Below are 57671 nucleotides of genomic sequence, written 5' to 3' on the forward strand. Positions count from 1 at the left end.
CCAGCACTGTCACGCCCGTGGCGACCAGCCGGATCCGGAACCATCCCCAGCCGCGTTCCGGCTCGCGCAACACCGACTCGACGGTGAGACACAGCACCGCACCCGCGACCAGGTCGACGCCATAGTGGTAGCCGAAGCCCAGGGTGGCCGCGAGGGTGGCCAGCAGCCAGAAGGCACCGCCCCAGCGCAGCCAATGGGGCGCGGGGCCGCCGTCGATGTCGCGGCGCGTGTGCAGGAAGACCGACAGCGCCCAGGCCGTATGCATCGACGGCATGCAGTTGCGTGGGACCGCCGCGTCGAACGGCAGCGGCATCGGATTCCGGTCGATCGGCGGCACGACGCCCGGCCAGTAGTTACCCAGCTGCAATCCGGCGCCCTCCGGCCCATACGCGAACATCGGCCCTACAACCGGGAACAGCACGTACACCACCGGGCCGATCAGCCCGAGCACCAGGAAGGTGCGCACCAAGTAGTGCGACGGCCAGCGACCCGACGACACCACTGCGCGCAGCTGCCACGCGGCCACGACGATCGCCGCCACCGGCAGCTCGATGTAGACCCAGTGCAGGACCGCGGCGGCCACCGGCCCGAGCGCGTCCACCGCGCGGCCCAGTACCCAGGACGGATCGCCCAGCGCGTGGTCGGCCAGGATCGTGTACTCGTCGAGCACGGTAGGCCTACCGATTACGGTGATGTGCAGCCACACGTCGCCGACTTTGGTGGCCAGGACGAGCAGCGCTCCGAGCGCGGCCGCGTGCAATGCGTCGCGCCGTTCGACGCCCGTCCAGCGCAGCCAGGCCAGCAGCGCCAACCCGGTGAGCACGATGATCGGCCCGTTGCCGATCGCGAACGGCTCCCCGCCCAGCAACCGGACCCCCGCCCACGCCGCATCGATGGCCACCGCGACGCCGACCGCGACCAGCCTCCGTCGGGCCGAAATGCCCACCAGCGCAAGGATCAGCCCCGCCCACGGAACCGACATGGACTTGGGCGTGCCGACATAATCCCGCCACAGACTGTCCAGCGGTCCTTCGAACCCCTGCCCAATGGCGATGCCCTGCAACGCGATCAGCAAGACCGGCACCGCGGCCACCGCGGCCGCGACCCGGACCGGGGTCCGCGACTCGCGCGTGCGCGCTACCGCGCTTCTTGCTCTGAAACCCGGGTCTTCGACAAGCACGACGACCATAGTAAACGGGGGATGAACGGTATCCCCGCGGCCAGCTGAACAGCAACTGGCTCAAACATGGCACGGCGCTACTGGTTCAGCTCCCTGACCAGTGCGTCCACCACCGCGACCAGATCACCCTGCGACGCCGCGGCAACCCGGCGCTGCCGCTGATACGAGGCACCCCGCTTGGGGATCTCGGCGACCAACGCGAGCTCCTCCGCACAGCCGAGCCGCGCCGCGGTCGGCTCCAGCCGGTTGAGCAGGTCGTCGATGTCGTCGGTGACCAGCCGCTCGTTGCTGTCGGCGTCGGTGATGATGATCGCGTCCAGCCCGTATCGGGCGGCGCGCCACTTGTTCTCCTGCACATGCCACGGCGGCAGGGTCGGCATGGTCTCACCGGACACGACGCGCTGATCCAGATCGACGATCAGACAGTGGATGAGCGCGGCCATCGCGGCCAGTTCGGCGCGCGTGGAGATCCCGTCGCACACCCGCACTTCGATCGTGCCCCACCTCGGCGCCGGACGAATGTCCCAGTGCATGCCGCCGAGCTGGGTGAACACACCGGTCTTGAGCTGGTCGTGCACGAAATGCTCGAACTGTGTCCAGTTTTCGAACTGGAACGGCAGGCCCGCGGTCGGCAATTGCTGGAACATCAGTGTCCGGTTGCTGGCGTAGCCGGTGTCCGATCCGGACCACATCGGCGAGGACGCGGAGAGCGCGAGCAAATGCGGATAGGACAGCAGCAGCGAGTTCAGGATCGGAAAGACCTTGTCGCGGTGGGACACTCCGACATGCACGTGCACGCCCCAGATCATCATCTGGCGGCCCCACCACTGGGTGCGCTCGATCAGTTCGTCGTAGTGTTCCGAGCGGGTCAGCTGCTGGGCCGACCACTGCGCGAAGGGATGGGTTCCCGCGCAGAACAAATCGACGCCGAGCGGGTCGGCCACGCGCCGGACGGCGTTCATCGTGCCGGTCAGATCCTCCACCGCCGCACCCACGGTGTCGTGCACCCCCGTGACGAGCTCAACGGTGTTGCGCAGCAACTCCTTGGTCACCTGCGGTGTCCCGTCGTGGGCGCGCAGGTCACCGACCGAATCGAAGACCGCCGCAGCGGTATTCGACAGATCGCGGGTCGCCTTGTCGACCAGCGCGATCTCCCATTCGACCCCGATGGTCGGCCGGGGCGAGCCCCCGAAGGGAACGCGTTCGATTCCTGCCCCGGCCATCTGGCACCAGTTCTACTGGATGACACCGCAGGCGACGCGGCCGCCCGCGTCCCCGGTCGCCAGTGTCATCTCGTCCGGGCCCGCGACACCGTCGGCGCGGACATAGCGGTTGGGGATGTTGCCGAAATTGTCGGCGTCGGCGTGGATGATCAGGGCCTTGCCCTTGATCTCGTCCAGTGTGACCGAGTCGGTGGTGGTGACCAGCTTCGCCATGCCGTCGGCACGCACCTCGAGCGAGGTCAGATCACCGCTGGCCGGGTGCGCGTTGGCACTGCCGACCTGCAGATGGCCGCCGGCGGAGAGGAAGTCGCCGGCCGGTCCGCCGGTCGGCGCGACCGAGTTCGGCTCGCACTTGCCCACCTGATGCACGTGCAAACCATGGAAGCCGGGACGCAGCCCGTGCGCCTCCACGGTGAGTTGCAGATGATTGCCGTCCTTGGCGAAGTTCGCGGTGCCGACCGAGGCTCCCGAGGGGTCCTTCAGCTCCACGTTCACCCCGGAATCGGCGTGCGGCGACCCGTGCTCGGTGGACTGCTGGCCCGCGGGAGCCGGGGACGAGGTCCACACCGGCGGAGTCGTGCCCTTGACGTCACTCGACTCCTGGCTGTTCGTGCAGGCGGCGAGGCCGAAGACCGCGACAGCGAGCAGCGGAGTCGCAGTCCGCCAGGACGGGCGTCGAGTAGTGGACGGGGCCATCGGGGAACTCCTTTACGAGTACCGAGATTATGAGTAAAGCTTGTGGACACGTTCGTTACCGGACAGAATGATGCCACGTCCGCCCTGCCGCACCCCGACAGGGCCGAGCGCCATCACCTGCCTCGCTGCCGTCCGAAGCACGCGCACGACAGCCACATCGCCTCAGTTACCCGTGACGATCACCGTTACACCCGGCGCCGAATCCCCGATCGCGCTCGACTTCGGCGCGACGGCCGCGTCCAGCTCGTTCGCGATGGCTTGCGCCGCCTCCTTCTCGCCAGGCGAATTCCCGTAGTACACCGTGGTTTTCGGGATATTGGCCCCGGCGAAGTTCCCGGTTTCCGCGATCGTCCACCCGTTCGACGAGAGCTGGTTGGCCGTCTTGGCCGCGAGCCCGGCGACCAGGCTGTTGTTGAGCACGCGGACCGGCACCGACCGGGACGCCGCGCTGCTGGTCGCCGCCACCGTCGTGCCGTTCGGTGCGGCCGTCGAGGACGCGGCCGCGGTCGGCGCCTTGGGCGCTGAGGTTCCCGCCGGGACCTGGGGCGCGGCGGTCGCGGTGGACGGCTCCGGCCGGCTCGGTCCCGAGGCGTCGGCGCCGGTGTCGGAATTCGACAGCGACATCGCACCGAGACCTGCGAACACGATGGCCAACGCGATCAGCACCATCGCCAGAGCGCGCAACGGTGGCCCACCGGAGGTGGGATTCGGGTAGCTCACCCTCGCGAGCCTAGTCGCACCGAGTGGGTCGAGGATCGCATCATCGGGTCAGACCTGGAAACCGAGTCGCCGCGCCGACCGCGCCTTCTGCCGGCTCGCGCGCAGCCTGCGCAGTCGCTTCACCAGCATCGGATCCACGGCCAGCGCCTCGTGCCGGTCGACCAGGGTATTGAGCACCTGGTAGTAGCGGGTCGGCGACATTGCGAACAACTCACGGATCGCTTCTTCCTTCGCCCCCGCGTACTTCCACCACTGCCGCTCGAAGGCGAGGATGTCCAGTTCGCGCCGGCTCAGACCGTTGCCGTCGCTCGTCTCGGCATGCGCCGATTCCGCAGTGACATCGCCGCTCGCGGAAGGGCTGTCCTGGATCTCGAAAAGATCCCGTGCCGCTGCGCCGTCCATCTCGCTCCCTCGCCGAGTTACCACCAGACGAAATGATGCTTGTACGTCGCGGATCATTCAACCACGCGCGCGGTCGAACGCCCGGTCCACGGCGCGGCGTGTTCACTACCTACCGGTAGCCGCCACGTCGTGATTGCGGCACCCGCGCAGCTGTGACCGGGAACCCACGGCAATAATCGGCCTATGGCAATCCTTCCGATCGTGATCGTCGGTGACCCGGTTCTGCACAATCCGACCGAGCGGGTCACCCGATCGCCGGAGGAACTGGCGGCGCTCATCGCGGACATGTACGACACGATGGACGCGGCGAACGGCGTCGGTCTCGCAGCCAACCAGGTCGGCGTCGGGCTGCGCCTGTTCGTCTACGACTGCCCGGACCTCGGGGCGGACGGCACCGCGACCCGCCGCCGCGGTGCGGTGATCAACCCGGTGCTGGAGACCTCCGAGATTCCGCAGACCATGCCCGACCCGGACGACGACGAAGAAGGCTGCCTGTCGGTGCCGGGCGAGCAGTTTCCCACCGGTCGCGCCGAATGGGCCAAAGTCACCGGCACCGATGAGCACGGCAATCCGGTCGAGGTGCAGGGCAAGGGTTTCTTCGCACGGATGCTCCAGCACGAGGTCGGCCATCTCGACGGTTTCCTGTACGTCGACATGCTGGTCGGCCGCAACGCCCGGGCGGCGAAGAAGGCGATCAAGCGAAATGGTTGGGGCACACCGGGTTTACGCTGGCTGCCCGGCACGGACCCGGACCCGTTCGGGCATGACGACTGAACCCCGCGCCGGCCTGCCCGACATTCCGCTCGGCCGCCGCGTCGTACTGCGTTATCAACTGCCCGCGGGCTATCCGCAGCCGCTGACCGATGTGCTCGGTGAACTCGTCTCGCTGGACCCGCCGACCGTTCGTGGTGCCGATGGCCAACTCGTGTCGGTGTCGCCGGAGCGGGTGGTCGCGCTGAAGGCCATCGGCCCGCGACCGATTCGCACGAAGGAGATCCGCGCGTTGGAGGCCGCGGCCGCCTACGCCTGGCCGGGCGTCGAGCACGCTTGGATCGACGGCTGGCTGGCGCGCGCGGGCTTCGGCTACACCAGTCGCGCGAATTCCGCTGTCCCACTGGGCAACTCGGAGAGCGCCGCCGTCCTGTCGACGGAGACGCTGCACCGGATCAGCGAGTGGTACACCGCGCGCGGGCTGCCACTGCAACTCGCGCTTCCCGATCGGCTCGCCCCAACGCCACCCGGCTGGCACAGCTGGCGGGAGACCCTCATGCTGGCTATCGACATCGGCAATGTCGTGCTGCCGCAGGGTCCTTCGATGGTGCGCACCGCGCCGGAACTGAGCGACGACTGGCTGACCATGCACCGCTACACCGGCGAAGCCCCAGCCGCGCTGGAAGTTTCGGCTCCCGTACCGGTTCCGGAGGTGCTGACCGCGGTCCACGACGGCGAACTCGGCTTCGCCTCACTCGGCCTGCCGCGTCCCATCGCGATCGGACGCGGCGCGGTGACCACGGCGCCGGACGGACGGCGCTGGGTGGGTCTCAGCTGCGTGGCCGTCGCCGCCGCGCACCGCAGGCACGGCCTGGGCACACTGATCTGCGCCGAGCTGCTGCGCTGGGGTGGCGAGCGCGGCGCGACCCACGCGTACCTGCAGGTGGAAGCCGCCAACGTGGCCGCCCGCGCGATGTACCGCGAACTGGGCTTCGTCGAGCATCATGCCTACCGGTACGCCGCACCCGCGCCGCTCGCCGAACCCGGCGGCCTGCGGTAGAACGGACCTGTCACCCCTCGCTGACCCGTCACCCTCGCTGACCTGCCCCCCTCGTAAGGAAGGCCTCCGTGCGTCTCGCCACCTGGAATGTCAACTCGATCCGCTCCCGGCTCGACCGCGTCGCGGGCTGGCTGGAGCGCCAGGACGTCGACGTGCTCGCCATCCAGGAGACCAAGTGCCGCGACGACCAGTTCCCGTTCGAGCGCTTCGACGAGCTCGGCTACGAGGTGGCCCACCTGGGTATCAACCAGTGGAACGGCGTGGCGATCGTCTCCCGGGTCGGCCTCACCGACGTCGAGCTCGCTTTCCCGGACCAGCCCGGTTTCGACAAGGACGCGGGCGAATCACTGATCAGCGCGCCGGTGGTCGAGTCCCGCGCGATCGCAGCCACCTGCGGCGGCGTGCGGGTATGGAGTCTGTACGTGCCCAACGGCCGCGCACCACACGATCCGCACTACGCCTACAAGCTGGAATGGCTTGCCGCGCTGCGTGCCAACGGCGCGCGCTGGCTGGCCGAGGACCCGCAGGCGAAGATCGCTCTCATGGGCGACTGGAATATCGCACCGACCGACGATGACGTGTGGTCGGTGGAGTTCTTCGCCGACAAGACGCACACCTCGCAACCGGAGCGCGACGCCTTCCAGGCCGTCGTCGACGCCGGGTACGCGGACGTCATGCGTCCGTTCGCGCCCGGACCCGGCGTCTACACCTACTGGGATTACACCCAGTTGCGCTTCCCCCGCAAGGAGGGCATGCGGATCGACTTCATCCTGGCCTCGCCCGCGCTGGCCGCCCGCGTCACCGATGCCGGCGTCGATCGCGAGGAGCGCAAGGGCAAGGGTGCCTCCGACCATGCCCCGGTCATCGTCGACCTCGTCGGCACATAGTCCGCACCGCCGGCCCGACCACGTAGGCTGACCTCGACCGAAAGTGGACTGATAAGCCAGACGGTGTGCTCGAGCAGTCGCGTTGGGTGAGGAGTGGACGTGTCGGAAGCGCTTGACTGGGACTGGCTGCGGCAGTCGATGGACACGCCGGAGATCACCCTCGAGGTGTACGCAGGCATCCCCGAGGAGCTGAGTCGTCAGATCGAGGTTGTCGACGGGCGAATCATTCGATGTGAATCCCCCGGCCCCGCTCATCAGACCATCCAGCACAACCTGGTATCGGCGCTGCGTGACGCGGCAAAAGATATGGATGCGCGAGAACAGACCTGCCACAAGGTCATCGGTGATGTCGACATGCTCATCACCGAGGTCCCCCGTCTGCACTATCGCCGCCCAGATGCCGTCGTCTACCGTTGCATCGAAACAGATCGTGGGCGATGGCGTCGCAAGCCTTACGCATCGGATTCTCTGCTGGTAATCGAGATCGTGTCACCGGGCACGGTTATCACCGATACCCGGGACAAGCTGGCCGAGTACGCTCGAGCAGGGGTCCCGCACTACTGGATCGCGCAGATGGCAGGTAACGACGGACCGGCGGTCTCGATCGAACGGTTCCGTCTGACCGTCTCCGGCGAGTACATCTCAGATGGTGTTTCTTTGCGCGGTACCGCACTGCTCGCCGTCGACATCATCGACCCGTTCGCGACACGCATCACATGGGAGCAGCTCGACGACGGGATCTAGCAGTATTTTCCTGCTGCACCGACCTGGACCGACCTACCCCGCAGGTACTCGTCGATGGGCCGTATTTCCGCTCCGGCTACCTGTCCCGATCACTACGATGGTGATCAACTATTCCGACCACAGGTGGGCGGAGGAATCGTCATGGCGTTCTATCGGCACGTTGGCGCGGTACCGCCGAAGCGGCACACCCAGCATCGCGACGAGCAGGGCCGGCTCTACTACGAGGAGCTGATGGGCGAGGAGGGCTTCTCCGGTGATTCCTCGCTGCTGTACCACCGCGGTTTGCCGCCCGCACTCGTCGATTCGACGGTGTGGCAGCTGCCCGACCAGACCACAAGACCGAATCATCCACTGCGCCACCGACATTTACGACTGCCCGCGCTGTTTCCCGGCGACCGGCCTGCGGAGGCCGATCCGGTGACCGGGCGGCGATTGCTGCTCGCCAACGCGGATGTACGCATCTCCTACGTGGCCGCCAAAGGCGGATCGCCGCTGTACCGCAACGCCATCGGCGATGAACTGGCGTATGTGGAATCCGGCGCCGCGGTGATCGAAACCGTGTTCGGTCCGCTGTCCGCCCGCCAGGGCGACCAAGTGCTCATCCCACGGGCCACGACCCATCGCTGGCTGCCCAGTGGCGCGGAGCCGTTGCGCTTGTACGTCATCGAGGCGACCGGCCACATCACGCCGCCCAAGCGCTACCTGTCCCGGTTCGGCCAGTTGCTCGAGCACGCCCCGTACTGCGAGCGCGACCTGCACGGACCCGTCGAGACGATCACCTCGACCGGCACCGACGTCGAGGTGCTGGTCAAACACCGCCCCGGCGGGCAGGTCGTCGGCACGCGCATGGTCTACGCGACCCACCCGTTCGACGTGGTGGGCTGGGACGGCTGCCTCTACCCGTTCACTTTCAATATCGCCGACTTCGAACCGATCACCGGCCGAATCCACCAGCCACCACCGGTTCATCAAGCTTTCGAGGGCGGCAACTTCGTCATCTGCAATTTCGTACCGCGCAAGGTGGACTACCACCCGCTATCGATTCCGGTGCCGTACTACCACTCCAACGTCGACTCCGACGAGATCATGTTCTACTGCGGTGGAAACTACGCGGCGCGTAAGGGGTCCGGGATCACGCAGGGCTCGGTATCGGTGCACCCCGGCGGCTACGCACACGGACCGCAACCCGGCGCCTACGAGAACAGCATCGGCGTCGAGTTCTTCGACGAGCTGGCGGTCATGGTCGACACCTTCCGGCCGCTGGAACTCGGCGAGGGCGCGCTGGCCTGCGAGGACCCCAGCTATACGTGGACCTGGTCCGGGCGGGGTCCCACGTAAGGACCGCATCGTGGTATCGCCGACTTCCGGTTCGGTCTGGACAATCTGCCGCACGGCGTTTTCGCGCAGATCGGACAAGACATCCGGCTGAGGGTGGGACGCGCCCCGCCGCCCGCTCAGAGTTGAGCGGGCGGCGGGCGGTCGCTAGGAAACGACGGGCAGGTAGACCGCGTTGCCGCTGCCGGCGAACTCGGCGGATTTCTCCGCCATACCCGCGGTGAGCGCCTCGGTTTCGGTGAGACCCTGCGCGGCGGCGTATTCCCGCACGTCGGCGGAGATCCGCATGGAACAGAACTTCGGGCCGCACATGGAGCAGAAGTGTGCGGTCTTGGCCGGCTCGGCGGGCAGGGTCTCGTCGTGGTACTCGCGCGCGGTGTCCGGGTCCAACGACAGCGCGAACTGGTCGCGCCAGCGGAACTCGAAGCGCGCCTTGGACAACTCGTCGTCCCGCTCCTGCGCGTGCGGATGCCCCTTGGCCAGGTCGGCGGCGTGCGCGGCGATCTTGTAGCTGATCACGCCCACCTTCACGTCATCCCGGTTGGGCAGGCCGAGGTGTTCCTTCGGCGTAACGTAGCAGAGCATGGCGGTGCCCGCCTGCGCGATGATCGCGGCGCCGATCGCCGAGGTGATGTGGTCGTAGGCGGGCGCGATATCGGTGGCGAGCGGGCCGAGGGTGTAGAACGGCGCCTCCTCGCACCACTCCTCCTCGAGCCGCACGTTTTCCACGATCTTGTGCATCGGCACGTGGCCGGGACCTTCGATCATCACCTGCACGCCGTGCGACTTCGCGATCTTGGTCAGTTCGCCCAGGGTGCGCAACTCGGCGAACTGGGCTTCGTCGTTGGCGTCGGCGATGGAGCCGGGACGCAGGCCGTCGCCGAGGGAGAAGGTGACGTCGTAGCGCGCGAGGATCTCGCACAGTTCCTCGAAGTGCGTGTACAGGAACGATTCCTGATGATGCGCCAGACACCACGCGGCCATGATCGACCCGCCGCGCGAGACGATGCCGGTGACACGCTTGGCGGTCAGCGGCACATAGCGCAGCAGCACGCCCGCGTGCACGGTCATGTAGTCCACGCCCTGCTCGCACTGCTCGAGCACGGTGTCGCGGTAGATCTCCCAGGTCAGCTTGGTCGGATCGCCGTTCACCTTCTCCAGGGCCTGGTAGATCGGCACGGTGCCGACCGGAACCGGGGAATTGCGCAGAATCCACTCGCGCGTTTCGTGAATGTTCTTGCCGGTGGACAGGTCCATGATCGTGTCGGCGCCCCACCGGGTCGCCCACACCATCTTCTCCACTTCCTCGGCGATCGAGGAGGAGACGGCCGAGTTGCCGATATTCGCGTTGATCTTGACCAGGAACTTCTTGCCGATGATGGTCGGCTCGAGCTCCGGGTGCTTGTGGTTGGCCGGGATCACCGCGCGACCGGTGGCTACTTCCTCGCGCACCAGTTCCGGCGAAACTCCTTCCCGCGCGGCGATGAAGCGCATCTCCGGCGTAACGATGCCCTGACGCGCCCAGGCCAGCTGGGTGCGCGGACCGGCGACGGTGGGCTTGGTCCAGGTGTCCCGCAGTTTCGGTAGACCGGCTTCCAGATCGATGGTCGCCGTGTCGTCGGTGTACGGACCCGACGTGTCGTAGACGTCGAAGTGCTCATCATTCGTCAGGTTGATCCGGCGCACCGGAATGCGCAGGTCGTCAACCTCGAGGTAGTGCTTGACGCTGCCCTCGATCGGGCCGGTGGTGACGCTGTCGACGGGCGTGGAGCTGCCGTCGGACGCAGCGGTGGGTGCCATTTTTCCTCCCTACGCCGGCATTACCCGGTCAGGTTCATGCGGTCGACGGCCCTGACGCCTCTCGGCTAGCCGTCCTCTCAGCCCGCTGGTGCGAGCCCCCGTTGGTACTGAAATTTCCCGCCCGACCATACCCGGCCCCGCCGCGCACTTGTCGGGGGATTCGACAGGATCGGGTGAACTGGCGAGGACGTCGCGGTCGACTACGCGCCCCGAGGCGCCTCCAGGCGGCCGCCTGCGCCTGCGTGATCGCCTCGCGGGGTTCGAGGGCGCGAACCCGATCATCCCGGAGCTGATGCCGATCACCTCGCTGCGCACTGTGCGGCGCGCCGAGCAACTGTGACCCTCCGACGGGCCTCGTCTGACCGCGCGCACGGCACGATCGGCATCCGAGCGACAACCCGGCTGCGCCCCTTGACGCGGCGATCCCGCGGTCTCGGTTCAGTTGCTTTCGGTCGACTCCGGTGTAGCCGAGTGGCCCGGTGAGCCGTGGGTGCGGCGGGCTTCCTTCATCTCGGCCTCGTAGACGTGGCGGCGACCGTCGAGGAGTTCGTCCCGGGCCGCGCGTTCGATGCTGCGGAACAGGTCGAAGTATCCGTCGTCGTATTCCTCGACGACCTGGAACGTCCACCGTCCGGCGAGCACGTTGCGGCCGATCAATTCGGTGGCGATCCGGTCGGCGATCCGGGTGTGGCCCGCGGTGCGGAACAGGTCCACCGCGAGGTCGAGCTGGAGGTCGGCGCGGCCGGTCAGCTGGTGGAAGGCGTACAGATGGCCGCGGGCACGCTCGGTGGTCTCCAGCGCTTCCGAGAGCCTGCCGGTGGCCGCCACGGTGGCGTCGTCGACGCCCTCTGGCCTGCGGTGCCGAGCGGCCGGGCGGTCGGTCATGGCCTCGCTCCTTCGCGTTCTCCGGCTGCGGTCGTGATCTCCGCGGGGCGGACCGGCCTGGGCGGAGATCGCGACGCTTGTGTTGCGGCGGTTACCCGGGTACACCGCGCTCAAGCACCAGCGGAGGCGGACGCGCCGCCCACAGCGGCCGACCTGCGCCCGGCCATCGATCTCTGGTCGCGGGCGCACGGTGGACCAGCGCATCGACTTCGGGCAACTGGTTCGGGTTCCGCGGTCACAGCGTCGCCCTTCGCGTTCGGCCGGGTCCGACCGCATTCCGGCCGCGCGGGCTACAGTCGATACACAACCGACCGATCGTCCCAAAGAACGGACATGACGTGCGTCAGCGAGTGCAGCAAGGACACAGCACACAGTCGTGCACGACGGACCTGCGGACACTGCGCGCCGTCATCAGCCGCGGATACACCGCGCCGGGGCACACGAAGGAGCCGAGTCCCGACGAGGCGCGGTCATGAGCGACGCTTTCTACCTGCCCGATCCCGAGCACCCCGATCGGTTCCTCTCCACCGAGCTCACCCGCGGCCCGTGGTCGCCGGACGCGCAGCACGCAGGGCCGCCCTCCGCGCTGCTCGGTCACGTGATCGAGCGGTGCGAGCCGCGGCCCGGGTTCCAAGTCGGGCGCGTCGCCGTCGAAATCCTCGGCCCGGTGCCGCTGGCGCCGCTGACGGCGACGGCCCACCTCGCCCGGCCCGGCCGCAGCGTCGAACTGATCGAGGCCACGCTGTCCACCGATCGCGGGCCGGTGATGCGGGCGAATGCCTGGCGATTCAAGCTGGCCGAGCCGGAATTGCCGGTGCCGGAACGCTTCGTGCCCACGGGCCTGCGCCCCGGCCCCGAGCAGGCATCGGTGTCGGCACAGTTCCCGTCAGCCCAGCCGGTCGGCTTTCACGCCGCCATCGAATACCGCTTCATCAGCGGATCTTTCACCGAACCGGGCCCGGCGATCTGCTGGATCAGGCTCGAGCACCCGATCGTCGCGGGCACCGACCCGAGCCCGCTGGAACGCACCCTCGCGGCCGCCGATTCCGGCAATGGCGTCAGCGCGGTACTGGACTGGTCGAAATACCTGTTCATCAACACCGATTTGACGGTGACCCTGCACCGTCAGCCAGCGGGCGAATGGGTCTGCCTCGACGCTGTCACCTATCCCCAACCCCACGGCGTCGGCATGGCCGAATCGGCGCTCTACGACGAGAAAGGCCCTTTGGGCCGCAGCACGCAAACCCTTTTCCTGGGGACGCGATAGCAGAGTAGACCTACTTGGCTGCCGAGGGCCCGAGGCGTCGGATCCCCAAGCCGGTTGCTCGGAAAACCTATTTACTAGGTCTTTTCAAGATCTCCACCGATTTTTTCAAAACTTATGCGGTCCAGCGCACGGGAGGTTACGCCGGCATGAAACTCAGTCGAGACGAACTACTCACGATTGCCCGTTCGGCTGTCGGACACGGTGCCGAGCTCCTCGAAACGGCTGATCGAGGAATGGTCGACAAAAAAAGCGACCGCGACTATGTCACCGACCTGGACTATCGAATTCAAGACCGCATCAGGGGGTATCTATCCGACGAGACACCTGAATTCGATTTCCTAGGAGAAGAATTCGACGACACGGCGACAGAAAACACTGGTCGATACATGTGGGTTCTCGACCCGATCGACGGAACATCCAACTTCATCCATGGACTGCCGCTCTGCGCTGTATCGTTAGCTCTGGTTCACGACGGCGAACCGGTAATCGGAGTCATCCGCGCACCGTTCCTCGGCCTCGAGTATTTCGCTGCCGCAGGTCAGGGCGCGTATGGCAACGACGAGCCGATCAACGCAAGCAGCACCGAAACTCTCGGCTGCGCAATCGTTTCCATTGGCGATTACGCGGTCGGACCGGAGGCGGAGCCCAAGAATGAGCGCCGCATTGCCCTCACCGCCGCGCTGGCGGCGACAGTCGAGCGCATACGAATGTTCGGATCGGCCGCCCTCGATCTCGCGTGGGTCGCCGAGGGACGGACTGATGCGTGCGTCATGCTGTCCAATAAACCCTGGGATACGGCCGCTGGAGTGCTCATCGCCCGCGAAGCAGGCGCTGTCGTCCTCGACTCCACGTCCCGTCGGCACACCCTCGACTCCCCCGATACGATCGCCGCCTCCCCCGCCGTCGCCGACCAACTCGTGGCCCTGATCAACAAATCGAGCTGCTGACCATCTCCGGCCTGGACATATACGGCAACGGACCCGCTCGCAGGCGAAGCGGAATCAACACTCCCCAGCTGCACCAATCGGTTTCGGACTCCCACTACTCCGCTACGATCGGGCTCCATGGCTGACACAGTGGTGTACGCGGGGCGGCCGTCCGACACACGTGCCGAGCCCGAGCACCGCACCAGTCGTCCGAGCCAGATGCGTCTGATCGCGGTTGTCAGTGGGCTGCTGGGCGCGTTGCTCGCGATTGCCGTGCCGTTCCTACCGGTTCGGATGGCTGCCTCGTCCATCGTTTGGCCCCAGGCCGGGGTACTGAACAGTGTCGAAGCACCGCTGGTCTCCTACGCACCCGTTCAGCTTGCCGCCCAGATTCCCTGCGCGGCATTGGAAACCCTGGCCGACACCGGTGGCGTGGTCGTATCGACAGTTCCACGGCAATCGGCGAGCATGGAACGATACGGGTTCGTCGTCAAAGTAGTTCCCGACACCAGCGATCGGCCTGGGCGGGTTGATGTGGTTTCCCGCAACAGATTGCTCTGGTCAGGGTCGGTGGAGTCGATCCGTGGGCACACCTGCACGCTGGCGATCGACGTGGCCGCGGCGGGGACAACCGTGTCGCTCGTCGGCGGCGGCAGCGATCCCGGCACCCGGGTCGACTCGGATGTGCGGCCGCAGGTCGTTGGTGTCTTCACCGACCTGACGGGCAACGCGCCGGAGGGGATGCGGGTGGACATTGCTGTCGATTCCCGGTTCTCGACCTCGCCTACACCGCTCAAGCTGGCCGCGATCGCGCTGTGTCTGCTTATGACGATGGCGTCGTTGGTCGCGCTGCACCGCCTCGACCAGACCGACGGACGGACCACGCGGCGGTTTCTGCCACCACGATGGTGGCGTTTGCGTCCTACCGATTGGGTGGTGTTCGCAACTTTGTTGGTGTGGCACTTCATCGGCGCCAACACCTCCGATGACGGCTACATCCTCGGAATGGCCCGTGGTTCGCAGAGTTCGGGGTATATGTCGAACTACTACCGCTGGTTCAGCGTCGACGAGGGGCCGTTCTACACGCCCTACGCCGACCTGATCGCCGTGCTGACGCACGTGTCGACGGCGAGCGCGTGGGTTCGTTTGCCGACGCTGGCCGCAGCGGTGATCACGTGGTGGGTCATCAGCCGCGAGATCATTCCCCGGCTCGGGGTCGCCGTGTGCGGCGACAAAGTGGTCGCGTGGACCGCCGCGATGACGTTCCTGGCGTTCTGGCTGCCCTACAACAACGGGCTGCGGGCCGAGCCGTTCGTCGCAATGGGTGCTGTGCTCACCTGGGTTTCGATCGAACGAGCTATCGCGACCCGCCGCTTACTTCCCGCCGCCGCGGCGATCGTCATCGCCGCCCTCACCTTGACCGTCGCTCCCTCGGGCCTGATCTGTGTCGGGGCCCTGCTGGCCGGGGCCCGCAGCCTCACCACAGTCGTGGTGCGACGCGCCCGGTCTGTCGGGTACCTGCCCCAGCTACTGCCGTTGCTCGCGTCCGGACTGGTAGTCCTGACGGTGGTCTTCGCAGATCGGACTCTGGCGGCGGTCCTGGAAATGTCCCACGTCCATGGTCTGATCGGGCCCGGCGAATCCTGGTTCTTCGAGTTCCTGCGCTACCAGTTCCTGTTGCAGCTCAACGCCGACGGCTGGTTGTCTCGCCGCTTCGGCATGTTCATGATGGTGCTGGGGTTGGTCGTCTGTGTGGTCACCATGCTGCGCCGCGGGGGACACATCCCAGGAACAGCGGTCGGGCCTTCGCACCGCGTCGTGGGCATCACGGTCGCGGCGATGGTGCTGATGATGTTTTCGCCGACGAAATGGACGCACCAGTTCGGTGTATTCGCGGGCCTCGCCGCCTGCGTCGCGGCGCTGACCGCTGTAGCGGTCAGCCCCCGCGTCATGCAGCCGCTACGCAACCGCGCTTTGTTCGCCACCGCTCTGTTCTTCGCGTTGGCTTTGACCTTCGTCGGCGCCAACGGCTACTGGTATGTGTCCGCCTGGGGTATTCCCTGGTGGGACAAGCCACCGACCCTGGCCGGCAAGGGGCTGTCGAGCTTCGCGGCCGGATTCTCGTTTCTCGCCCTGGCCGCGGCGGCGTGGTTCCACATCCGTCCACGGACCCGGTTGCGCGCCGATTCGATCGCGGGCCGGGTCGCGCGGATTCCGGTGCCGGCAGTCGCGGCGGCTGTAATGGTGCTGTTCCTGGTGGCGTCGTTCGTCAAAGCGTCAGTCGCGCAGTACCCCTCCTACTCGGTTGCGAAATCCAACCTGTCCACGGCCTTCGCCGGTGGCTGTGGTCTGGCCGACGACGTTCTTGTCGAAACGGATCCCAATGTCTCCATGCTGCGCCCCCTGGCTGGTGAGATCGGCACGGCACTGGCGGGCAGCGAGTCGACCGGATTCAGTCCGAACGGCGTAGCACCGGTACTCACCTCCGATGAGGTCGAATCCACCACCGGCCGGGCGAATTCGGTTTCCGACGACCAGGACAAGCTTCGCGACGCCGCCAAATCCGCGGGATCGGAGTCCGACACCTCACACGGCAGCGGGATCAACGGCAGCAACGTCGCACTGCCCTTCGGCCTCGACCCGGCAACCACTCCCGTGCTCGGCAGCTTCCGGGAGGGCCAACAAGTACCCGGTTCGCTTACCACCGACTGGTACCAGCTACCCGATCTCGTCAGCGGAAGCCGCGGTGACATCATTGCGATCGCCGTCGCCGGCCGAATCCGCTCCATCGACTCCGACGGCGTCATCCACCCTGGCCAGAACCTCGAACTCGAATACGGCACAACGCAACCCGACAACAACATCAGCCGCACCGGTCGCATCCTTCCGATCGACATCGGCCCCTCACCCATGTGGCGCAACCTGCGCGTGCCGCTCGACCAGCTACCTGCCGACGCCGACGTGGTAAGGCTGGTCGCCCACGACAAAGACCTCGACAAAGACCAGTGGCTCGCCGTGACACCACCCCGTGTCCCACAAACGAAAACGCTGAACAGCGTCGTCGGCTCGACTACTCCCGTGCTGCTCGACTGGGCCGTCGGACTGCACTTCCCGTGCCAGAATCCCGTGCCCACCCGCGCGGGTATCTCCGTCCTGCCCGAGTACCGAATCCTGCCCGACCGCAACGGCGCGACCATCACCAACCTCTGGCAAGGTCACGACGGCGGCGGCCCCCTCGGTTGGACCCAGCTACTGTTCACCGCGCGCGCCCTACCCTCCTATCTGGACAGCGACTGGGACCGGGACTGGGGCTCGATCGAACAGTTCATCCAAGTCGACCCGAGCGCGCGACCGGCCCAGGTCACGATCGACGACATCCAGCGCCCGGGTACCTGGACGCCAGGGCACATCATCACGTCCTACTAGCCGGAAAGATCCCAGCGGCGGCACTCGCCGGAGACAACCCGGACGGACCCATCGCGGGCCTGCGCGCCACCGGCTGCCCCAACAGATCGCCCGACCCGACCACTCGCCCGATCAGAATCCAGCCGCAAGCGTCTGGCCGGGCCGCCGTAGGGTTTGAGTCGTGAAACTGCTGCCATTGCCCGCCGCGGGGCAGACCCCTGTCCGGGCGCTCACTATCGCCGGTACCGATTCCGGCGGTGGCGCCGGAATCCAGGCCGATACCCGCACGATGGCGCTGTGCGGGGTGCACGCGCTGGTGGCGGTGGCGGCGGTGACTGTGCAGAACACGGTGGGCGTCAGCGGTTTCCATGAGATTCCGCCGGATATCGTGGCCGATCAGGTGCGTGCCGTCGTCGGAGATATCGGCATCGGCGCCGCGAAGACCGGCATGCTGGCGTCCACCTCGATCATCGAGGCGGTCGCGGCGGTGTGCCAGGAGGTCGGTATCGGCGGCGGCGGCCGGATTCCGCTGGTGGTGGATCCGGTCGCGGCCTCGATGCACGGCGACCCACTGCTGCACATCGAGGCGCTGGACGCGCTGCGCGACACGCTGATTCCGCTCGCGACCGTGATCACGCCGAACCTGGACGAGGTCCGGCTGCTCACGGGCATCGACGTCGACGGCGAGGACGCGGCGCGGCGCGCGGCGCAGGCGCTGCACAAGCTCGGGCCGCGCTGGGCGATCGTCAAGGGCGGGCACCTGCGCTCCTCCGAGTACAGCACCGACCTGCTGTTCGACGGCGAGCAGTTCCTCGAGTTCACCGCGCCGCGCATCGCCACGGGCAACGACCACGGCGGCGGCGACACCCTCGCCGCCGCGATCGCCTGCGCGCTGGCGCACGGCTATTCGGTTCCCGATGCGGTGGAATTCGCCAAGGAATGGACTTACCGCTGCCTCGCCGCGTCCTACGACCTCGGCGCGGGCCACGGGCCGGTATCCCCGCTGTGGCGATTGCAGGAGAATTGACCGGGCGACAAGGGCTGGACACCATTTCTTGTCGGTGGGCGCTGCGATACTGAGGGCGTCGCAAACACCGATGGCTGCAACGGCGCAGGCAATCAGAACAACGGCGTTCGGCGTGAATGCGACGACCAACCACGGCGTCCGCCCGGGCGGCGCCACGGTCACATACGCGGGGAACGGCACGACGCCACGGACGGTCGGCATGGATGGTGACGCCGTTGAGACAGGCGCTCGCCAACGCGGAGATGATCTCGTCGGGTGCCGCCGAACAGCTCGGCGGCACCATCGCCGACTGCTCGGCCGATAGCCGCATTCGGCAGGAGATGCCGGATTCCGGTATTCCTGGACATCGAGCGACGGCGTGCTCCACCCCCAGCAATCTCACAGCTCGGCCCCAGCTCGGCACCAGCGTGGTCATCGAGTGTGGTGCGTATGACCGAGGCTGTGACCGTCGCGGCGACGGAACGAACCGAGACCACGGGGCCGCCCGTGCTGGACGTAGTGATACCCGTCTACAACGAAGAGACCGATCTCGGCGTGTGTGTGCACAGGTTGCACGCCTACCTGCGCGAAGGGTTCCCGTTCCCGGCGCGCATCACGATCGCCGACAACGCGAGCACCGACGACACGCTCCAGGTCGCACAACTGCTGGCTGCGGAGCTGCCCGATGTGCGCGTAGTACACCTGGCCGCCAAGGGACGCGGCAGGGCGCTGCGGTCTGTCTGGGAACGCTCCGACGCGCAGGTGGTCGCGTATATGGACGTCGACCTGTCGACGGACCTGAACGCGCTGCTGCCGTTGGTCGCACCGCTGATCACCGGGCATTCCGACCTGGCCATCGGCACGCGGCTCGACACCGCCTCCCGCGTGGTACGCGGACCCAAGCGCGAGATCATCTCGCGCTGCTACAACCTGCTACTGAAAGCCTCATTGCAAGCACACTTCTCGGACGCGCAATGCGGCTTCAAGGCGATGCGCGCCGATGTGGCACGCCGCCTGCTGCCACTGGTCCGCGACGGGGAGTGGTTCTTCGACACCGAACTGCTCGTGCTCGCCGAACGAGCCGGGCTGCGCATCCACGAGGTGCCGGTGGACTGGATCGACGACCCGGACAGCCGCGTCGACATCATCGATACCGCGCGTAAGGATCTGCGCGGTATCTGGCGGCTCGGACGGGCACTGGCCACCGGCGCGCTGCCGCTGGAGGAACTACGCCAAGCGGTGGGCAGGGAACCGCTGGTGCCGGGCGTGCCGCTCGGCATGGTGGGACAGCTGGTGCGGTTCGCGATCGTCGGCGTGCTGAGCACGCTGGCCTATCTGTTGCTGTATGTCGTGCTGCAGATGTTCACCGGCGCACAGGTGGCGAACTTCGCGGCGCTGCTGATCACAGCGGTGGCGAATACCGCGGCCAACCGGGCGTTCACCTTCGGGGTGCGCGGCCCGACCGGAGCCGTCTCGCACCAATTCCAAGGCCTGATCATCTTCGGAATCGGACTGGCGCTGACCAGCGGGTCGCTGTTCGCGCTGCATCAGTGGGCGCCGGGCGCCGCAGTGCATCTGGAGCTGTCGGTGCTGGTACTGGCCAATCTGCTGGCGACTCTGCTGCGTTTCATCGGGCTACGGTGGGTGTTCCGCGCCGGCGCGGGCATACCGGAAAGCAACCCTTCCTTGACACCGACCGAACGCCGTACGTTCGTTCCGGCCCGCTCGAAGTCCATTTCGACCGCAATCGAAGGAGACCATCGGTGACGGCGACACTCACCGCACCACCGCTCGCGGCCGAACCGCGGAAGAAATCCGCACTCCGCTGGGAGTATCCGGCGCTGGCGGTACTGCTGATCGGCACAACGGTCGCCTACCTGTGCAATCTGAGCGCGAACGGCTGGGCGAACGCCTTCTATTCGGCGGCGGTACAGGCGGGTTCGGTGTCGTGGAAGGCTTTCTTCTTCGGATCGTCGGATGCCGCGAACTCGATCACCGTGGACAAGCCGCCCGCCTCGCTGTGGTTGATGGCACTGTCGGCGCGGCTATTCGGACTGAACAGCTGGAGCATTCTGGTACCCGAGGTACTGCTGGGCGTGGCCACGGTCGCGCTGCTCTGGGCCACGGTGCGCAGGCCGTTCGGACCGGCCGCCGGATTGATCGCGGGCTCGGTGCTGGCGGTGACTCCCGTCGCGGCGGTGATGTTCCGCTTCAACAACCCCGACGCACTGCTGGTGTTCTTGATGGTCGCCGCCGCATGGGCGACGACTCGCGCGGTCGAGGACGGCCGCTGGCGCTGGCTGGTGCTGACCGGCACGCTGATCGGATTCGGGTTTCTCACCAAGCAATTGGCGGTGCTGCTGGTGGTGCCCGGGCTGGCGCTGACTTACCTGATCGCGGGTCCGCCGAAGCTCGGCAAACGCATCGCGCAGCTGTTCGCGGCGGGCGCGGCGATGGTGGTGGCCGCGGGGTGGTGGCTGCTGGCGGTGGAGTTGTGGCCCGCCTCGGCACGTCCGTGGATCGGCGGCTCGCACACGAACTCGATTCTGGAGCTGACCCTCGGCTACAACGGGCTCGGACGGCTCAACGGCAACGAGCGCGGTAGCGTCGGGCCGCGCGGCGATCTTCCGGCCGGTGGCGGCGGGATGTGGGGCGAGAAGGGCATCCTCCGGCTGTTCGAACCCGCCCAGGGCGGTCAGATCGCCTGGCTGATCCCGGCCGCGCTCGTCGCTCTTGTCGCGGGAATTATCCTGCGCGGCAAGGTCTTTCGAACCGACAGACAACGCGCCTCGCTCATCCTTTGGGGTGGATGGCTGCTGGTCACCGGGCTGGTGTTCAGCTTCATGGCGGGCATCTTCCATCCGTACTACACCGTGGCGCTGGCTCCGGCGATCGCCGCGCTGGTCGGGGCGGGAGCGGTGCTGCTGTGGCGGCAGCGGCATCGGCTGGCGGCGCGACTGACGTCGGCTCTCGCGGTGATCCTCACGACGGCGACCGCGTGGATGCTGTTGTCCCGCAGCGCCGAATGGCACTCGTGGCTGCGCTGGACGGTGCTGGTCGTCGGCGTACTCGCCACGCTCGCCGTCGCCTTTCCCCTGCCGCGCAAGCTGGCCGTGGTCTCGGCACTAACGGTAGCGTTCACCGGCTTGGCCGGGCCGGTCGCGTACGCGGTCGACGCGATCGCCACGCCACACGCCAATGCGATGCCTTCAGCCGGGCCGAACGTCGCCTGGCGCGGCGATCGGCCGCCGTGGGCGGAAGGCATGAACGGTCGGCCGCAGGGCAACGGACCGGGTATGAATGGCCGCGCCGGCGCTGGGCAACCGCCCGATGCCTCGTCGCCGGGGTCCGGGCCGATGCCCGACGGCTCAGGTCGGACAAGGCCGCTGCCCACCGCGGGAACGCCGGGCGTGCTGCCCGAGGGGCAAGCTTCGCAGGGCGTGCCGGGCGGTATGAACGGGGACGGTGGACCGGGTCCCAACGGCCGAGGTGGAATCGGCGGCCTCCTCGGGGCAAGCGAGCCGAGCGCGCAGCTCGTGTCCCTGCTCGAGCAGAACGGCGGCTCTTACACGTGGGTGGCCGCGACCATCGGCTCGAACAGCGCCGCCGGCTTACAACTGGCCACCGAACTGCCGGTGATGCCGATCGGCGGCTTCAACGGCAGCGACCCATCGCCGACGCTGGAACAGTTCGAACAGTATGTCGCCGAAAAAAAGATCCACTATTTCGTCGGCGGCGGCCGTGGCGGCCCCGGTTCCTCCAGCTCCTCACCCAGCGCGCAGATCGCGCAGTGGGTCGAAGAGAACTTCACCGCCACGCAGGTGGACGGCGTCACCCTGTACGACTTGACCGCCATGCATTGAGACGGCTGCGGCCCGGGCTGTACCCGGGCCGCGCCCTTTCCAGCCGCTGCGCCGGCGCTGGACCGCAGATGGACACCGGCGCGCGCGGCTACGTCCTCCGCCGGACCATTGGCGCAAGGCCGCCTGTGGACTAACCTCTTAGCTAAGGAGGTGTGCAGTGGCGAACGCAGCTGAGCAATTCAATATCCATGAAGCGAAGACGCACCTGTCGCGGATCATCGAGCGAGTCGAGCGCGGTGAGGAGATCGTGATCAGCCGCGCGGGTCATCCGGTCGCCAAGGTTGTGCCGCTGGTTCGCCGCGTGAATCGCGGGGGCCGCGGGTCGCTGCGGGGGAAACTCGTTCTCGATCCGGATTGGGACGCGGAGGCGACCAATGCGGCCATCGCCCGCGACTTCGGTCTGTTGCCATGAGCGCGCACGACGAGCGGGGCCCGGACATAGCCGAGCATTCGCCTGTACCGGAACCGAGCGCCGGTGGGGCGCAGACATGAGTCTGTTGTTGGACACCCACGTCATACTGTGGTGGCTGAATGACGACCCCGCACTATCCGACGAGATCAACCACCGGCTCGATCACGAACCGGATGTGTATCTGAGTGCGGCCACTGTCTGGGAGGTCGCCATCAAGCAGGCCCTCGGTAAGCTCGAGGGGCCGAAGGACCTGCCCGAACGCATTTGCGACAGCGGATTCATTCCGCTTCCGATCGATCATGAGCATGCGGTCATGGCTGGACGGCTTCCGTTGATCCACCGGGATCCCTTCGACCGCATACTGATCGCCCAAGCACGCTGCACGAGCCTTACCCTTGTCACCCGAGACCCGTATTGCCAGAAATACGAGGTAGACATCTTGGCGGTGTGATCAGCATCAGCTGATCGGTGCGGCCGTCGGCGCCTCGTCCTACGCCATCGATTCCGGGCGGCTCGAGCAGCAAGGCTTGTGCTGACGGGGGCAGGACCGCGATTCAGCTCAGCGGGTGCAGGGCGGCGTGCAGTGTCGCCGCCCACTGTCGCACGATCTGTTCACGGCGAACCGAGTCGTCGGTGAGGACGTCCGCCAAACCGAGGCCGCGGGCCAGGTCCAGGGTGGCCTGAACCAGGTGATGAGCGACCGGATCGGAGTCGTCCACGCCGAGTGCTTCGACGGCGCGGCGGTGCGTAGCGCGACCGAAGCGGGCTTCCATCGGGACGATGCGTTCGCGCAGCGCCGCATCGGCGGCGGCGTGGGTCCAGACTTGCAGGGCCGCTTTGAACAACGGACTCGTGTACGACTCGACCAGCCCGGCCACCACGGCCTGGGTGCGGGCGGGGCCGTCGCCCAGCTCGGCGAACGTCGCCGCGTCGTGGCGGGCATGCCCGCTGCGCGTGTCGAACATGTACTCCAGCGCGGCGGTGATCAGGTCTTCCCTGGTCGGAAAGTGATGCTGCGCCGCACCACGGGACACCCCGGCACGCTCGGCGACGACCGCGACCGTCGCTGCTGCCCAGCCCATTTCGGCCAGACAGTCGATGGTCGCCTCGAGCAGGCGCTGCCGGGTGGCTCGGCTGCGGTCCTGCTTCGGTTCGTGGGGTCGCGCCATGGTGGTCATTGTGCCCAGCTCGGCGGGCGACGCTGCAGAAAGGCCAGCATGCCCTCCTGCGCTTCGGGGGTGCCGAAGAAGCTCGCCGAACGCCGCGCGAGTTCCTCGGCGGACGCGTCGAACCCGGCGAGGATGTCCGCGTTCACCAGCCGCTTGGCCTCGGCGAGCCCCTGCGGGGACCCCTTGCGCACCTCCCCACACAGCCGCGCCACCTCAGCCGCCGGATCGTCGGCGGTGACTGTGACGAGGCCGATCTCCTGCGCCACGGCCGCGCCGAACTTCTCGCCGGTCAGGTAGTAGCGGCCGGCCGCGCGCGGACCGATCCGCGGCAACAGGGTCAGCGAGATCATGAACGGCGCCAACCCGATCCGCACCTCGGTGAGCGCGAAACAGCTGCCCGGCCCGGCCACGACGATGTCGCAGGCGGCGACGATGCCCATGCCTCCGGCACGCACGTTGCCGTCGATCTGCGCGAGCACCGGTTTCGGCGCCACCACCAGCCTGCGCAGCACGCCGATCATCACCCGGGTGCGTTCGTCGGCGGCCACCGCCGGGCCGGCGTCGCTCGCCTCGCTGAGATCCGCGCCCGCACAGAACGTGTTGCCGGTGTGCGTGAGCACGATGACGCGCACCTTGTCGTCGGCGGCCGCGTCGTCGAGCCCGCGCAGCAGCTCGGCGACCAGCCTGGACGACAACGCGTTGCGGTTGTGCGGCGAGTCGAGGGTGAGCGTCGCGACGCCGTCGCTCACCTCATAACGGACGAACGGCCCCGTCTCGGTCATGCGCGGGTCCTCTCAGTACGACTTCGGCAGGCCCAGTGAGTGCTGAGCGACGAAATTCAGCACCATCTCCCGGCTGACCGGCGCGATGCGGCCGATCCGCGCGGCGGCCAGCATCGCCGCCAGCCCCACATCCCTGGTCAGGCCGGCGCCACCGTGGGTCTGGATGGCCTGGTCGAGCGCTTTCACGCTGACCTCCGCCGCCGCGTATTTCGCCATGTTGGCGGCTTCGGCAGCGCCCATCTCGTCGCCGGCGTCGTAGAGGGTGGCGGCCTTCTGCATCATCAGCTTCGCCAGCTCGAGTTCGACCTTCACCTGCGCGAGCGGATGCGAAATGCCTTGGTGCGCACCGATCGGCGTCTGCCACACCGTGCGTTGTCTGGCGTATTCCACGGCGCGGTCGATCGCGTAGCGACCCAGGCCGATGGCCATGGCGGCGCCCATGATCCGTTCCGGATTCAGCCCGGCGAACAGCTGCATCAGCGCCGCGTCCGCCTTGCCGACCAGTGCGGTCGAGGGCAACCGGACGTCATCGAGGAACAGGGTGTACTGGTGGTCGGGCTCGATGATGTCCATCTCCTGCGCCGTCTTGGTGAAGCCTTCGGCGTCGGTGGGCACGATGAACAGCGCGGGCGCGAGCTTGCCGGTCTTGCGGTCCTCGGTGCGGGACACGATCAGCACGGCTTCGGCTTGGTCCACGCCGGAAATGAAGATCTTGCGGCCGTTGAGGATCCAGTCTGCACCGTCGCGGCGAGCGATGGTCGTGATCTGGTGGGAGTTGGAGCCCGCGTCCGGTTCCGTGATGCCGAAGACCATCTTGCCCGAGCCGTCGGCCAGCTTGGGCAGCCACTGCCGCTTCTGCTCGTCGGTGCCGTACTTGGTGATGATGGTGCCGCAGATAGCTGGGGAGACCACCATGAGCAGCAGGCCCGCACCCTGCGCGGACAACTCCTCCAGCACCAGCGACAGCTCGTATATCCCCGCGCCGCCGCCGCCGTATTCCTCGGGCAGATTCACCCCCAAGAACCCGAGTTTGCCCGCCTCTTCCCACAATTCGTCGAGCGGCTCGTTCTTGCGGGCCTTCGGCAGCACGTAGTCGCGATAGTTGTACTTCGCGGCCAGGGCGGCCACCGCGGCCCGCAGCGCCTGCTGCTCATCGGTTTCGATGAAGCTCATCATTTCTCCTGGTTGGTCTCGTCGTTCGGAGCGGGTTCGACAACCGCGAGCACGGCGCCGACCTCGACCTGCTGGCCGACGGTGACATTGACGGCGCGGAGCACGCCCGCCGCGGGCGCGGCGATGGCGTGCTCCATCTTCATCGCCTCCAGCCACAGGATCGGCCGGCCCGGTTCGACGTGGCTACCGACCTCGGCGCCGAGCCGGATCACGCTGCCCGGCATGGGCGCGAGCAGCGAACCGGTGGCCACCTGATCGGCCGGATCCCGGTACCGGGGCAGCCTGCGCACAGCCACCGGGCCGAGCGGCGAATCCACGCACACTTGTTCGCCGTAACGCGCGACCTCGAACTGCCTGCGCACCGGACCACGTTCACCCGGAACCGATAGCACCACGCGATCCGGTGCGGAGTCGATGAGGGCGAGCCCGGCGTGGCCGTCCACCGTGAGGCCGGTACGGCCGAACCGGTAGCCCACTTCGTGCGTCCCGGTGACCCGGCTCTCGTAGGACTTGCGTTGCGGCTGCGACGGCAGGTTCCGCCATCCGCTGGGCAGCCCGCCACCCACCCGCGCGGCGGCGCGGTTCGCCGCGGCATCGGCGAGTGCGGCGGCCACGATCGACAGCGCTTCGCCGGCTTCCGACACCAGCGGCGCCGCCAGCGCGGCCAAGCCGTGCGTCTCGAAGAACGCGGTGTCGGTGTCCCCGGCCAGGAACGCCGGATGACGCAGCACCCGCACCAGCAAGTCCCGGTTGGTGACCAGACCGTGGAGCTTCGCGCGGTGCAGCGCCGTGGACAGCAATCGCGCCGCCGCACTGCGTGTTTCAGCGTAGGAGATGACCTTCGCCAGCATCGGGTCGTAATGCACGCCGACCACCGAACCGTCCACCACACCGCTGTCCAGACGCACGCCGGACCGGTCGAGGAGATCGAATTCGGCTAGCACCGAAGGAATCTCGATCCGGTGCACCGTTCCGCTCTGCGGCTGCCAGTCGTGGGCCGGGTCCTCGGCGTAGAGGCGAACCTCGATCGAATGCCCGTGCGGTGCGGGCGGTTCGGCGAGCAAAGCAACTCCACCTGCGATATCCAGTTGCAGCCGTACCAAATCCAGTCCGGTAGTGCATTCGGTGACCGGGTGCTCGACTTGCAGACGGGTGTTCATCTCCAGGAAGAAGAACTCACCCTGCTCGTCGGCGAGGAATTCGACGGTCCCCGCGCCGGTGTAGCCGATCGCGCCGGCCGCCAGCCGTGCCGCGTCGAACAGTCGCGCCCGCATCCCGTCGGTGCGCTCCACCAGCGGCGAGGGCGCCTCCTCGAGCACCTTCTGGTGACGGCGCTGGATGGAACACTCGCGCTCGCCCACCGCCCAGATCGCGCCGTGTGTGTCGGCCATGACCTGGACCTCGATATGCCTGCCCGGCTCGAGGTAACGCTCGCAGAACACCGTCGGATCACCGAACGCCGATTCCGCCTCCCGGCGGGCGGCCTCGAGCTGCGGCGTCAGGTCGGCCAGGTCGCGCACCACTCGCATGCCGCGACCACCGCCGCCCGCGGACGCCTTGATCAGCACTGGCAGATGCGCTTCGGTGACCTCGGTCGGGTCCAGCTCGGCCAGCACCGGCACACCGGCGGCGTCCATCAGCTTCTTCGCGGCGACTTTCGAACCCATCTGCTCGATCACCTCGACGGGCGGCCCGATCCAGACCAGTCCGGCGTCGAGCACCGCTTTGGCGAATTCGGCGTTTTCGGAGAGGAAGCCGTATCCGGGATGGATGGCATCGGCGCCGGTGGCGAGCGCCGCCGCGATGATCAACTCGTCGCGCAGATAGGTTTCCGCGGGCGTGTTGCCGGGCAGCCGTACCGCGGCGTCCGCCTCGGTGACGTGCGGCGCGGCGGCATCCGCGTCGGAGTACACCGCGACCGTGCCCAGGCCCATGCGCCGGCAGGTGGCGAAAACGCGTCGGGCGATTTCGCCGCGGTTGGCGACGAGGACGGTCGTGACCGGCGCAGCGACGGAAGAAATGAACACGGCGGCCTCACATTCGGAAGACGCCGAAGCCTTCGGCGCCTTTGATCGGGGCGTTGTGAATGGCCGACAAGGACATCCCCAACACCGTCCGGGTATCACGCGGGTCGATGACGCCGTCGTCGTAGAGCCGTCCGGACATGAAGATCGCCAGCGACTCGGCCTCGATCTGCGCCTCTACCATGGCACGCATCCCGGCGTCGGCCTCCTCGTCGAACGGCACGCCCTTCGCCTGCGCGGCGGCCCGGCCGACGATCGAGATGACGCCCGCCAGCTGCGCTCCACCCATGACCGCGGATTTCGCACTGGGCCAGGCGAACACGAAACGCGGATCGTAGGCCCGGCCGCACATGCCGTAGTGCCCCGCCCCGTAGGACGCGCCCATCAGCACCGAGATGTGCGGCACCTTCGAGTTGGCGACCGCGTTGATCATCATCGCGCCGTGTTTGATGATGCCCTTCTGCTCGTACTCCTTGCCGACCATGTAGCCGGTGGTGTTGTGCAGAAATAGCAGCGGGGTGTCGGTCTTGTTGGCCAGCTGGATGAACTGAGTGGCCTTCTGCGACTCCTCGGAGAACAGCACACCGCGCGCGTTCGCCAGAATGCCGATCGGATACCCGTGCAGCTCGGCCCATCCCGTGACCAGGCTGCTGCCGTAGAGCGGTTTGAACTCGTCGAAGTCCGACCCGTCCACGATGCGGGCGATCACCTCGCGCGGGTCGAACGGGATCCTCAGGTCCGATGGCACTATGCCGAGCAGGTCCTCGGGGTCGTACCGCGGCTCGATCACCTCGGCACGCGGCGCGGGACCCTGCTTGCGCCAGTTCAACCGTTTGACGATGGCTCGGCCGATGCGAATCGCGTCCTGCTCGTCCAGCGCGTAGTAGTCGGCGAGACCCGAGATCCGCGCGTGCATGTCGGCGCCGCCGAGCGATTCGTCATCGGACTCCTCACCGGTAGCCATCTTGACCAGCGGCGGCCCGCCGAGGAACACCTTGGAGCGCTCCTTGATCATCACCACGTGATCGGACATGCCGGGGATGTAGGCGCCGCCCGCGGTGGAGTTGCCGAATACCAGCGCGATCGTCGGAATGCCCGCCGCCGACGCCTGGGTGAGGTCGCGGAACATCCGGCCGCCGGGCACGAAGACCTCTTTCTGCGTGGGCAGATCCGCGCCGCCCGATTCCACCAGCGAGATCACCGGCAGCCGATTCTCCCGCACGATGTCGTTGATGCGCAGGGTCTTGCGCAGCGTCCACGGGTTCGAGGTGCCGCCGCGCACGGTCGGGTCCGGCGCGACGATCATGCACTCGACACCCGCCACGACCCCGATGCCCGCAATCGTGCTCGCGCCGACGTGGAATTCGCTGCCCCAGGCCGCCAGCGGACACAGCTCCAGGAACGGCGAGTCCTCGTCGACGAGCAGTTCGATGCGCTCGCGGGCGGTCAGCTTGCCGCGCTTGCGGTGCCGGGCCAGCTTGTCCGGTCCACCGCCTGCGATGGCCTTGGCGAACTCGGCCTCGACCTCGACCAGCTTGGCGGTCATGGCTTCGGCAGCCGAAACATACTCGGGCGACCCGGTATCCAGCGCGGTTCGCAGAATGGTCATGACTGGTACCCCAATCGTTTCGCCGCCGGTCCGGTGCGGATCTCGCTTGCACCGCCGATACCCAGGATGCGCATATCCCGATATCGCCGCTCGATCTCGGATTCGCGCCGGGCCTGACCGATCATGGGAGGAACTCCACGGGGATGTCGAGGTGACGGGACCGCAGCCATTCTCCGAGTCCCTTGGCCTGCGGGTCGAAACGAGCCTGGTAAGCCACGCCTCGACCGAGCAGCCCTTCGATGATGAAGTTCAGCGCCCGCAAGTTGGGCAGCACGTGCCGGGTAATAGTGAGCGAAGCCGCCTCGGGAAGCAGCTCTTTGACGCAGGCGACGGTGAGTGTATGCACCAGCCAGCGCCATTGCTCATCGGTCCGCACCCACACTCCGACGTTCGCGTCGCCACCTTTGTCGCCACTGCGGGCCAGCACGACCGTCCCCAACGGCACCCTGCGGGTCTCGCCGAAAGGCAGCGGTTGTGGGGCGGGCGGATCGGCCACCTCGATAAGTTCGGTCGTGCCACAGGGCGGCTTGATCTCCACGCGGGCGCCGTCCGGCAGCACCGCCGTATGCGCCACCTCCGCGGCGTCGACGAATCCTGGCGTGAACACACCGTAGGGGGATCCGTTGCCCGGCAGGGTCGTAAAGCTGCATCCCGGGTAGCTGGCCAATGCCAACTCCACCGCCACGTTGGAGAACGCGCGGCCCACCTTGTTCGGGTCGGGGTCGCGGACAACGCAGCGCAGTAGCGAACTCGCCTGCTCTTCGGTCTCGGCGTCCGGCCGGTCCAGCCGAGCCAGCGTCCAGGTCAGCTCGGCCGGACGGGCGGGCAGCCAGGACTCCAGCTGACGTTGCGCCAGAGCGGCTTTCGCCTCGATATCCAAGCCGGTGAGCACGAATTCCATCTCGTTGCGGAAACCGCCGAGGGTGGTCAGCGCGACCTTGAGCCGGGGCGGCGGCGGCTCACCGGCGACGCCGCTGATCCGCACCCGGTCCGGTCCGGCCTGGTCGAGCCGGATGGTGTCCAGGCGGGATGTCACATCGGGTCCGGCGTATCGGGCGCCCTGGATCTCGTACATCAACTGGGCTTCGACCGTGTCCACGGTGACCGCGCCGCCGGTGCCGGGATGCTTGGTGAGGACACTGCTGCCGTCGGCGTGGATTTCGGCGATCGGGAAGCCCGGCTTGCCCAGGTCGGCGAGTTCGGTGAAGAACGCGTAGTTGCCGCCGGTGGCCTGGGTGCCGCATTCGATGACGTGACCGGCCACCACCGCGCCCGCCAGTTGGTCGTAATCGCTTCGGCCCCAACCGAAGTGCGCCGCAGCCGGGCCGACGACCACCGACGCGTCGGTGACGCGGCCGGTGACCACGATGTCCGCGCCCGCGTTCAGGCATTCGACGATGCCCCATGCGCCGAGGTAGGCGTTTGCGGTCAGCGGCGCGCCGAAGCCGAGTTCACCGGCACGCGCGACCAAGTCATCTCCCTCGACGTAGGCGATTTTCGCGTCCAGTCCGAGATCCGCGGCGACCGCGCGCAGTTTTTCCGCGAGACCGGCGGGGTTGAGGCCGCCCGCGTTCGCGACGATGCGTACTTTACGTTCCAGCGCGAGCCCGAGGCAGTCCTCGATCTGCTCGACGAAGGTCTTCGCGTAGCCCCGGCTCGGGTCCTTCATCCGATCGCGGCCGAGGATCAGCATGGTGAGTTCGGCGAGGTAGTCGCCGGTGAGCACGTCGAGCTGCCCGCCTTCGAGCATTTCGCGCATGGCACTGAGCCGGTCCCCGTAGAAGCCGGAACAGTTGCCGATCCGGAGCACGGCCGGGTTGGCGGCGAGCATACTCATCAGCAGGAATCCCTCCTGTGCGGCGAACCGTCAGGATGGGCCGCATCCGTAGAGCCCGCGTTCCGTGACCAGCATCACACCCGAGCCAGAAAAAAGCAAGCACGCGCGCTTGTTAATTGCCCGCCACATCACCCGCCTTCCTGACCCGCGCCACGCTGACCTGGCCGCATGGAGCAAGATGGGCACGGTGTCCAGCGACGTCACCGTGATCGTTCTGTTCGCACTGTCCGGATTCCTGATCGGCGGTGCCTTCACCACCTGGAAAACCGCCCGGCCGCTATCCGTAGCACTCGCGGTCTGCGCCGCTCTCGCGGCGGGCGGCGCGCTGGCCTGGTGGCTCGGTTGAGGGCCGGGCGAAGGCGTGCAGCCGCCTAAAGATACCCAGCTCCGCCTGCACGGCTGCGAGCAGCTGAAAACCGCTCGATACGCGGTGTCGGTTTCGGCGTTGGTCGAGCCATCCAGCCGGTAGCAGAATCATCCGTATTGAGCGGGGTTCCAGGTACGGGTCGGCTTGTTGGTGATGATGAACCGCAATGCCTTGATCATGATGTCACCTCCTTCCTGGGGCTCGGTCGGGCGCGGACAGGGCTTGTGGGGTACGCCGCAGGGTGAACGGCCTAGGGATCGCGGCATTGGTCACGATCGGGCGGGTGTCACCGCCGCCGATGACGCGCAGCGAGGTGTTCTCGATGAGGGTGGTGGCTGCATCGGTGACCAGATCGTGGGCGACCGCGGCGCCGGCGCAAGTGAAGGGGCCGGAGCTGAAGGGCACAAATGGGCCGTGTTCGCTCGGTCGAATCCAGCGGTCGGGTTGGAATGCCCCTGGTCTGGTCCAGTGTTCGTTGTCGTGATGGAGCAGGTAGGGGCTGACGGACAGCAGGTCGCCGGTCTGGAAGGCGATCCCCCCGAACTCGGCGGGATAGGGGACGGGACGGCTGACCATCCAGGAGACCGGCCGGTGCCGCAGGGCCTCACGGACCACCCAGTCGACGGGCCAAGGCCAGGGTGAGCCGGGAGAGTGGAGACTGCCCAGCAGCACCGACCACGCGAGCGAGTAACCCAGCGGTCCCACAATGGACCGGAACATCAGCACATACAGCTGCGCCACCGTGGTATCGGCGACGCCGTCGGGACAGGCACCGATCACGGCATCGAGCAGATCCCGTGGTTCGGCTTCCGCAGTGCGGCCGGTGGCGCTGCGCCGGTCCCGGATCTGCTCGTTCAGCGCGGTAGACAGCTTGGCGCGCAGCAGCTGCGCCCGCGCCCGCTGCGCCATTCGGGCCGGGCGAAGCGCGCCCACGCGTGCATTTCGCTCCAGTAACTGCCGCAACTCGGGAGAACCATCGGGGTGCAGCAACACGTCCGCGGTGCACCGATACACCAGCTCGACCCCCGCTGCGGGCCAGCGGGTGACCGACGGCATTTCGATCACCGCCGCCGCCAGGGACTGGCGATACTCGGGCGTACGCGTCCGTAGAAACGCGCGCACCGCGCGGCCGAAATCGACCTGAGCAGACCGCGAAGGCAGCATAGAACCGAAGAACCCGGACTTCCCCGCATTGAAAGCGCGGTCACTCAACACCGTCAGCGCCAGACCCGTATCGCCGACACACCACCCGCCCCACGGCAGCCCGAATACCTCTACCGGGCTGGTCCGGCGCAGATTCTCGAGGAAACCCAACGGATCGCGCCGGAACCGGCGCATTTCTGCAAAACCCATCGGACGGTCCTCTCATCGAGAGGGTGAAGCGATTCATCAGATGTTTTCGAGCGGATTTATCCACGGCTGCGCGTACAAACGCAGATCAAGCGTAGTCGCGACCAATTTTACAAGCGAGGCCATGGAGGTCGACCACGAGGCGAGGACCTGAGGTCTAACCGGTGCAAACCCGATCCTCCTCGGCGAGGGTTCCCGTTGCCACCCGCGCGTACATGAACATGTCGCGGCGTCGATTGCCGACCTTCTGCCACGATCTGAGGAGCCCTTCGCATTCGAAACCGGCTCTCTCCGCAGTGCGGATCGAAGCGCGGTTCCAAGGTTCCACATAGAGCTGTAGCCGTGGGATATGCAGCTCTTCCAGCGCCCAGGTAGCCATCGCCGCCAGAGCATGCGCGGCGACGCCATGGCCGCGGGCAGAGCGGACCACCCAGTAGTCGAGCGATGCGCGGCCTTCGTCGATGTCCTTCAACGACAGGCCGATACTTCCCAGTGGTGTGTTGTCCCGTCGCCGGACGATCACCATCGGGTATCCGGTTCGATCGGTCGCTCGTTGCCACTGGCGTTCGACAAACCGCGCTGCGGCCTCGCGCGAGAAGGTCGCCGGCGCCGTGGTTATAGGAATCAGGTCGTCGGCAGAGGCTGCCCTGACAAGCTCGAGGTCTGCCGCAGACAACGACCACGGGCGCAGTTCCAAGTCTGCGGCGGCTCTCAGATGCGGTATTTGCAGAGCATCGTCCATGGTCAGCCTCCCCCACAATACCCGTGCCCTGCCGAAATCATCTCGGCCCGAGAGTCGGCGGCTAGCTCGAGTTTTGGGCTAGTTCTTCGACAGGCGGAAGATTCGCAGATCGTCCGGAACCCCGCTGAGCGGTGCCGCGAAAAAGCCGCGGCGATGCCGCTCGGCCGCGCAACCGAGTTCGTCCAGCGTCTCGGGCCGCAGTCCGCGCAACGCGGCTTCGGACAGCATGGTGCTCCCGTTGCCACCCGCCTCCATCACACGCGCCGCGATCGTCACATCCACGCCGAGCCAGTCGCCGCCGATCTCGCGCGGGGAGCCGGTGTGCAAGCCGATTCGCATCCGCGGGCGATATTCGCGGACCTGCACGTCGGCCAGGTTGACCTTGGCGGTGACGGCGGCGCGTACGGCCCGGTCCGGGGACGGGAACACGGCCATCACGCCGTCGCCCATGCGCTTTACCACCTGCCCGCCGCACTCGGCGATCGGCGGCTCGATAGCCTTGGCAACCTCACGCAGCAATTCGAGGGTCGCCTCGTCACCGGCCGACAGCGACCAGCGAGAGAACGCCACCAGGTCGGTGAACATCACAGTTATTTCTTGGTTATCTTTTTCGCGGCCCATTCGCTCGCGTATCGCCTGCCAGACCTGCAAGGCGCCGAAGCCGATTTCCCTGGCCGCGCTGGGGGCATCGCCCACCAGTTTGTCCGCCGCCCGTGCGACCGCCCGTGTACCGCCCGGCCCCGAAACCGACAGCGGATCACCGAAAGCCGGATCGCCAGGTAGCTGCTCACGGGCCTTTCGCAGCACACCGATCAGGTCGGCGCGCTGAATAGTGGCATTCACCAGCGCGGAAAGCTGGCCACAACGCGATCCGCCCAACGGAAGGACCATTTCGCGCGGTATGTCGCCATCAGCCTCCGGTTCCGACGCCGACTCGGCGCCGCCGGACGGTATTTCACTCCCGTCCCGAGGACAGCTCAGCCGATCTGCCGTCGGCGGGTTCGCGGTAATCGCCATCTCGCACCTCCGCGGTGAACGTCATCGAGCACGCCGTCGGGCTCCGTGATGATAACGAGCTGGTTGCCGCATCGAGGCTACTCGGAGCGGAACAGGTCTCGAAAGCCGCGGGCGCCACAGTTTGCGGGATGTTCACACACTGCCGTGCACAAAGCTGATCGGCCCGGCGCGAAGACTCGCACCGGGCCGATCACCGCACCGTCCGCCGGGCAGTGGCGGGCGGCGGGCGGAGCCCCGGACCTTTCGACAAGGTCGGCGCTCCCCAACCCGAGTGGCGAGGGAAGGCGACTCGGGTGGCTCCCGCGCTGGACTGCTGTGTGGCTAAGCGTCGCGCTGGTTCACCGTGATCAGGGCCGCACCGAAGACGATCGCGACGAAAGCGGCGAAGTAGAGCAGGCTCCCCCACGGCCCCCAGTGCCAATTGGCGGTGGACGGGCCGGCGCTGAAGAAGTGGTTCGCGTTCGCGAAGGGCAGGAACGGGGTGACGTTTCGGCCGAAGCTCCCGAACGCACCGAGCAGGCCCTCGATGAGCAGCGGCCACAGCACGACCAGCGAGATCGCGGCGGCGGACTGCCGCACCAGCACGCCGACGCCGACCGCGAGGAGAATGCACAGGAACGCGTAGACCGGCAGGCCGTAGGCCTCGCGCCAGTCCTCCCCGCTGGACAGGGTCAGGTTCGCGCCCGCGGCCGGGCCGACGAGCAGCTTGGCCAGCAGGTAGGCCAGGAACACCAGCACGGTGGTCAGCACCGCGCCGTACCCGCCGATCAACCCGGCCTTGGTGAGGATGACCCGGTCGCGATGCGGCGTGGCCTGGAACGTCGTCCGGATGATGCCGAAGCGGTATTCGCTGGTCACGCTCAATGTCGCCATGATCATCAGCACCATCACGCCGAAGCCGCTGATCCCGGCCGTGGCGGTGGAAACGGTCAGGTCGATCGCGCCTTCCTCGCCGGCGGTCGTCCGCGCCACCCAGGCGAGCAGGGCGGCGAAGCCGAGCGCGAGGACCACGACGATCGCCGAGCACCACCAGGGCGACCTGGTCGAGGTGAGCTTGATTCGTTCCGCTGCCAGCACGCCCATCAGAGCGCACCTCCCATCGCCGTGTAGGGCGCGGCGCCTGCTGCCGCCTCCGGGCCCGTCGCCTCGGCCGGATCGAAACCTTCGCCGTGGTACTGCACGGCGCCACCGGTCATCCGCATGAACGCCTCCTCCAGCGAGGCACGCTGCGGGGCCAGCTCGAACAGCGTGATCTCGTTCGCGGCCGCCAGCTTGCCGACCACGTCACTGGACACGCCCGCCACGACCAGCGCGGGGCCGTCGGAGCCCGCGCCGTCCTCGCGTACGGTCATGCCGTTCGAGGTGAGGGCACTGCGCAGCTGGTCGAGCTGCGGGCTGCGGACCCGCACGGTCTGCTCCGAAGCGCGCTCGATGAACTCCTGCGCGGTCGAATCGGAGATCAGCTTGCCCCGACCGATCACCACCAGGTGCTCGGCGGTCTGCGCCATCTCCGAGAGCAGGTGGCTGGAGACCAGCACCGTGCGGCCTTCGGCGGCAAGTCGCTGCATGAAGCGGCGGATCCAGAGGATGCCCTCCGGATCGAGGCCGTTGACCGGCTCGTCGAACAGCAGCACCCGCGGATCGCCCAGCAGTGCGCCCGCCAGACCGAGCCGCTGCGACATGCCGAGCGAGAACCCGCCCGCGGACTTGCCCGCCACCTCCGATAGGCCGACCAACCGCAGCACCTCCGCCACTCGCGACTTGGGGATGTCGTTGGACGCGGCCATCCACTCCAGATGGGCGCGCGCCGACCGGTTCGGATGCACCCACTTGGCGTCCAGCAGCGCGCCCACGGCCCGCAGCGGATGGTCCAGCTCGTGGTAGGGCTTGCCGTCGATCAGCGCGGTACCCGCGGTGGGCTTGTCCAGCCCGAGAATCATCCGCATGGTGGTCGACTTACCAGCGCCGTTGGGCCCCAGGAAGCCCGTAACCTGTCCCGGCCGCACGGTAAAGGTCAGATCCTGCACCGCGACGGTCTGCCCGTAATGCTTGGTCAGCCCTCTCAGCTCGATCATGCTGTCAAGCATTCCGCAAAACACGGCGGCGCACGTCCGTAAAAAGGTGGCGAGTTCTCTCATCCTCGAGGATGACAGCGAGCCGTCCGGGCTGACCACTCGCCGATCAGGCCACGTCGGGCGGTCGGTCGTAGGCGTCGATAGCGGCCTTGGACGTCGCGGAGTCCTGCAAAACCAGTTCCCACGGGCCGGAGTTGATTTCGAAGCTCTTGCCGAACCCGACCCATTTGCCCGCCATGCGCGCGCCGGTCAGCTCGATCAGCAGCTGGATTGCGCCGTGATAGTGCGCGCCGCGGTAGTAACCGTCCTGCGCGGTGTGCTCGCTCCATGTGCCGGTGGCGACGTGTCCGTCTACCGTGAGGTCCATCTCCATGGACGACTGCGCGGAGTTCGGCAAGCTGCGCACGGTCAAGCGGTTGTCGTGCTGCAACACCACGACGTGATGCACGGCCGTGAACGTCGCGTCTCGGCCGCTCGAGTAGTACTCATACCGAGACAGCCAGATGCCCGAGTAGTTGCCCGGCATCCTCGACCGCCGCGCGGTCGCGATCTGCTCAGGTGCGACGTCACCGATTGCCGAGTCGACCACGGTCCCGTCCTCGCCACCGGATAGGTTTCGGCCGGCCATCACGGCACCGAAGCCGAGAGACTCGATCGGCAACCGCATGACCTGTTCGAGTGCCCGCGCGTGCGAGGGCCGTGGGTTAGCGGTCAGGCCGGATTCCCAGCGCTGGACAAGGCGTTTGGTGGCGCTGGCGCATCCGGCGGCCCGCAGCGCCCGCGCAAGGTCGTCCTGGCTCATCAGACGCGCGTTCCGAGCTGCGCGTAGGGCCGTGTTCGGTGTGGCTGCCATGTCGCCACGGTAACTCTTTGACGCCTAAATGTCGCCTCGAATAGTGGCGAATTGACGCCTGTTCCGTCATCGCAGGGACAAGAGCCGTTGACCGAATCTGAGGGTGGCCCCGGCGCCGGGTCGAGTCTCGAACTCCCCGGCGCCGGGTGCCTACCAACCACAGCGAAACGTGACAGGGGTGCACGATGGGGTTCGATTGGTGGCGCAACGCCGAACCGGACGAGACATCACCACAGGCGATCATCGACCGTGTGCAGGCCGAATGGCGAGCCCAACGCGCCACCCAGACCAACCCCGGACACCAGCCCACCGGCTGGCCACATGAGGCACCCGAACACCCGCTCAGCGTGCCCGAAGCACACGCCACCATGCAGCGCCATCGCGGTTGCCGCGCCGACGGCTGCCCACGGAAAGCGGCAGCACGGCAAGCGTTGATCGACGCTGGGCGCATGGTGCCGGACGCCTCACGGGAACAGCAGCGGTAGGGAACGAAAACCGGGGTCCTCCGGTTTCCTGCGTCCCAGTGGGGGCAACGATGCGGCGCAGGCTCAACTCAGCTAGGCGGCGTTCGTACCTCGGCGCGGCATCATCGCGGATGCGATCACCATCACCGAGGCCATCGCGGCCATCGCGAGGAAAACCAGATGAACCGCCGAGGACAGCAATGCCGGCGCCGGATGGTCGGTATCGCCGACGCGCGAGTTCACGATCGCGCCGAATATCGCGACACCAACCGCACTGCCCAAGGACCTGGCGAACATATTCGCCGAGGTGACCACGCCGCGTTCGGACCACTCCGCGGTGGTCTGGGCCGCGATCAGGGTGGGTGTGGCGACCAGGCCCATGCCGGTACCGATCACGAAACACGAAGCGGCGATCTGGATCAGCGTGGAGTTTTCATCGATCAGCAGTGTGGTCGCGGCGCCTGCCGTGGCCAGGGTGCTGCCGATCAGCGCGGTCGCGCGAAAACCGATGCGTAGGTAGACCTTTCCGGCCTGTGCGGCAGCCAGCGGCCAGCCGAGGGTGAGCGCACCGACGGTGAGACCGGCCAGCAGCGCCCCGGTGCCGAGCACGCCCTGCGTGAAAGTCGGCACATACGAGGTCATGCCGAGCAGGATCGCGCCGACCAGGACCGAGACCAGGCTGCTGGCGATAATGACCCGTCGCGTGAAAACCCACAGCGGCAGAATCGGATTTGCGGCCCGCCGCTCCACCAGACCGAACAGCGCCAGCACGAGTGCGCTGCCGACGAAGATGCCGATGCCGGGCGGCGACCACCAGGCCCAGGCCTGTCCGCCTTCGAGCAATCCGAGAATCAGCGCCCCGGCGCCTACGGTGAGCAGTGCCGCACCGAGATAGTCGACGCGCTGTCGGCGCCGCTGCGTGCTCTCCTCGAAGCTGCGCGCCAGCATCCACCCGGCGAGTGCGGCCAGCGGAATATTGATCAGGAAGATCCAGCGCCAGCTGACGTATTCGGCGAACAGTCCGCCCAGTATCGGCCCGACCACCGACGAGATCGCCCACACACTGGCCAGATAGCCCTGGACCTTGGCGCGTTCGGTCAGGGTGTACAGATCTCCGGCGATGGTCATGGTCATCGGCAGGATGGCGCCGGCGCCGATGCCCTGCACCGCGCGGAAGATGATCAGCCCCAACATGCTCGTCGCCACACCGCACAGCAGTGAGCCGAGCGCGAAAACCGCGATGCCGAAAAGGATTACCGGTTTGCGTCCGACCGTATCGGCAACCTTGCCGTACACGGGGACCGTAACCGCTTGTGTCAATAGATAGATCGAGAACAACCACGGGAATTGCGAGAATCCGCCGAGGCTGTCGGTGATGGTGAGCACCGCGGTCGCGATAATGGTGGAATCGAGCGCGACCAGCCCCGTCGCGAGCATCAGCGAGGCGAGGATCGCACCTCGATCGGATCGCAGACCGACAGACGACTCCGACGACTCCGACGACTTCATTGCCTCGGTTGCCACCGACCGACCCCTCTCCCGCACATCACTGGCCCCCCGGAAGCAACGCGTCCCGGCCGCAGCTATTCCCGCCCGGAATATTTCGGCGCCAGCTGGTCGGGCACGCGGTTATCGAACGGCGTGGGTACATGCTGGTCGTGGAGACTTCAGAGATTCGCCGCGAGCGTGATCACGGCACTGAGCGCGGCGGCGGCATCGAGCAGAGCGCGGGAGCGGGCCGTGATGCTCGCGTCCCGGGCCGCCAGCGCGGCTGCGACGTCTTCGGATCGATTTCCGCGCGGCAGGTCCGTCATCAAGGCCCGGAGCGTGTCGATGCGGTATCCGGCGCGGCGCAGCTGGTGAACGATCCGCGCATCCCGAACCTGGGCCGGCGAGTACCGCCGAATTCCGCGCGCGGCCACGCGGTTCGCAACGACGAGCCGTTCGGCGTCCCAATGCCGCAAGGTCGAGGGGCGCACTCCGAGTGCAGTGGCGAGTTCGGACACGCTCATCGTATCCGAAGCGCGCACGTCCGCGATGGGCTCGGCGGCGATCGCCTCGGCCGCCCGCTTGGCAAGCGCGAGGTCCACACGCTCACGATCGAGCCGGGCGTGTACGGCGTCCAGCAGGTCGAGCACCTCCGAGATCGGACGCACATGCACCGCGCGAATGATCCGCTTGGCTTCGACGGGACCGGTACCCACCGCCAGTGCCCGATAGGCCAGCGCGCAGCGCAGATGGATCTCGCCATACCTGCGATAACCCGCGGTGGTGCGCAGCGCCGTCGGCAGCACGCCGTCCCGCTCGAGGTTACGGATCTGCTGCACGGAATAGCCGGTATGTCGCGCGACATCAACTGTGCGCATGCCCGAGTTGAGAGTTGACACCCCGCCGCTCCTGGATTTCCGTCTCGAAGTCTCCACAAGCACATTAATGAAACGCTGAAGCGCATGACCATCGACGAAATCATCGAGTTCGTATCCGGCCTGGACGGAGTTCTGGCTTTCCACCCGGAACCCGGCGACGGCTCCCCCGAAATCAGCTGGGGCGACACCTTCTTCTACTACGCACCGAGCGGGGAAGTGCCGAAGACGACTCAACCCTTCGCGACGATCGTGACGAAGGACTACCCCGGCGACGCCGGCTCCCGCCTGGACCGTCCAGATACGTTCCGCGTCAATGTCGCCGCCGGAAAGGAAGCCTTCGTCCAGTGGACCGGCCGCACACCCCGTGAACCAGCCGCCGACATCGACCCCAGCACCCTCGACACCGTGATCGCGCATCCCGTCTATGGCGCGGCCGGCTGGCTGGCGGTGGTGAATCCGGGCCCGCGCTGCGATGACACAACCCGAGAACTGCTCCACACGGCCTACCAGACCGCACGCTCCCGCTTCGAGCGGCGGGCCGGGGCAACCGGCAGTTGACAAGGACTTACAGCGCCGGAGAGGACGCCTGGGCCCAGAACCGCTTGGGAATACGTCCGGCCAGCCGCGCCGCGAACCCGGCGCGGACCGCGTCCGCCATGGCGGATGCCATCAATTCGGGGCGACGCGCCCTGGTCACGGCGGTTGCCAACAGCACAGCCGAGCAGCCGAGTTCCATGGCGAGGGCGGCGTCGCTAGCCGTGCCGATACCCGCGTCCAGGATGACCGGGACGTTCGCGGCGGCCACGATCATTTCGATGTTGTGCGGGTTGCCGATGCCGAGGCCGGTGCCGATGGGGGCGCCGAGCGGCATGACCGCCGCGCAACCCGCGTCCTGCAGACGGCGGGCCAGGATCGGGTCGTCGTTGGTGTAGGGCAGCACCACGAAACCGTCGTCGACGAGTTGTTCAGCGGCGGTGAGCAATTCGATCGGATCAGGCAGCAGGGTGCGTTCGTCGGCGACCACCTCGAGCTTCACCCAGTTGGTGTCCAGCGCCTCGCGCGCCAGCTGTGCGGTGAGCACCGCTTCGGCGGCAGTGCGGCAGCCCGCCGTGTTCGGCAGCGGCGTGATGTCCAATCGCTTCAGCAGGTCCAGCACGCCGGTACCACCCGCGGCATCGATCCGCCGCATGGCAACGGTGGTCAGTTCGGTGCCGGAGGCGATCAACGCCTCCTCCAGCACGGCAAGATTGTCCGCGCCGCCGGTTCCCATGATCAGACGGGAGCCGAACGTACGATCGCCGATCCGCAGCGGGGCATCGGCCTCCGAACGCTGCGACCCGGCACGCCGCGACCCGGCCGAGCTCTCAGCCACCTTGAACCGCCGTCAGCACCTCGATCTGCCAGCCACGCCCGACCGGTTCGTCCCAGCGTGATCTCGGGAACACCGCCCCGTCCACCGCGAGCGCAACACCCTTGCACGGAAGGCCGAGGCGTTCCAGCAGCTCGCGCACGGTGAGCGGTTCGGCGAACTCATGCTCGTCACCGTTGACCGTGACACCGACGGGGACGGATGACAGCGTCATCGGATTCCTCCTACAGTCGTCGAAAAACGTTGCGGGTCGGCGGCTTCCGCTTCGGGCAGCGTTGCTCCGCCGAGCAGGCTCGCCACCGCGTCCACGGTGATCGGCACGGTCAGCATCCCGTTTCGGCCGTGCCCGGTGGCCGCGATGATCCGGTCGCTGAGCCGCCCGATCAGCGGCAGGTTGTCCGGGCTGCCCGGCCGGCACCCGGCGCTCGCCTCGGCGAGCTCGTATTCGCCGATGCCGGGGAACACCGCTTCCGCGTCGGCGATCAGGTCCCGCACGCCCGCGACGGTAACCGCGGTGTCGAAACCGGCCTCGTATTGCGTGGCGCCGACGACGATCCCGTCGGCGCGCGGCACCAGGTACACCGGCCTGCCATGCACCCGAGCCCGGATCACCCGCCGTGGCGCGGGAGCGACCCCGGGCCGCCGCCGCAGGCGCAGGATCTCGCCCTTGACCGGACGGACCGGCAGTCCGGGCCACAGCTCGGCCGATGCGGCGCCCGCCGCCAGCACGATCTGGTCGTGCGGGAGTTCCGTCAGCGAGTCGACGGATTCCGCGCGCACCACCACCCCGGCGGCCTCGGCGGCCCGACGTAGCGCGGTGACGAGCGCGCGGTTGTCGATAGCGGGTTCGGTGGGCGCGAGCAGCGCGGCTCGCACCGAGCGGGCCAGCGTGGGTTCCAGCTCGCGGACGCCGGCGCGGTCCAGGATGCGCAGCTCATGGCCGCGTCCGCCGACCCAGTCGGCCACGGTGCGCAGGTCGGCGGCATCGGCCGCGTCCAGCGCGACGGTCATGGTCGCGTCGGCGACGAAGACCGAGACCCCGGTCGCGGCTTCGAGCCGAGTGGCGAATTCGGGCCAGCGCGCGAGCGAGGCGGCGCCGAACTCGAGCACCCGATCCTCCCCGGGCCAGCCCTCCGACAGCGGTGCGAGCATGCCGCCGGCGACCCAGGAGGCGCCGCCGGCCACCGCCGGATCCAGCAGGGTGACCGACCACCCGGCGTCGGCGGCCCGCCAGGCCACGGCGAGGCCGATGGCGCCGCCACCGACGACCGCCAGAGTCCGCATCCGCTCCACCTGCCTCCTATTTCGCATCCCCACGGTAGCGCGGCTACGGTCGAAGGCGTGCAACCCTCCCACCCGAACCGACCTGCCTCGCCGCGCGAGCGTCTGGCACACGCGCGGCTGTACCTCTGCACCGACGCACGCCGGGAGAAGGGCGATCTGGCCCGGTTCGCCGAGGCGGCGTTCGCGGGCGGAGTCGACATCATCCAGCTCAGAGACAAAGGGTCGCCCGGCGAAGCGAAGTTCGGTCCCCTCGAAGCCAGGGCCGAACTCGGCGCGCTCGCCGAATTGAAGGCGGCCGCGCGCAGGCACGGTGCGCTCGTCGCGGTGAACGATCGCGCGGATATCGCGCTGGCGTCCGGCGCGGATGTGCTGCATCTCGGGCAGGACGATCTCCCGCCCTGGTACGCGCGCCGGATTCTCGGCCCCGATGTGGTGATCGGGCGATCCACGCACAACCGCGCGCAAGCCGGGCTCGCCGCGATCGACGAGCACATCGACTACTTCTGCACCGGTCCGATCTGGGCGACCCCGACCAAGCCGGGCCGGCAGGCGGCGGGATGCGAACTGGTCCGCTCGACCGCCGATGCCCACCCGACCCGGCCTTGGTTCGCGATCGGCGGGATCAACGCGGACAACCTGCCACAAGTGCTGGAAGCCGGGGCGACGCGCGTCGTGGTGGTGCGCGCGATCACCGAGGCCAGGGACCCGGAAGCCGCGGCACGGGAACTGAAAACGGCGCTGCTGGCGAACGCGTAGGCAGCGCTATCAGGAAAGCAGTTGCCCTCGGGTGAACGAGAGCGCGGTCGCCACCGCGGTGTTCCCGTTGGACGTCGACTCGGCGGTCTGAACGCCCAGTTCATCGACGACCGTGGCGTAGTCACCCGGCCCATCGGGGTCCGAATGCAACCAGATGAAGCCGAGATCGGCGTGGTCGATCGTGCGCGGCAGCGCGGCGGCCACCGCCTGGTCGACCTCATCGAGCAACACACGCGCCGGCTCGGCCCGCAAGGTGGGCCAGGAGGCGGCGAAACCGGGATGCAACGCACGGCTGCCGACCTCGTGTTCGGGGACCCAGGCCAGCTCGGTGCTCTCCCGATTGCGAATAGTCGGCAGCGCCGTGACCGCGTCGGCGACGACCGTGGTGTAGGTCCAGCCACTGACGGCGGATGCGGTCACCCGCGCGCCGCGCACCCGGACATCGGCAGGATCGATGCCCGCTTCCTCCCATGCCTCGCGGACCGCGGCGAGCTCAGGCGTCTCGTGACTGTCGCGCGCACCGCCGGGCAACGCCCAAGTCCCGCCCTCGTGACTCCATGGTGCGCGGTGTTGCAGCAGCACCGCCGAGCCGCCGTCGGCCAGCGGTGCGCGCAGCAGCAGTCCGGCGGCGCCGAAGCGGCCCCAATGCCGTAATCCATCCGGACCGTGCGACCAACCGTCGCCGTCACCACGCATCTTGTACCATCCTCGTCCAGCTACGACCGTGCTCGCCCCGCAATGACGCAGCCGGACCCGAAGTCGGTCCACAAGCCGCGCCACACGGAGCGAAGACAGCCGCACAAAGGCCGGGCAACCGCCCGCCCTGCTCCCAATCGGGGGTGTTTCACGCGCCGCGGCGCTTATACGTCCACAATAAACTCCGCACCCATACGCGCGGGGCGATCGAACGTCCGGTCCGACTGTGCGAAATCCGCGCACGCGGACCGACCTGGGGAGGTGGACATGGCCGGCACCGAGCCGACGACGGCCGAACTCCGGCTGTCGTCGGTGCCCGTCGACCGGGACGATCTCGGCGGGCTCGGCGTCGCCGTGGTAGGCGAACGTCTCGACCTGGCCGGCTTGCGTTCGTTCGCCGGTTCCGCACCGGGGCGGCTGATCGCGTTCGGGCTGCTGCTCATCGGCCTGTGCCTGGCCGCGGGCTCGGTGACCGCCACGATGGTCGGCGACCGACAGCAGGGCCTGGACGTGCTGCTCTACGACACCGAACCGGACGCACACTCCGCACACCGGCTGTATACCTCGCTCTCGATCGCCGACGCCGCCGCGAGCACTGCTTTCATCGCGGGCGGACTGGAGCCGCAGGCAGTGCGCGATCGCTACAGCCAGGCCATGGGCGAGGCGGCCGCGGAGTTGGTGACCCGATCCGACCACGCCGGCGGGCCGCACCCGACAGGCGATTCGGATGCCCAGCTGCGCGTCGGCATAGTGACCGGTCTGCCGGTGTACTCGGGGCTGGTGGAGACCGCACGGACGAACAATCGCATCGGGTATCCGGTCGGGGCCGCGTATTTGAGCGAGGCTTCCAACCAGATGCAGACGACGCTGCTACCCATGGCCGAGGAACTGCAGAGTCACCGCTCCGCCGCGGTGACCGCCGCGCAGCGCGATCACGTACGCCCACCCTGGCCTGCCATCGGCCTGCTGATCCTCACCCTCGGCGTATCGGTCTGGGTGCAGCGGGATCTGGCGCGGCGCTGGCGCCGGGTGCTCAATCCCGGCCTGCTGCTCGCCTCGGGGGCGATGCTGATCCTGTTGGCGTGGACGGTGATCGCGGGCTCGGTGTCGGCGGCGTCGATGATCAACGCCCGCGATGACGGCGCGGTTCCGTCGTCGCGGCTGACCGAGAGCCGGATTCTCACCCAGCAGGCACGGGCCGCGGAGACATTGAAGCTGGTACGCCGGGACGCGACCGGCGACTACGACCGCACCTTCGACGCGGATGTCGAGCGCTTGGCCGATCTGATCGGCCATTACCCCGCATCCGCCCCCGCCATCGATGACATGCGCAATGCCGTATCGGCGCTGGCCCGTTGGCGGGTAGCGCATCAGCGCATCAACGACGCTTTGGCCAAGGGCGATTTCAACGGCGCGGCCACGGTGGCGACCGGTCCCGGCTCCGCGGACGCCACCGCTCAGGTGGAGGCACTCGACCGTGCGCTGGAGCAGGGCATCACCCAGACGCGCGACACCCTGCGCGGCGAGATCTCGCAGGCGGCCCGGGTGCTCGACTTCTTGGGGGCAGCAGCGATGGTGCTCGGCATTGTGGCGGCAGGCTGTGTCGGACTCGGCATTTGGCCCCGGCTTCGGGAGTACCGATGAGGTTTCCGCGCGGCATTCTGTATGTCGTCCTCGTCGTGGCGGCGCTGGCGAGCGGCTGTGCGAGCGAGGCGAGCGCGCCGCCTGCGACCAGAACGCCCGACTACACCCGCCCTCCGCTGCCCGCCAAAGCCGTACCGGTGTTGACGGATTCGCCGGTTCCGCCGTCGCCTGACACACCGGAATGCGGCGACCCGACCCGCAGTCTGCGGCCAACGGGGTCGGGCGCCGCCGCGCGCGGGCCGGTGATCGACGCGATCCGGGCCCGGGGCAGGCTGCTCGTCGGCCTCGATACCGGCAGCAACCTGTTCAGCTACCGCGACCCGCTTTCCGGCTCGGTCGTCGGTTTCGACGCAGACATCGCCAGGGAGATCGCCCGTGACTTGCTCGGCAGCCCGGACCTGCTCGAATTCCGCAGCCTCGGCTCGGCCGAGCGCGAGGGCGCGTTGGAGAATCACACGGTCGACCTGGTCGCCAAGACCATGACGATCACCTGCGAGCGACGTCAGCTGGCGACCTTCTCCACGAGCTATCTTCAGGCGAATCAGCGGGTACTCGCGATGAAGAACTCCGGTATCGGCGGTGTGGGCGATCTGGCGGGCAAACGGGTGTGCATCGTGCCCGGCACCACCTCACTGGACCATATGCGCCGTCTGCAACCCGCCGCGACCATCCTCACCGTGCCCACCTGGGCCGACTGTCTGGTGGTCCTGCAGCAGCGCCAAGTCGACGCGGTCAGCACCGACGACGCGCTGCTCGCCGGCCTGGCCGCGCAGGACCCGTACACCGAATTGGTCGGCCCCAGCATCAGTGCGGAGCCCTATGGGATCGGCATCCCCAAAGGACACGACGATCTCGTCCGCTTCGTCAACGGCACATTGGACCGGATCCGCAACGACGGCACCTGGGCTCGGCTGTACCAGCAATATCTCACCGCGCTCGGCCCGGTCCCCGCGCCACCTGCGCCCAGCTACCAGGACTGACGCGCGATGAGCACACGGCCTGCCTCCGAGCCCGACCCGGACGAAAGCACCACGGGCCGGCCGGGTCCGGCCGGTTCGCTCCAGGGCGGGACCGTCGGATCCGTCGAGCGTCATCCAGCGACAGCCGCAGAGCAACCCGACCCCGACCCGGACGTGACGGCGGTCCGAACACAGCGGACAGGCGAACAGGACTCGCGGGAAACCCGTCCGGAATCCAGCTTCGGCACAGTGGCATGGAGCCGTGGATCGGACACCTACGACCCGATCGCCGGCGTCCCGGAACCACGAACACCCGCTCGCGACAATTACGAAGCACATTCGGCCGAACTGGGAGCAGGGGCCGCCGAAGCGGGCACGGAGGCTACCCGCCAGCACGTCGACCAGCGGGAGAGCAGCTCGAACACGGCTGTATGGACATCGAAATCGGACTCCGGCGACCCATCGGCCACCGCACAGCAACCCCCCGCGGGCGATCAGACCAACGTGGCGACGAGAATGTCAGCGGGCCGCAGGCCCACAAACGAAGGCCCCGCAACCGAGCTCGCGCGTGGCGAATCGGGTGCACCGCAGGACGGCTCGCGTCGGCCGGATTCGGGGCCGGGCCCGTCGGCGCCATTGCGCACCACGGGACGCAGTGTGCGCACCGCGCGGAGCCGCCCTACGGTGCGGCGGCTCGGCGCGGGCCTGGTGCCCATTCCGGCGGTGCCACCGGCAGATCCGCGCGACGCGGTGCTCGCCGACCCGGTGGTATCCGAGGGCAGGCGCTTCTGTTGGCGCTGTGGCAAACCGGTCGGCCGGGCGACGCCGATCCGGCCCTCTACCACCGCGGGCAGCTGCTCTACCTGCGCGGCCCCGTTCGATTTCCGGCCGACATTGCGCGCCGGCGACATGGTGGCGCAGCAGTACGAAATCCAGGGCTGCATCGCGCACGGCGGACTCGGCTGGATCTACCTGGCGATCGACCACAACGTCAGCGACCGCTGGGTGGTGTTGAAGGGCCTGCTGCACACCGGTGACGCCGAAGCACAGGCGGTGGCGATGGCCGAACGCCAATTCCTGGCCGAGGTAGCGCATCCCAGCATCGTCAAGATCTACAACTTCGTGGAGCACCCCGGCGCCGACGGCACGCCGGTCGGTTACATCGTCATGGAATATGTGGGCGGCCGTTCGCTGCGCGACATCCTCGACGGCTACGAACGCCCGCATCGCATGCCGGTTACCGAAGCGATCGCCTATCTGCTGGAGATCCTGCCCGCTTTGGAGTATCTGCACTCGACCGGTCTGACCTACAACGATCTCAAGCCGGACAACGTCATGGTCACCGACGATCAGGTCAAGCTGATCGACCTCGGGGCGGTCGCCGCCATCGGAGCATACGGAAACCTGTACGGCACCAGGGGATTCCAGGCGCCGGAGATTTCCAGGACCGGCCCGACCGTCGCCTCGGACATCTACACCGTCGGCCGCACCCTCGCCGTGCTCACCTTGCATATGCCGGCGGAGCGCGGGCGTTATCTCGACGGCCTCCCCGACCCCGCAGACGAGCCGGTGCTGGCGCGCTATGAGTTCTTCCATCGACTCTTGCTCTGCGCGACCGACCCGGACCCGGAACGCCGCTTTCCCTCCGCCCGCGCGATGTCCACCCAGCTGGCGGGAGTGCTGCGGGAGATCCTCGCGCTGGAGTCCGATACCGAGCACCCGCAGTTGTCCGCCGTCTTCACGGCGCCGCGGGCGAGTTTCGGCACCGAGGAACTGATCAGCCAGACCGACGCCTACCTCGACGGCCGCTCCCGCAGCAGTCGGCTCGACGCCGACGATGTGGTGGCGGCGCTGCCGATTCCCCTGCTGGACCCGGCCGACCCGAGCGCGCCGCTGCTCACGGCAGTCGTGCATCCCGAACCGTGGCAGGCGCTCGAGGCGCTACGGAACGCACGCGAGCAGGCCGCCGCCGATCCCGCCGGCGCCCCGGACAGTCTGGAGCTGGAACTCACTCTCACTGAGGCGCGGGTGCGGATCGACCTGCGCGAGCCGGCCGTCGCGCTGGACCTGCTGGCGCGCCTGCCCGAGCGTGAATGGCGAGTCCGCTGGTATCGCGGCATGGCCGAACTGCTCGACCGCGATTTCGAGCGTGCTTTCGCGAATTTCGACGAGGTCATCCAGCTGCTCCCCGGCGAGATCGCCCCCAAACTCGCGCTCGCCGCGACCGCTGAACTCGTTCTCCAGCAGTGGGATTCGCCGGATCCCGAGCAATGGCTCGGCTACGCGCAGCAGGTGTACGAGACGGTCTGGCGCACCGACCGCACCGTGGTGAGCGCCGCCTTCGGGCTGGCCAGGCAGCTGGCCGCCAGTGGCCGGGTGACCGACGCCGTGCAGGCGCTCGACGCCGTGCCCGCGGCATCGCGGCATTTCACCACCGCGCGGATGACCGCCGTGCTGTTCCTGCTGACCACCGTGCCCGTGGCCGAACTAGAGGAGTCCACCCTGCATATCTCGGCGGCGCGGGTATCGAGCCTGCCGAGAGGCGAGAGCCGCGCGGCGCAGATGCGGGTGCTGGTGCTCGGCGCGGCACTGGCCTGGCTGCAAGCGGGCAACACCCCGAAGCGCCCCGACGCGGTGCTGTTCGGCGCGCCGTTCACCGAACATCACCTCAGGGTGGGCACCGAGGCCGGGCTGCGTTCGCTGGCGCGGCGGGCACCCAACCGCAAACACCGCTACGCCCTGATCGACCTGGCCAACGCGATTCGCGCGAAAAGCTGGATCTGACACATGATCCGCCGCCGCGGTCTTCGGCCCGGCCACCGACAGTCGGACATGCTTCAAGATCGACCGCGATCAAGGTCGGCGACCACGCGCCGCGCGGCGCGCGCGATCGCCAGCTCCTCATTGGTCGGCACCACCAGCACGGCAACTGGTGCGCTGGACACCGAAATACGCCGCGCGGCATGTTCTTTCGCAGCGTTCGCGACCGGGTCGACGTCGATGCCGAACCGAGGGAGGCCGGCCAGGGCATCGGCGCGCACCTGTGGACTGTTCTCGCCGACTCCGGCGGTGAAGGTGATCGCGTCGACGTCGCCGAGTTCGATCAGGTACGCCCCGAGATAACGCCGCAGCCGGTGGATGTACACGTCGTAGGCGAGCTGGGCGGCTCGGTCTCCGCTCGCGATGAGACGCCGCAATTCGCGGAAATCGTTCACGCCGGACAGCCCCTTGAGACCGGAATCCCGGTTGAGCAAGGTGTCGACCTGGTCGATGTCCAGCTGCGCCGACCGCATCAGGTGCGCGACGATGCCGGGATCCAGGTCACCCGACCTGGTGCCCATCACCAGCCCCTCCAGCGGCGTCAGGCCCATCGTGGTGTCGATCGGGCGGCCGCCGCGCAGGGCGGCGGCCGATGCGCCGTTGCCCAGGTGGAAGACGATCTGATTCAGCTGGGCTGGATCACGTCCGAGAAACTCGGCGACGCGCCCCGACACATACTCGTGCGAGGTGCCATGGAATCCGTACTTCCGAATACCGTGGGCGGCGGCGACTTCGGCGTCGATCGCGTAGGTCTTGGCGGCGGCGGGCAGGTCATGGAAGAAGGCGGTGTCGAACACCGCGATCTGCGGTACGCCGGGCAATAATTCACGCGCGCTCTCGATGCCGGCCACATTGGCCGGATTATGCAGCGGCGCAAGCACGGTGAGATCGGATATCGCGGAGACAACCGCGTCATCGATCAGCGTGGGCCGGTAGAACACCTCACCGCCGTGCACCACGCGATGGCCGATCGCGCGCACACCCTCGCACACCAGATCGTGTCCCGTCGCGCGGAACGCGTCGAAGATCAGGCGCAGGCCCGCGGTGTGGTCGATGATCCGCCCGGGACGCTCGGTGGTCTCGCCATCGGCGTGGTGCTCGATCCTCCCGTCGTTCTCGCCGATCCGTTCCACGATTCCGGACGCGGCAATCACGCCGGACTCCGGGTCCAGGAGCTGATATTTGATGGACGACGAGCCGGAGTTGATCACCAGCACCAGGTCCTCGGCCGCCTTGCTCATGACGCCGCCGTCGCTGCCGGAAGCTCGCACCCGACCAGCGTGAGCAGTCGCTTCTCGATTGTTCACGACGCGATTGCTCCGCGCCGCGACGCTGCTGGAGTTATCGGCGCCCGCATTCATCGCTGCTGCGCCTGGATGGCGGTGATCGCGACGGTGTTGACGATGTCGGCCACCAGAGCGCCGCGGGACAAGTCGTTGACCGGCCTGCGCAGACCTTGCAGCACGGGTCCGACCGCGATCGCTCCCGCGCTGCGCTGCACGGCCTTATAGGTGTTGTTGCCGGTATTCAGATCTGGGAACACGAACACGGTCGCACGGCCCGCGACTTCGGAGTCGGGCAGCTTGGCGTCGGCGACAGTGGGCTCGATCGCGGCGTCGTACTGGATCGGTCCCTCCACCGGCAGTTCCGGCGCGCGCTCGCGCACCAGCTCCGTCGCGACCCGCACCTTGTCCACATCCGCCCCGCTGCCGGACGCGCCGGTGGAGTAGGACAGCATCGCGACCCTGGGTTCGATCCCGAAGCGGGCGGCGGTCGCCGCCGAAGAGATCGCGATATCGGCCAGCTGCGGCGAGGTCGGGTCCGGTACGACCGCGCAGTCGCCGTAGGCGAGCACCCGGTCGGCCAGGCACATCAGAAATACGCTGGAGACGGTGGCCACGCCCGGCGCCGTCTTGATGATCTCCAACGACGGCCGAATGGTGTGCGCGGTGGTATGCGCGGCGCCGGAGACCATCCCGTCGGCGATCCCGCGGTACACCATCATGGTGCCGAAATACGAGATGTCGGACACGGTTTCGCGGGCCCGCTCCAGAGTCATGCCCTTGTGCTTGCGCAGTTGCGCGTATTCGGCTGCGAACTCGTCCAGGTAGCCGCAGCTGCGCGGGTCGAGCACCTGCGCGGCGGAAATGTCCACACCGAGTTCGGCGGCGCGGGCGCGCACCGCTGCTTCGTCGCCGAGGATGACCAGGTCGGCGATCTTGCGTTGCAGCACCCGGCCTGCCGCGCGCAGGATCCGGTCGTCGTCGCCCTCCGGCAGCACGATGCGTTGCGGGTCGGCCCGTGCGCGCTCGATGAGCTGGTATTCGAACATCTGCGGCGTGACCACCGAGCTGGGCGGAACGTCGATGCGCCGCAACAGCTCCACTGCTTCGACGTGTTCCTCCATGAGGGCGAGCGCGGTGTCGACCTTGCGTGCGCTGCCCGCCGACATGCGGCCGCGGGTGCGGTAGGCCGCGCTCGCGGTTTCGTAGGAGCCGAGATCGGTGGTGAGAATCGGCAGCCTGGGTTCGAGGCCGGTGATCAGCCGCGCCACCGCGGGATGCGGCAGCAGTCCGCCGTTCATGATGATGCCCGATAGCGCCGGAAAGCCTTCCGCCTCATGCGCGTTCACGACGCTGAGCAGAACCTCCGACCGGTCGCCCGGTGCGATCACCACGACACCTTCGACCAGGCGCTCCAAAATGTGTTCGGCCGTCATGCCACCGACCATGATCTGCAGCGCCTCGTGGTGCAGCAATTCCGGGTCGCCGCTGTACATTTCGCCGTCGATCGCCGCGCACAGCTCGGCCATGGTCGGCGCGATCAGCAGCCGGACCTCGGGCAGGGTCCAGGACGGGGCGTCGAACCCGCGCAGCGCGGCACAGACCGCCCCCAGTTGGTGTGGGTCGCAGCGATTGGCGATGATGGCGGCCAACTGCGCGTGCTCGTGAGACAGTTCGGCCGCACACAGTTCGGCCAGCTGCTTCACCTCGTCCGGGGTGCGGTCCGCGCCGCGGACCACCAGCAATACGGGAGCGCCCAGGTTGACCGCGATCCTGGCGTTGAACCGCAGCTCGCTGGGGCTGGCCACGTCGGTGTAGTCACTGCCGACCACCACCACCGCGTCACACATCTTCGCGACCGCGTGGAAGCGCTGGACGATCTCGCTGATCGCCGCGTCCGGATCGGCGTGCACCTGCTCGTAGGTCGTGCCGATGGCCTGCGTGTAGTCGATATCCGCGGTGCTGTGCTCGAGCAGCAACTCCAGGACGTAGTCGGGCTCGGCGGTCGAGCGTGTGATCGGACGGAACACGCCCACCCGTGCCGTGGTGGCGCACAGCATTTGCAGCACTCCGAGAGCCACCGTCGATTTGCCGGTGTCACCTTCCGGCGCGGCGATGTAGACGGCTGATGGAGCGTTATCGGCCATGCCCGAGAGCTTAGTGAATCGGCGGCTCCCGGGCCCCGTTGCGAGAGAGCCGCAGGTCACCACCGAGCACGAACCAGCCGCCGGCCCCGCAGGCCGGTGCGCACGCCGCACGACGTGCCGGTGAATCCGGCCCCCGGTCCCGTCCTGCGGGCGGCACCCGGTAGTCCCACTCGCGGACCGGGCTCAGGCGAGGCGGCGCAGCCGGGGGGCCAGGTCACGCTGGAAGAGGTCGAGGAAGCGGCGCTGGTCGTGGCCGGGGGCGTGGAACACGAGGTGGTTGAGACCGGCATCGAGGTAGGGCTTGATCTGCGCCACTGCCTGGTCGGGGTCGTCGGCGACGATCCAGCGCTTGGCGATCTGCTCGATCGGCAGTGCGTCGGCGGCGGCTTCCATCTCGATCGGGTCGGTGATGCTGTGCTTCTGCTCCGCGGTCAGCGAGAGCGGGGCCCAGAAGCGGGTGTTCTCCAGTGCCAGCTCCGGATCGGTGTCATAGGAGATCTTGATCTCGATCATCCGGTCGATGTCGTCGACAGCGCGGCCCGCTTTCGCCGCACCCTCGGCCACTGCGGGCAGCAGCTTCTCCGTGTAGAGGTCCATGCCCTTGCCCGATGTGCAGATGAAACCGTCGCCCGCGCGTCCGGCGTACCGCGCGACGAGCGGACCGCCCGCGGCGATGTAGATCGGAATGCCGCCCTTGGGCACGTCGTAGATGGAAGCGCCGACGGTCCGGTAGTACTCGCCGTCGTAGTCGACGCGGTCGCCGGTCCACAGCGCACGCATCAGGTCGACCGCCTCGCGCAGGCGGGCGAAACGCTCCTTGAACTCCGGCCATTCGCCGGTGTATCCGGTGGCGATCTCATTGAGCGCCTCACCGGTACCGACCCCGAGCATGACACGATCCGGGTACAGGCAGCCCATGGTGGCGAATGCCTGCGCGATCACGGCCGGGTTGTAGCGGAAGGTCGGGGTGAGCACTGACGTACCCAGCTGGATGCGCTGGGTGCGCTCGCCGACCGCGGCCATCCAGGCCAACGAGAACGGCGCGTGCCCGCCCTTGTGCCGCCACGGCTGGAAGTGGTCGCTCACGGTGGCGCTGTCCAGGCCGTGCTCCTCGGCCAGCACCGCTATCTCTACCAGCTCACGGGGGCCGAACTGCTCCGCCGATGCCTTGTATCCGAGCTTGAGTCCGCTCATCTGCCACGCTCCTCGCGTCTCGTTCGCCATCGCGATCCGCCCTCGACAGTAGCCCGCAAGCCCGTCGTGGTGCGGCGCGGACGGCATGCCGTGGATGATCTTCATCGCCCGGTGACGGCCGGGCGCGCTGCAGGACAACAACGCGGCCCGGGCGAGATATTTCGTGGGCCGCAACCATGCTGGATGCCAGCGGGGAGCACTGCTGATCCTCCCGGTTTCGGTTGCCCTCCGGTAACGGATAATGGCCGCGTGACCGCACTAGACGAACCGATCCTGTCCTACCTGACCGATATGGACGGGGTGCTGGTGCACGAGGACCATCTCATCCCCGGCGCCGACGACTTCCTGGCCGAGCTGCGGGCCAACGAGACGCCGTTCCTGGTGCTGACCAACAATTCGATCCGCACACCGCGCGATCTCCAAGCGCGCCTGCGGCACACCGGGCTCGACATCCCGGAAGAGGCCATCTGGACCTCCGCGCTGGCCACCGCCACCTTCTTGAACGAACAGCGGCCCAACGGAACCGCTTACGTCGTCGGCGAATCCGGACTCACCACCGCGCTGCACGAGATCGGCTACGTGCTCACCGACAGCCAACCCGACTACGTGGTGCTCGGCGAGACCAGGACCTACTCCTTCGAGGCGATCACCACCGCGATCCGGCTGGTCGAGCGCGGCGCCCGCTTCATCGCGACCAACCCGGACCCGACCGGCCCGTCCCGCGACGGCTCACTGCCCGCGACCGGGTCGGTGGCCGCGCTGATCACCCGTGCCACCGGCCGTGAGCCGTACTACGTCGGCAAGCCGAACCCGCTGATGATGCGCTCCGCGCTGCGCCGCATCGGCGCCCACTCCCAGTCCACCGTGATGATCGGCGACCGGATGGACACCGACGTCATCTCCGGCCTGGAAGCAGGCATGCGCACCATCCTGGTCACTTCCGGCATCTCCACCCGCGCGTCCTTCGAGGCCTACCCCTACCGCCCCACCATGGTGCTGGACTCCGTCGCCGACCTGATCGGAAAGACCAAGTCCCCGTTCACCAGTTGACCGGGCCGGGCGTAGTACAGCGACCACTCGCTCGCAGGCAGCAGCTTCGCCAGGCAGCCCAACCGATGAGTGCCTGAACGCAATTTCTCGAACCCGGTGTGCACGGTCGGCATCGGTGCGCCAGAATCCCAGCAACAAGAGATTCGCGGGGATGCGGAGGAACCGTCAGTGGGCGTGTGGGGTGAGTTCCTTGTCGGCCTGGTGATCTTGGTCGGCCTGATCGGGATCGTTGTTCCGATCCTGCCGGGTGTCATCCTGATATTCGGAGCGATCGCCGTCTGGGCGGTGCTGACCGGCGGTGCGACCGCGTGGGCGGTTTTCGCGATCAGCACATTGCTGCTGGTGCTGTCCGGAGTCGTCAAATACACCTGGCCGGGGCGGAAGATGAAGGACGCGGGGGTATCGAATCGCGCGGTCTTCGTGGGCGCGGTTCTCGGCATCGTCGGATTCTTCGTGATCCCGGTGGTGGGCTTGTTCGTCGGTTTCGTTGTCGGTGTGTATCTTTCGGAACTCGAGCGGCTGCGCGGCAACCAACAGGCGTGGCGGGCAACGGTTCACGCGCTGAAAGGCGTCGGCTTGTCCATCCTCATCGAGCTCTTCGGCGCGCTGCTGGCCACCGGTGTCTGGGTCGTCGGCGCGATCGCTGCCTGAGCGAGCGAATCATCGAACACAGCGCGCATGCCGCAGCCGAGTGTCAGCGGTCGATGGCGGGGAACGGGATCGTGTCGCCGGCTCGCGCGCCGGGCAATTCATCGCGGCGCAGCCGTAGTGTCGGAGGTTGCGGGCGATACAGCGGAAGCGTGGGCGCCGGGTCGGCGGTGACGGCCCGCTTGCGAGCGGGGAGCCGGTAGAACGCGCGCGCGTTGTCTTCGAGCACCGCGTACATGTCGGTGCCGACGACGTCGCAGAGCAGGTCGACATCCGCGTCCTCGAACGGGCGTCCCGCTCGGGTGCCGGGCAGATCGGTGCCGAACATGAGCGCTTCGGGGTTCACCGCGTGGATGCGGCGCAGCGCGTCCGCGACGTTCATCGCGACCCGGCCGAAACCCGTTGCCTTGACCCGCGCCCCGCGGTCGACGAGATCGAGCAGGTACGGCAGCCCCTCCTCGGACATCCCGAGATGATCGACCGAGAGCGCGGGCAGCTTCAAGATGACCGGTTGCAGCGACGCGAGCATCGTGCCGTCGATATAGACCTCGACGTGCCAGCCGGCCAATTCGTGCGCGCGCAGCGCTTGCAGCGTCATGCCGGTGATGTCGGTGGCCGCGCGTTTGAGGTTGAACCGCAGCGCGCGCACGCCGATACGGTCCAGTTCGATGATTTCCTCGTCGGTGGCGTCCAAGTCGAGACGGGTGACACCGACCCAGCCCTCGCCGAGCTCGGCGAGGGCGGCCTTCAGGTAGCTCTGATCGGTGCCCTGGAAGGACCCGCTGACCACGGCGCCGCCACAGATGTCGAACCGCGACATCCGTCGGCGATAGTCGGCGATGGTGAACGGGTCGGGCAGGTGGCCCTCGTTTTCGGCCAGCGGGAACCGCGGGTCGAAGATGTGCAGGTGGGCATCGAACACGTGTACAGAATGCCTCAGTGTCGGATTTTCCGCTGCCGCGTCAGTGCCGGATTTACCGCTGCCGCAACGAGGGGTGCTGCCGCGGCAGCGGAATCGGGCGCGGCGGAGTGATCAGACCTTGTGCGGTTCGCTGGCGCGCAGCATGTCCTCGCGCTCGACCACCTTGACGCGCTCGCGCCCTTCGGGTTCGCCGAGGGAGCGCTCGTGCGCGTCGAGGCGGTACCAACCGGCCCAGGTGGTGAACGGTATGCCCTTGCCTTCGAGGAACTCGGTGACGGCCGCCGGGTCGGGCCGCTCGGCCGGGGTGAAGCCGGCGGCGTCGTCGAGCAGGCAGGCAATGGTCTCGTTGGCGTCGCCCTTGGTGTGGCCGATCAGGCCGACCGGGCCACGCTTGATCCAGCCTGTCACGTAGGTGGCCGGCATGTAGCGCTCGGCGCCGTCGGCGTTCTCGTCGGCGATCACGCGACCGGCCTCGTTCGGCACGGTGCCCGCCTGGTCGTCGAAGGGCAGGCTGCTGATGTTCTGCGACAGGTAGCCGACGGCGCGGTA

52 protein-coding genes and 1 pseudogene (2 of these 53 cut by a window edge) are annotated in these 57671 nt (G+C 67.8%); 23 read left to right on the forward strand and 30 right to left on the reverse strand.

What is annotated here, in order from left to right:
- From ACT86A_RS03795 to napA, 5 genes are all read right to left on the reverse strand, one after another.
- Window positions 1-1189 carry the 5' portion of a phosphatase PAP2 family protein gene (locus ACT86A_RS03795; RefSeq protein ID WP_445090561.1) on the reverse strand. Its footprint begins 176 nt before the window's first position, so only the first 1189 of its 1365 coding nucleotides appear in the window; it begins with the start codon at window positions 1187-1189; its stop codon lies off the left edge, out of view.
- 68 nt (window positions 1190-1257) lie between these two features.
- Complete coding sequence (locus ACT86A_RS03800) at window positions 1258-2403, reverse strand: glutamate--cysteine ligase (protein ID WP_445090562.1); 1146 nt, start codon at window positions 2401-2403, stop codon at window positions 1258-1260.
- Between the two features lie 12 nt (window positions 2404-2415).
- A complete protein-coding gene (sodC, locus tag ACT86A_RS03805; RefSeq protein WP_445090563.1) occupies window positions 2416-3099 on the reverse strand; it encodes a superoxide dismutase[Cu-Zn] in 684 nt (227 codons plus the stop codon).
- A 162-nt stretch (window positions 3100-3261) separates the two neighbouring features.
- Complete coding sequence (locus ACT86A_RS03810; RefSeq protein ID WP_445090564.1) at window positions 3262-3819, reverse strand: LytR C-terminal domain-containing protein; 558 nt, start codon at window positions 3817-3819, stop codon at window positions 3262-3264.
- A gap of 48 nt (window positions 3820-3867) precedes the next feature.
- On the reverse strand, window positions 3868-4221 hold the full coding sequence (gene napA / locus ACT86A_RS03815; protein WP_445090565.1) for a nucleoid-associated protein NapA: 354 nt from the start codon (window positions 4219-4221) through the stop codon (window positions 3868-3870).
- A 183-nt stretch (window positions 4222-4404) separates the two neighbouring features.
- Here napA and ACT86A_RS03820 point away from each other — a divergent pair, with 183 nt between their 5' ends.
- The 5 genes from ACT86A_RS03820 to ACT86A_RS03840 all read left to right on the forward strand — a co-directional run bounded on the left by ACT86A_RS03820 (window position 4405) and on the right by ACT86A_RS03840 (window position 8961).
- Window positions 4405-4995 (forward strand): peptide deformylase, encoded by a 591-nt coding sequence (locus tag ACT86A_RS03820; RefSeq protein WP_445090566.1) that lies wholly within the window; start codon window positions 4405-4407, stop codon window positions 4993-4995.
- Window positions 4985-5992 carry an N-acetylglutamate synthase, CG3035 family gene (locus ACT86A_RS03825; RefSeq protein WP_445090567.1) on the forward strand — a complete coding sequence of 336 codons (1008 nt, stop codon included), beginning with the start codon at window positions 4985-4987 and terminating at the stop codon, window positions 5990-5992. The genes ACT86A_RS03820 and ACT86A_RS03825 overlap by 11 nt, the downstream gene beginning before the upstream one ends.
- 68 nt (window positions 5993-6060) lie before the next feature.
- The gene (locus tag ACT86A_RS03830; RefSeq protein ID WP_445090568.1) at window positions 6061-6879 is read left to right on the forward strand and encodes an exodeoxyribonuclease III; all 819 of its coding nucleotides are present in this window, start codon (window positions 6061-6063) and stop codon (window positions 6877-6879) included.
- 99 nt (window positions 6880-6978) lie between these two features.
- Window positions 6979-7623: a Uma2 family endonuclease gene (locus tag ACT86A_RS03835; RefSeq protein WP_445090569.1), complete on the forward strand. Its 645-nt coding sequence runs from the start codon at window positions 6979-6981 to the stop codon at window positions 7621-7623.
- Between the two features lie 141 nt (window positions 7624-7764).
- On the forward strand, window positions 7765-8961 hold the full coding sequence (locus tag ACT86A_RS03840; protein WP_445090570.1) for a homogentisate 1,2-dioxygenase: 1197 nt from the start codon (window positions 7765-7767) through the stop codon (window positions 8959-8961).
- A gap of 144 nt (window positions 8962-9105) precedes the next feature.
- Here ACT86A_RS03840 and thiC read toward each other — a convergent pair whose 3' ends face one another.
- Window positions 9106-10758 carry a phosphomethylpyrimidine synthase ThiC gene (gene thiC / locus ACT86A_RS03845; protein WP_445090571.1) on the reverse strand — a complete coding sequence of 551 codons (1653 nt, stop codon included), beginning with the start codon at window positions 10756-10758 and terminating at the stop codon, window positions 9106-9108.
- A 232-nt stretch (window positions 10759-10990) separates the two neighbouring features.
- Between thiC and ACT86A_RS03850 the strand changes: the two are divergent.
- Window positions 10991-11095 (forward strand): annotated as a pseudogene (locus tag ACT86A_RS03850) (5,10-methylenetetrahydrofolate reductase); the annotation flags it as partial.
- Window positions 11096-11196: 101 nt separating this feature from the next.
- Here the strand turns inward: ACT86A_RS03850 and ACT86A_RS03855 are convergent.
- Window positions 11197-11643: a hypothetical protein gene (locus ACT86A_RS03855; protein WP_445090572.1), complete on the reverse strand. Its 447-nt coding sequence runs from the start codon at window positions 11641-11643 to the stop codon at window positions 11197-11199.
- Between the two features lie 472 nt (window positions 11644-12115).
- Between ACT86A_RS03855 and ACT86A_RS03860 the strand changes: the two genes are divergently transcribed.
- The 8 genes from ACT86A_RS03860 (at window position 12116) to ACT86A_RS03895 (ending at window position 22973) form a co-directional block, all read left to right on the forward strand.
- Complete coding sequence (locus tag ACT86A_RS03860; protein ID WP_445090573.1) at window positions 12116-12910, forward strand: thioesterase family protein; 795 nt, start codon at window positions 12116-12118, stop codon at window positions 12908-12910.
- A gap of 146 nt (window positions 12911-13056) precedes the next feature.
- The gene (locus ACT86A_RS03865) at window positions 13057-13857 is read left to right on the forward strand and encodes an inositol monophosphatase family protein (protein WP_445090681.1); all 801 of its coding nucleotides are present in this window, start codon (window positions 13057-13059) and stop codon (window positions 13855-13857) included.
- Between the two features lie 117 nt (window positions 13858-13974).
- Entirely contained in the window at window positions 13975-17262 is a 3288-nt protein-coding gene (locus tag ACT86A_RS03870) for an arabinosyltransferase domain-containing protein (RefSeq protein WP_445090574.1), read from the forward strand.
- A 160-nt stretch (window positions 17263-17422) separates the two neighbouring features.
- Complete coding sequence (gene thiD, locus ACT86A_RS03875) at window positions 17423-18268, forward strand: bifunctional hydroxymethylpyrimidine kinase/phosphomethylpyrimidine kinase (protein WP_445090575.1); 846 nt, start codon at window positions 17423-17425, stop codon at window positions 18266-18268.
- 429 nt (window positions 18269-18697) lie between these two features.
- Window positions 18698-20014, forward strand: a complete 1317-nt coding sequence (locus ACT86A_RS03880; protein ID WP_445090576.1) for a bifunctional glycosyltransferase family 2/GtrA family protein — start codon at window positions 18698-18700, stop codon at window positions 20012-20014.
- The gene (locus ACT86A_RS03885; RefSeq protein WP_445090577.1) at window positions 20011-22110 is read left to right on the forward strand and encodes a glycosyltransferase family 39 protein; all 2100 of its coding nucleotides are present in this window, start codon (window positions 20011-20013) and stop codon (window positions 22108-22110) included. The genes ACT86A_RS03880 and ACT86A_RS03885 overlap by 4 nt, the downstream gene beginning before the upstream one ends.
- A 157-nt stretch (window positions 22111-22267) precedes the next feature.
- Complete coding sequence (locus tag ACT86A_RS03890; protein ID WP_445090578.1) at window positions 22268-22522, forward strand: type II toxin-antitoxin system Phd/YefM family antitoxin; 255 nt, start codon at window positions 22268-22270, stop codon at window positions 22520-22522.
- A 76-nt stretch (window positions 22523-22598) separates the two neighbouring features.
- Window positions 22599-22973, forward strand: coding sequence for a type II toxin-antitoxin system VapC family toxin (locus ACT86A_RS03895; protein ID WP_445090579.1), 375 nt, complete (start codon window positions 22599-22601; stop codon window positions 22971-22973).
- A 103-nt stretch (window positions 22974-23076) separates the two neighbouring features.
- Here the strand turns inward: ACT86A_RS03895 and ACT86A_RS03900 are convergent, their stop codons facing one another.
- The 6 genes from ACT86A_RS03900 to ACT86A_RS03925 all read right to left on the reverse strand — a co-directional run bounded on the left by ACT86A_RS03900 (window position 23077) and on the right by ACT86A_RS03925 (window position 31116).
- The gene (locus ACT86A_RS03900; RefSeq protein ID WP_445090580.1) at window positions 23077-23691 is read right to left on the reverse strand and encodes a TetR/AcrR family transcriptional regulator; all 615 of its coding nucleotides are present in this window, start codon (window positions 23689-23691) and stop codon (window positions 23077-23079) included.
- A 5-nt stretch (window positions 23692-23696) separates the two neighbouring features.
- Window positions 23697-24473, reverse strand: coding sequence for an enoyl-CoA hydratase family protein (locus ACT86A_RS03905; protein ID WP_445090581.1), 777 nt, complete (start codon window positions 24471-24473; stop codon window positions 23697-23699).
- A gap of 12 nt (window positions 24474-24485) precedes the next feature.
- Window positions 24486-25646: an acyl-CoA dehydrogenase family protein gene (locus tag ACT86A_RS03910; protein ID WP_445090582.1), complete on the reverse strand. Its 1161-nt coding sequence runs from the start codon at window positions 25644-25646 to the stop codon at window positions 24486-24488.
- The gene (locus ACT86A_RS03915) at window positions 25646-27673 is read right to left on the reverse strand and encodes an acetyl/propionyl/methylcrotonyl-CoA carboxylase subunit alpha (protein ID WP_445090583.1); all 2028 of its coding nucleotides are present in this window, start codon (window positions 27671-27673) and stop codon (window positions 25646-25648) included. Before ACT86A_RS03915 ends, ACT86A_RS03910 begins: the two co-directional genes overlap by 1 nt.
- A 7-nt stretch (window positions 27674-27680) precedes the next feature.
- Entirely contained in the window at window positions 27681-29279 is a 1599-nt protein-coding gene (locus tag ACT86A_RS03920; protein ID WP_445090584.1) for an acyl-CoA carboxylase subunit beta, read from the reverse strand.
- Between the two features lie 121 nt (window positions 29280-29400).
- Complete coding sequence (locus ACT86A_RS03925) at window positions 29401-31116, reverse strand: acyclic terpene utilization AtuA family protein (RefSeq protein WP_445090585.1); 1716 nt, start codon at window positions 31114-31116, stop codon at window positions 29401-29403.
- 64 nt (window positions 31117-31180) lie between these two features.
- On the opposite strand from ACT86A_RS03925, the gene ACT86A_RS03930 reads away from it, so the two are divergent.
- Complete coding sequence (locus ACT86A_RS03930) at window positions 31181-31462, forward strand: CG2302 family histidine operon protein (RefSeq protein WP_445090586.1); 282 nt, start codon at window positions 31181-31183, stop codon at window positions 31460-31462.
- A gap of 204 nt (window positions 31463-31666) precedes the next feature.
- Here the strand turns inward: ACT86A_RS03930 and ACT86A_RS03935 are convergent, their stop codons facing one another.
- From ACT86A_RS03935 to ACT86A_RS03960, 6 genes are all read right to left on the reverse strand, one after another.
- Window positions 31667-32836, reverse strand: coding sequence for a cytochrome P450 (locus tag ACT86A_RS03935; RefSeq protein ID WP_445090587.1), 1170 nt, complete (start codon window positions 32834-32836; stop codon window positions 31667-31669).
- 154 nt (window positions 32837-32990) lie between these two features.
- A complete protein-coding gene (locus ACT86A_RS03940) occupies window positions 32991-33575 on the reverse strand; it encodes a GNAT family N-acetyltransferase (RefSeq protein ID WP_445090588.1) in 585 nt (194 codons plus the stop codon).
- Window positions 33576-33653: 78 nt separating this feature from the next.
- Entirely contained in the window at window positions 33654-34466 is an 813-nt protein-coding gene (locus tag ACT86A_RS03945; protein WP_445090589.1) for an adenylate/guanylate cyclase domain-containing protein, read from the reverse strand.
- Window positions 34467-34913: 447 nt separating this feature from the next.
- Window positions 34914-35675, reverse strand: coding sequence for an ABC transporter permease (locus tag ACT86A_RS03950; protein ID WP_445090590.1), 762 nt, complete (start codon window positions 35673-35675; stop codon window positions 34914-34916).
- Window positions 35675-36667: an ABC transporter ATP-binding protein gene (locus ACT86A_RS03955; RefSeq protein WP_445090591.1), complete on the reverse strand. Its 993-nt coding sequence runs from the start codon at window positions 36665-36667 to the stop codon at window positions 35675-35677. The genes ACT86A_RS03950 and ACT86A_RS03955 overlap by 1 nt, the downstream gene beginning before the upstream one ends.
- Before the next feature lie 106 nt (window positions 36668-36773).
- The gene (locus ACT86A_RS03960; protein WP_445090592.1) at window positions 36774-37469 is read right to left on the reverse strand and encodes a helix-turn-helix domain-containing protein; all 696 of its coding nucleotides are present in this window, start codon (window positions 37467-37469) and stop codon (window positions 36774-36776) included.
- Between the two features lie 236 nt (window positions 37470-37705).
- On the opposite strand from ACT86A_RS03960, the gene ACT86A_RS03965 reads away from it, so the two are divergent.
- Window positions 37706-38005, forward strand: coding sequence for a hypothetical protein (locus tag ACT86A_RS03965; RefSeq protein WP_445090593.1), 300 nt, complete (start codon window positions 37706-37708; stop codon window positions 38003-38005).
- Window positions 38006-38077: 72 nt separating this feature from the next.
- On the opposite strand, the gene ACT86A_RS03970 is transcribed toward ACT86A_RS03965, so the two are convergent.
- Together ACT86A_RS03970 and ACT86A_RS03975 are read right to left on the reverse strand one after the other, a co-directional pair.
- On the reverse strand, window positions 38078-39529 hold the full coding sequence (locus ACT86A_RS03970) for an MDR family MFS transporter (protein ID WP_445090594.1): 1452 nt from the start codon (window positions 39527-39529) through the stop codon (window positions 38078-38080).
- A 122-nt stretch (window positions 39530-39651) separates the two neighbouring features.
- Entirely contained in the window at window positions 39652-40371 is a 720-nt protein-coding gene (locus ACT86A_RS03975) for a MerR family transcriptional regulator (RefSeq protein ID WP_445090595.1), read from the reverse strand.
- Between the two features lie 63 nt (window positions 40372-40434).
- On the opposite strand from ACT86A_RS03975, the gene ACT86A_RS03980 reads away from it, so the two are divergent.
- Window positions 40435-40908 (forward strand): DUF6194 family protein, encoded by a 474-nt coding sequence (locus ACT86A_RS03980; RefSeq protein ID WP_445090596.1) that lies wholly within the window; start codon window positions 40435-40437, stop codon window positions 40906-40908.
- A 7-nt stretch (window positions 40909-40915) separates the two neighbouring features.
- Here ACT86A_RS03980 and ACT86A_RS03985 read toward each other — a convergent pair whose 3' ends face one another.
- The 3 genes from ACT86A_RS03985 to thiO are packed head-to-tail and all read right to left on the reverse strand — an operon-like array spanning window position 40916 to window position 43003.
- Entirely contained in the window at window positions 40916-41722 is an 807-nt protein-coding gene (locus ACT86A_RS03985) for a thiazole synthase (RefSeq protein ID WP_445090597.1), read from the reverse strand.
- Complete coding sequence (thiS, locus tag ACT86A_RS03990) at window positions 41715-41933, reverse strand: sulfur carrier protein ThiS (RefSeq protein ID WP_445090598.1); 219 nt, start codon at window positions 41931-41933, stop codon at window positions 41715-41717. Before thiS ends, ACT86A_RS03985 begins: the two co-directional genes overlap by 8 nt.
- Complete coding sequence (thiO, locus tag ACT86A_RS03995) at window positions 41930-43003, reverse strand: glycine oxidase ThiO (RefSeq protein ID WP_445090599.1); 1074 nt, start codon at window positions 43001-43003, stop codon at window positions 41930-41932. Before thiO ends, thiS begins: the two co-directional genes overlap by 4 nt.
- Before the next feature lie 57 nt (window positions 43004-43060).
- On the opposite strand from thiO, the gene thiE reads away from it, so the two are divergent.
- Window positions 43061-43759: a thiamine phosphate synthase gene (thiE, locus tag ACT86A_RS04000; protein WP_445090600.1), complete on the forward strand. Its 699-nt coding sequence runs from the start codon at window positions 43061-43063 to the stop codon at window positions 43757-43759.
- Between the two features lie 9 nt (window positions 43760-43768).
- Here thiE and ACT86A_RS04005 read toward each other — a convergent pair whose 3' ends face one another.
- Window positions 43769-44455: an NUDIX hydrolase gene (locus ACT86A_RS04005; protein WP_445090601.1), complete on the reverse strand. Its 687-nt coding sequence runs from the start codon at window positions 44453-44455 to the stop codon at window positions 43769-43771.
- Window positions 44456-44722: 267 nt separating this feature from the next.
- On the opposite strand from ACT86A_RS04005, the gene ACT86A_RS04010 reads away from it, so the two are divergent.
- From ACT86A_RS04010 to ACT86A_RS04020, 3 genes are all read left to right on the forward strand, one after another.
- Window positions 44723-46099: a GlnX family signal transduction membrane protein gene (locus ACT86A_RS04010; RefSeq protein ID WP_445090602.1), complete on the forward strand. Its 1377-nt coding sequence runs from the start codon at window positions 44723-44725 to the stop codon at window positions 46097-46099.
- On the forward strand, window positions 46096-47079 hold the full coding sequence (locus ACT86A_RS04015; RefSeq protein WP_445090603.1) for a glutamate ABC transporter substrate-binding protein: 984 nt from the start codon (window positions 46096-46098) through the stop codon (window positions 47077-47079). The genes ACT86A_RS04010 and ACT86A_RS04015 overlap by 4 nt, the downstream gene beginning before the upstream one ends.
- A gap of 495 nt (window positions 47080-47574) precedes the next feature.
- Window positions 47575-49842, forward strand: a complete 2268-nt coding sequence (locus ACT86A_RS04020; RefSeq protein ID WP_445090682.1) for a serine/threonine-protein kinase — start codon at window positions 47575-47577, stop codon at window positions 49840-49842.
- Window positions 49843-49895: 53 nt separating this feature from the next.
- Here the strand turns inward: ACT86A_RS04020 and ACT86A_RS04025 are convergent, their stop codons facing one another.
- The 3 genes from ACT86A_RS04025 to fgd all read right to left on the reverse strand — a co-directional run bounded on the left by ACT86A_RS04025 (window position 49896) and on the right by fgd (window position 54502).
- Window positions 49896-51119, reverse strand: coding sequence for an acetate kinase (locus tag ACT86A_RS04025; protein WP_445090683.1), 1224 nt, complete (start codon window positions 51117-51119; stop codon window positions 49896-49898).
- A gap of 116 nt (window positions 51120-51235) precedes the next feature.
- Window positions 51236-53308: a phosphate acetyltransferase gene (gene pta / locus ACT86A_RS04030; protein ID WP_445090604.1), complete on the reverse strand. Its 2073-nt coding sequence runs from the start codon at window positions 53306-53308 to the stop codon at window positions 51236-51238.
- Window positions 53309-53491: 183 nt separating this feature from the next.
- Complete coding sequence (fgd, locus tag ACT86A_RS04035) at window positions 53492-54502, reverse strand: glucose-6-phosphate dehydrogenase (coenzyme-F420) (protein WP_445090605.1); 1011 nt, start codon at window positions 54500-54502, stop codon at window positions 53492-53494.
- 291 nt (window positions 54503-54793) lie between these two features.
- Between fgd and ACT86A_RS04040 the strand changes: the two genes are divergently transcribed.
- Window positions 54794-55552 carry an HAD-IIA family hydrolase gene (locus ACT86A_RS04040; RefSeq protein ID WP_445090684.1) on the forward strand — a complete coding sequence of 253 codons (759 nt, stop codon included), beginning with the start codon at window positions 54794-54796 and terminating at the stop codon, window positions 55550-55552.
- Window positions 55553-55720: 168 nt separating this feature from the next.
- Window positions 55721-56203, forward strand: a complete 483-nt coding sequence (locus tag ACT86A_RS04045; protein WP_445090606.1) for a DUF456 domain-containing protein — start codon at window positions 55721-55723, stop codon at window positions 56201-56203.
- 43 nt (window positions 56204-56246) lie between these two features.
- On the opposite strand, the gene ACT86A_RS04050 is transcribed toward ACT86A_RS04045, so the two are convergent.
- Together ACT86A_RS04050 and ACT86A_RS04055 are read right to left on the reverse strand one after the other, a co-directional pair.
- The gene (locus ACT86A_RS04050; RefSeq protein WP_445090607.1) at window positions 56247-57122 is read right to left on the reverse strand and encodes an amidohydrolase family protein; all 876 of its coding nucleotides are present in this window, start codon (window positions 57120-57122) and stop codon (window positions 56247-56249) included.
- A 111-nt stretch (window positions 57123-57233) separates the two neighbouring features.
- On the reverse strand, window positions 57234-57671 hold the 3' end of the coding sequence (locus ACT86A_RS04055; protein WP_445090608.1) for an FAD-dependent oxidoreductase. It continues 1026 nt past the right edge of the window; 438 of the gene's 1464 nt are visible here — the last part of the coding sequence; the start codon falls outside the window, past its right edge; the stop codon is at window positions 57234-57236.

Source organism: Nocardia glycosmidis (genome assembly GCF_052545115.1).

Bases quoted from the DNA above. Each gene is read 5' to 3' on its own strand.
- ACT86A_RS03800 (WP_445090562.1), bottom strand. From the start codon at position 2,403: ATGGCCGGGGCAGGAATCGAACGCGTTCCCTTCGGGGGCTCGCCCCGG.
- sodC (WP_445090563.1), bottom strand. From the start codon at position 3,099: ATGGCCCCGTCCACTACTCGACGCCCGTCCTGGCGGACTGCGACTCCG.
- napA (WP_445090565.1), bottom strand. From the start codon at position 4,221: ATGGACGGCGCAGCGGCACGGGATCTTTTCGAGATCCAGGACAGCCCT.
- ACT86A_RS03820 (WP_445090566.1), top strand. From the start codon at position 4,405: ATGGCAATCCTTCCGATCGTGATCGTCGGTGACCCGGTTCTGCACAAT.
- ACT86A_RS03825 (WP_445090567.1), top strand. From the start codon at position 4,985: ATGACGACTGAACCCCGCGCCGGCCTGCCCGACATTCCGCTCGGCCGC.
- ACT86A_RS03840 (WP_445090570.1), top strand. From the start codon at position 7,765: ATGGCGTTCTATCGGCACGTTGGCGCGGTACCGCCGAAGCGGCACACC.
- thiC (WP_445090571.1), bottom strand. From the start codon at position 10,758: ATGGCACCCACCGCTGCGTCCGACGGCAGCTCCACGCCCGTCGACAGC.
- ACT86A_RS03855 (WP_445090572.1), bottom strand. From the start codon at position 11,643: ATGACCGACCGCCCGGCCGCTCGGCACCGCAGGCCAGAGGGCGTCGAC.
- ACT86A_RS03860 (WP_445090573.1), top strand. From the start codon at position 12,116: ATGAGCGACGCTTTCTACCTGCCCGATCCCGAGCACCCCGATCGGTTC.
- ACT86A_RS03865 (WP_445090681.1), top strand. From the start codon at position 13,057: ATGAAACTCAGTCGAGACGAACTACTCACGATTGCCCGTTCGGCTGTC.
- ACT86A_RS03870 (WP_445090574.1), top strand. From the start codon at position 13,975: ATGGCTGACACAGTGGTGTACGCGGGGCGGCCGTCCGACACACGTGCC.
- ACT86A_RS03880 (WP_445090576.1), top strand. From the start codon at position 18,698: ATGACCGAGGCTGTGACCGTCGCGGCGACGGAACGAACCGAGACCACG.
- ACT86A_RS03895 (WP_445090579.1), top strand. From the start codon at position 22,599: ATGAGTCTGTTGTTGGACACCCACGTCATACTGTGGTGGCTGAATGAC.
- ACT86A_RS03900 (WP_445090580.1), bottom strand. From the start codon at position 23,691: ATGGCGCGACCCCACGAACCGAAGCAGGACCGCAGCCGAGCCACCCGG.
- ACT86A_RS03905 (WP_445090581.1), bottom strand. From the start codon at position 24,473: ATGACCGAGACGGGGCCGTTCGTCCGTTATGAGGTGAGCGACGGCGTC.
- ACT86A_RS03910 (WP_445090582.1), bottom strand. From the start codon at position 25,646: ATGAGCTTCATCGAAACCGATGAGCAGCAGGCGCTGCGGGCCGCGGTG.
- ACT86A_RS03920 (WP_445090584.1), bottom strand. From the start codon at position 29,279: ATGACCATTCTGCGAACCGCGCTGGATACCGGGTCGCCCGAGTATGTT.
- ACT86A_RS03925 (WP_445090585.1), bottom strand. From the start codon at position 31,116: ATGAGTATGCTCGCCGCCAACCCGGCCGTGCTCCGGATCGGCAACTGT.
- ACT86A_RS03935 (WP_445090587.1), bottom strand. From the start codon at position 32,836: ATGGGTTTTGCAGAAATGCGCCGGTTCCGGCGCGATCCGTTGGGTTTC.
- ACT86A_RS03940 (WP_445090588.1), bottom strand. From the start codon at position 33,575: ATGGACGATGCTCTGCAAATACCGCATCTGAGAGCCGCCGCAGACTTG.
- ACT86A_RS03945 (WP_445090589.1), bottom strand. From the start codon at position 34,466: ATGGTCCTTCCGTTGGGCGGATCGCGTTGTGGCCAGCTTTCCGCGCTG.
- ACT86A_RS03950 (WP_445090590.1), bottom strand. From the start codon at position 35,675: ATGGGCGTGCTGGCAGCGGAACGAATCAAGCTCACCTCGACCAGGTCG.
- ACT86A_RS03955 (WP_445090591.1), bottom strand. From the start codon at position 36,667: ATGATCGAGCTGAGAGGGCTGACCAAGCATTACGGGCAGACCGTCGCG.
- ACT86A_RS03960 (WP_445090592.1), bottom strand. From the start codon at position 37,469: ATGAGCCAGGACGACCTTGCGCGGGCGCTGCGGGCCGCCGGATGCGCC.
- ACT86A_RS03965 (WP_445090593.1), top strand. From the start codon at position 37,706: ATGGGGTTCGATTGGTGGCGCAACGCCGAACCGGACGAGACATCACCA.
- ACT86A_RS03980 (WP_445090596.1), top strand. From the start codon at position 40,435: ATGACCATCGACGAAATCATCGAGTTCGTATCCGGCCTGGACGGAGTT.
- thiS (WP_445090598.1), bottom strand. From the start codon at position 41,933: ATGACGCTGTCATCCGTCCCCGTCGGTGTCACGGTCAACGGTGACGAG.
- thiO (WP_445090599.1), bottom strand. From the start codon at position 43,003: ATGCGGACTCTGGCGGTCGTCGGTGGCGGCGCCATCGGCCTCGCCGTG.
- ACT86A_RS04005 (WP_445090601.1), bottom strand. From the start codon at position 44,455: ATGCGTGGTGACGGCGACGGTTGGTCGCACGGTCCGGATGGATTACGG.
- ACT86A_RS04010 (WP_445090602.1), top strand. From the start codon at position 44,723: ATGGCCGGCACCGAGCCGACGACGGCCGAACTCCGGCTGTCGTCGGTG.
- ACT86A_RS04015 (WP_445090603.1), top strand. From the start codon at position 46,096: ATGAGGTTTCCGCGCGGCATTCTGTATGTCGTCCTCGTCGTGGCGGCG.
- ACT86A_RS04020 (WP_445090682.1), top strand. From the start codon at position 47,575: ATGTCAGCGGGCCGCAGGCCCACAAACGAAGGCCCCGCAACCGAGCTC.
- ACT86A_RS04025 (WP_445090683.1), bottom strand. From the start codon at position 51,119: ATGAGCAAGGCGGCCGAGGACCTGGTGCTGGTGATCAACTCCGGCTCG.
- pta (WP_445090604.1), bottom strand. From the start codon at position 53,308: ATGGCCGATAACGCTCCATCAGCCGTCTACATCGCCGCGCCGGAAGGT.
- fgd (WP_445090605.1), bottom strand. From the start codon at position 54,502: ATGAGCGGACTCAAGCTCGGATACAAGGCATCGGCGGAGCAGTTCGGC.
- ACT86A_RS04040 (WP_445090684.1), top strand. From the start codon at position 54,794: ATGGACGGGGTGCTGGTGCACGAGGACCATCTCATCCCCGGCGCCGAC.